The organism is Chitinophaga sp. 180180018-3 (genome assembly GCF_037893185.1).
GTDB lineage: Bacteria > Bacteroidota > Bacteroidia > Chitinophagales > Chitinophagaceae > Chitinophaga.
Window position 1 is genome coordinate 403700 of sequence record NZ_CP140772.1, and the last position, 57671, is coordinate 461370.

Sequence of the window (57671 nt, forward strand, 5' to 3'; positions counted from 1 at the left end):
ATATCTGCTATTTTTGCCGAAATTAATTTTTGACCAAATGGCTCATAACTTATTAAAAGGGAAGAAAGGTATCATCTTTGGCGCACTGGATGAAAAGTCTATCGCCTGGAGAACAGCACTGCGTTGCGTGGAAGAAGGCGCTGAAATTGTGCTTACCAATGCTCCTATTGCCCTTCGTATGGGTGAGATCAAAAAGCTGGCAGAAACCTGCAATGCACCTGTTATTCCCGCAGATGTTACCAACATGGATGATCTGGCCAACCTGTTCACTAAATCTATGGAGCACTTTGGAGGTAAGATCGACTTCGTCCTGCATTCTGTAGCAATGGGTATGAATATTCGTAAAGGCAGAACATATACTGACCTGGATTACGATTTCAACCACAAAACCTTTGATATCTCTGCGATGTCCCTGCACCGTGTACTGCAAACAGCCTATAAGCTGGATGCCCTGAACGAATGGGCCTCAGTTATCGCATTGACCTATATCGCTTCACAGCGGGTATTCCCTGATTATGGTGAAATGGCCGATGCTAAAGCATTGCTGGAATCTATCGCCCGCAGCTTTGGTTACCACTATGGTATCCACAAGAAAGTACGCGTGAACACCATCTCTCAGTCCCCGGTTAAAACCACCGCTGGTAGCGGCGTAAAAGGATTTGATGGCTTCGTACTGTATGCCGACAAAATGAGCCCCCTGGGTAATGCTACCGCTGATGAATGTGCTAACTATGCAGTAGCGATGTTCTCTGATCTGACCAGGATGGTAACTATGCAGAACCTGTTTCACGACGGTGGTTTCTCTTACACTGGCGTATCCCAGGCTGTTGCCGACCAGATGGAAGGCCTCGCTGAGTCCGGCGAATCCAAATAATTACCGGAACTTCGGAACACATCATGGATTGAACCATTCCGGTGCTGTAAACAAATATCAGTACAGGAATAGTTCAATCCCGTTGCTGAGGACCATCAAAATAAAAAGCCGCTTCCTCATCAGAAGCGGCTTAAAAATTATTTGTCATAGTTCGAATGGGAGTACTGTCTGCTAAACTGATTAATACTCATCCTCATTAAAGAAGAAGTCGTCTTGCGACGGATAATCAGACCAGATATCCTCAATCCCCTCATAAATTTCCCCCTCATCCTCCAGCTCTTGAAGGTTTTCGATTACCTCGATCGGTGCACCGGAACGAATGGCGTAGTCGATAAGTTCGTCTTTTGTAGCTGGCCATGGAGCATCCTCCAGGTATGAAGCTAATTCTAATGTCCAGTACATCGTATTAAAATTTTTACTTTTTAATTTTCCGCAAAAGTATTATTTAATTTGAAATAAACAACTTTTACTATTTTATCGGTTAATTACTTTTCTTTGGGTTATGCTAACCGCTCGCAATGTTACCAAAAATTATTCCAATTTACCCATTCTGAAAGGGGTAGATATCACTGTCAGCAAAGGGGAAATTGTTACTATTGTTGGCTCCTCCGGGGCAGGGAAAAGTACACTGCTACATATACTGGGTACACTGGATGCACCTACTACAGGTGAGATCTGGTTGAACAATGTCAATCTGACCGAACTAAAAGGCGATATCCTGGCCGACTTCCGGAACCGCCAGATTGGCTTTATCTTTCAATTTCATCACCTGTTGCCGGAATTCACTGCTTTTGAGAATGTATGTATTCCAGGGTATATTGCTCACCGAAAGAAAAGCCAGGTAAAGGAAAAAGCCCGCTTCCTGCTGGAAACACTGGGGCTGAAAGACCGGCTCGATCACAAACCTAATGCACTGTCGGGCGGTGAGCAACAAAGAGTAGCGGTAGCCCGGGCGCTTATCAATGATCCCGCTGTGGTAATGGCCGATGAACCCACCGGTAACCTGGATTCCCGCAATGCCAGAGAACTTCATCAGCTTTTCATGGAGCTTAGAGATAAGCTGCAGCAGACTTTCATCATCGTTACGCATAATGAGGAACTGGCGCCGCTGAGCGACAGGCAGCTGGTGATGAAAGACGGGCGTATTATACAGGGCCTGGCGGGCCAGTAAGATGCGTTGCTGACTGCCGGATCAAAACTGTAAACATCAGTAGCCGTAAATACGGAGTCCTGCCTTAAAAGTATTGCAATGTGCATTTACAATATCCCTCACATGGGTGGAATATCCGCCACCCATCGCTACTGCACAGGGAATATTATGTTTTTTGAGACAGGTGAATACCATTTCATCCCTTTCAGCACAGCCCTCCGGCGTTACTTTTAACTTCCCAAACTTATCAGTGGCCAGAATGTCGACACCGGACAGATAAAAAACAATATCCGGCTTTGCCCTGTTGATCAGCGCGGGCAGGGCATCTTCCAGCAATTCAAGGTAGGTACCGGTATCCGTGCCGTCAGGTAACGGGATGTCCCAATCGGAGGTTTCTTTATGAAAGGGGTAGTTATGTGCGCCGTGCATGCTGAACGTATATACCTCCGGTTTACCGGTAAATAATGCTGCTGTACCATTGCCCTGATGTACATCCAGATCAATCACCAGTGCCTGTTTGATACGCCGGTGGTACAACAGGTAGTTGGCTGCCACGCCAAAGTCGTTCAGCAAACAAAAGCCCTCCCCGCGATCGGCAAAGGCATGATGGGTGCCCCCTGCCACATTAAATCCCAGGCCGTGTTCCAGCGCATGCAGGGCGATATCGATGGTGCCCTGGGCGATCACTACTTCCCGCATGGTAAGTGCAGGAGATTGGGGAAAGCCTATTTTACGCTGTTCTCCGGGTGAAAGGGTCTGGTTTTTCAGCTTTTCCCAGTATGCTGCGGTATGTGTCAGCAATATGTCCGGCTCCGTTGCCGGCTCCGGACTGAATAACTGCGCGGGTACTATCACGCCTTCCCTCAGCAGCTGTGCAGGAATCAGGTCGTATTTGACCATCGGAAACCGGTGATCTGCCGGAAGTGGATGGGTATATATCTCGTGAAAAGCGATCTTCATGATGTCTGATCTCTCATTGTGCCCTTATAATCGATTTTCCGGCTATTACAAACACCGGATCCGACTCGCCGGGGTCCAGGCTGGCGGAGCCGGTAAAGTCGCCAAAAGCGGGTAAAATGCCACAATGCGGCCCAAAATAAAAACAGGGTAAACGCAGCCGCTGTTTACCGGCCCCCTGCATGACAAATGCCGGGTGCAGATGGCCTGAAAAAGTATAACGGAAACCGTTGCGACTGCCATCCGGTTCATGTACGAAGTGGATATCCCGGAGTGAAAAGGTATTGTGAACATTGATCTGCAGCTGCTCATATACCTCATCTGCCATGATATCGTGGTTCCCTCTTACCAGGTCAAAAGAGACATTGGAAAACTGTTGCCGCCATACTCGGAAGAACTGTACTTCATTGTTTTCAACGCTGTGAAACATGTCTCCGACAATAATGAGCCTTTCCGGCATATAATGAGTGATCAGCCGCTGCAACCTGAACAGGTCTTCCTGCATAATACCTGCCGGTACCGCTATGCCCGATTTGCGGAAATGAGCTGTCTTGCCCAGATGCAGATCCGAGAGGATCAGGGCCTTTTCTTCCGCCCAGAAAACAGCCCGCTGCGGTAACAAATGCCAATGTTGTTCCTGAAAATGAAATATTTCCCCTACCACTTATCTGGTTACTTTAAGGGTGCAAATTAGAAATTTATTATTCGTTCACGGCGATCAATTTTTTGATGCGGTCTTCCAGTTTTTCACTGGTCATGGTATCACGTAAACTATCTACTTTGATCGGGAAGCAGAAGGGAGTGAGCTTTTGCGGCTCGGTGATCACAATCCGGCTAACGGCAATCCTGTCCAGTGTTTCCCGCAAGCGGGCTTCTTCCATCTGGTAGAAGAATGCTTCGTTAAAGGCCTGTTTTAGCAGCAGGTTTTGTGCATCATAATCTCTGAATACATTAAATAACAAGGAGGCAGATGACTGTAAATGCCTGTTGGCTTTGTGTTTGCCGGGATATCCCTGGAAGATGAGACCCGCAATAACTGCAATGTCGCGGAACTTTCTCCTTGCCATTTCTGTGGCATTCACACTTGTTTGCAGCTCAGTCAGCAGGTTCTCGGTTGAGAAAAGCTGGTGGGCATTTTCCGTTGTAAGCGGAATAGGCTGGTCCGATAGTAATTCAAACCCATAGTCGTTCATTGCCATAGAGAAGGTAATAGGTTGTATACGGCTGATGCGATAGGCCAGCAGCGCGGCCATTACTTCATGTACCAGTCTTCCTTCAAAGGGATAGACGAACAGATGGTACCCGTCCTTTGTTTGTATCTTTTCAATCAGCAGTTCATTGTCTTTCGGGATATGCGACAATTCTGCCTGCAGGTTAAACAGCGGTTGCAGTGCTATCAGCTCCGGATCCTGTGCTTTCCCCGAAAGTGCTTCGTTGAATTTGGCCCGCAGCATCCGGCCGAGGTTCGATGAAAGCGGAATCCGCCCGCCCTGGTAACTGGGCACAATGGATCTCTTGGAGCTTGATTTCCGCACCAGCACTGTCATGTCCCTGATCATCACAAATTCGAGGTTACGCCCGGCGAGGGTGAATGAATCGCCGGCCTGTAACCGGGAAATGAAGCCTTCTTCAATCACGCCTATGTAGCCACCACTGAGAAATTTAACTTTCAGCATGGCATCACTAACGATAGTGCCTATATGAAGCCGGTGACGCATGGCCATCATACGGCTGCGGCAGATGTAGAAGTCGCCCTCCCGCTCCACTTTTTTGAATTCATCGTAACTACCCAGGGCATCTCCGCCGGTGGTGAGGAAAGATAACAGCCATAGCCAGTCATCTTCCGTAATATGTTGATAACAAAAGGTCTGCTTCACTTCTTCCAATGTCTCCTGTGCATGGAAACCATCAGATACGGCCAGCGTCATCAGGTACTGCAATAAAACATCGTACGCCAGCAACACCGGCATCCTGCTTTCAATCAGGTCTTCTTCCATGGCGGCCTTCAAGGCTGCGGCTTCTACAAGCTCCAGTGCATGGGTAGGCAGGAAAAATATCTTGCTGACAGCACCGGGCTGATGCCCGCTACGCCCCGCCCTTTGCAGGAAACGGGCCACTCCCTTGGGGCTGCCTACCTGTATCACACTGTCGACCGGGCGGAAATCCACGCCCAGGTCAAGACTGGCGGTGCACACCACTGCCTTGAGAATACCATTATGCAGCGCCTCTTCCACCCAGATGCGCAATTCCATGTCGATAGAACCGTGGTGCAGTGCAAGGGCTCCTGCCAGCATAGGATCGTATTTGAGCAGGGCCTGGTACCATATTTCTGATTGAGAACGGGTATTGGTGAAGACAAGGGTGGTTTGGCTATCGTGGATCACCGGTAAGGCCTGGGGCAGCATCCTGATGCCCAGATGCCCCGCCCAGGGATAATTTTCTATCTCCTCCGGGATCACACTTTTGAGCGCAATATTTTTCTTTAGTTTGGCACGGATGATCAGGCCATTGTTATGATCAGGGCCCAGTAATACTTCCAGCGCTTCATCGAGGTTGCCGATGGTGGCGGAGATCCCCCATATCCTGAGTTCCTTTCGCAGGCCCCGCAGGCGGCTTAGTCCCAGTTCCACCATCACTCCCCGTTTGCTGCCAATCAGTTCATGCCATTCATCTACCACGATGGTATGCAGGTGTTTGAATACAGTGGCGTATTCTTTCTGTGCCAGCAGCAGGTGCAGGCTTTCCGGCGTAATGATCAGCACTTCGGGCATCTGCTTCTTTTGGGCAGCCCGGGTAGTGACAGAAGTGTCGCCACTGCGGATGCCCACCTGCCAGGGAATATCCAGTTCCTGCAGGGCGCTTTCCATAGCCCTGCCCAGATCCTTTGCCAGTGCCCGCAATGGGGTGACCCATAGCAGCAACAGGCCGTTTTTTGTTTTGGTACGATAATCTTTCGGATGCGTATCTATCCAGTGTATAACAGTGCCCAGAAAAAGAGAAAAGGTTTTTCCGAACCCGGTAGGTGCGTTAACAATGCCTGATTTTCCCTGCAGGTAAGCTTTCCAGGCATCTTCCTGAAATTTGAACGGCTTCAGCTCTTTTGCTGCCAGCCATGAAGTGACCACTTTCCATCCACCCGAACGTTGTTGCATGGAAATGAAATTAGGATAAAATGATAAATCATGAAACGCTTATTTTTGCGGCATGCTCGCAAAATTTTTCCGGCTTTCCGAACATCATACCACTGTTAAGAAAGAAGTATTGGCGGGTCTCACCACCTTTTCCACTATGGCTTACATATTGGCGGTGAACCCCAGTATATTATCCCGCACCGGGATGGATTTTCATGCGCTGATCACGGCCACCGCCCTGGCTGCAGCTATCGGTACGCTTGTAATGGCACTGTATGCGCGGTTGCCTATAGGCGTGGCGCCGGGGATGGGACTCAATGCCTTCTTTGCATACACCATCGTATCGTCTATGGGATATAGCTGGCAGTTTGCGCTGACGGCCGTTTTCCTGGAAGGGATTATTTTTATCTTCCTGTCGATGTTCAGGATACGGGAAGCCATTATCAACAGCATCCCTGAAAACCTGAAGCATGCTATATCTGTGGGTATAGGACTGCTGATCGCATTGATCGGGATGGCCAATGCCGGTATCATTGAAACCGGTATGCGGCATGTAGGCGAAGGGAAGCTGGATGGTGTGATCCTGAAAATGGGGAACATTACCAGCATAGGACCTTTGATTGCATTGATCGGGCTCATTGTGAGCGCGGTACTGATGTACAGAAATGTGAACGCAGCGCTGCTGATAGGTATACTGGCGGCTACTGTAGTGGGAATTCCCCTCGGCATTACCCATCTCCCGGAAAACGGGCAACTGGTAAGCCTGCCTCCTTCGCTGGCTCCGGTGGCATTTAAACTGGAGTTCGACAAGATATTCTCCGTCGATATGGTGATGATTCTGTTCACGTTGCTGATGGTCAATCTCTTTGATACGGTGGGCACACTGATAGGTTTATGTAATAAAGCTGGCTTACTGGATGAGCAGGGCCGGTTACCGAGGGCCAAACAGGCGTTAATGGCAGATGCGGTAGGTACTACGGCCGCCGGACTGTTGGGAACCAGCGTGGTAACCGCTTATGTGGAAAGTGCCAGTGGCATCGCCGCAGGAGGTAAAACAGGACTCACTTCACTAACAGTGGCAGTGATGTTCCTGCTGTCGCTTTTCTTTGCGCCGGTATTTGCAATGATCCCTCAGGCAGCAACAGCGCCTGCGTTGATTATTGTGGGAATGCTGATGATGGGCGCAGTGACCAAAATAAATTTCAATGATGTTACTGAAGCGATACCTGCTTTCCTCGCTATCGTAATGATGCCATACAGCTACAGCATTGCCGAGGGAATTGTATTTGGGATGTTATCGTACGTACTGCTGAAAGTACTGACAGGTCAATATAAATCTATCAGTCCGGTGATGTATGTACTTGCTGTATTGTTCATCATTACCTTCCTCGTCAGGTAATTATTCTTTCAGGGTCACGGCATCATCGCCTACCTGCAGGGTGTGCATCATGCCGCACTTGAGTGCATAGTTATTTTTCTGATGGCCTACCGGAAAATTGAAACAGACCGGATAGCTGAAATCTTTTACTTTTTCCATTACAATATCATACACCGTCCGGCCAAATTCTTCGCCCGGATCGTCTGGTTTGATGCGGTTAAAGCCGCCAATGATCAGGCCCGCGAGGTTGTCGAGTTTGTGAGATCGCTGCAGCGTACCGAGCATCCGGTCGAGGCTGTAGAGGTATTCACCTACTTCTTCGAGGAAAAGAATTTTGCCATTGGTATCTATTTCTGAATCTGTGGCCGACATGCTTTGTATGATCGACAGGTTGCCGCCGGTGAGTACACCACGTGCTTTGCCTTTGCGGTTGCGGGCATCGGGAGTTGTACTGTATTGCATTTTTTTACCCGTGAGCGCCTGGTAGATAGACATGATGGTATCCTGCACCACTGATTCGGCCTTGCGAAAATCATCGGGGAAGCTGTTGCACATTTTGGAATGAAGGGAAGCGATTCCGAAGTGCCGGCTGATATGGCAATGCAACACGGTGACATCGCTAAAACCGATGACCCATTTAGGTTTCCGCTGAAACTTGCTGAAGTCCACCTTGTCAATGATGCGCGCACTTCCATATCCGCCTCGTCCGCACATAATTGCTTTCACATCGTCGTCGTTCAGCATGGCTTGTAAGTCGGCAAGCCGCTCTGCGTCTGTGCCGCCAAAGCTGTAATCGCGCGCACCAACGGTTTTGCCTATACGAATATTAAACCCCCAGCTTTCCATAATGCGTATGGCTGGCTGGATCTCTTCGCGCGTGATATATCCTGCGGGGCAGGTGATGCCGATAATATCGCCTGGTTTAAGATAGGGCGGCACCAGCGGCTCTTTCTTATCTGAAGGAGTGATTAGTCCTATGCTACCCAATGTTTGCATAGCCGGCAGTCCGGCGCCGGCGGTAATCAGGGTGGATAAAAAATGCTTGCGGTTCATACAGTTAAAATAAACATAATTTGGCAAAAGGCCGGAGAATACAGGGCATCAGAACACAACCTGGTGAGTGGTTTTAATAACTGAGATGACAAAGATGCTTTGTGTATGACTCAGGTTGTCGAGTTCTCCCAATTTATTTACATAGAATTCGCGGTATTCATCCATATCTTTTACCTGTACCTTGATCATGAAATCGAATTCGCCGGAGATGTTCAGGCATTCTGTGATTTCTGTGAAGCTGAGTATTTCCTGGATAAACTTCTTCCCATACTTCTTGTTATGTTCTTTCAGCGTAATGTAGCACAATACAGTAAGGCTTTTATTAATCTTCCTGGGATCTACGATGGCCGCGTATTGTTTGATCACGCCAGCCTGTTCCATCTTCCTGATCCGCTCATAAACGGGTGTGGTGCTAAGATTCAGCTGCCGGGCAATATCCCTGATCGTCATTTTGGCATCTTTCTGCAACAGCCGGAGTATGCCCATATCTTTTTCATCGAGCGAAAGAGGAGGGAGGGTATCATTTTCTTTTTTATGAATCATATGGAGATGAGTTTGGAACAAATATCCTATTTATGATAATTATTTAGTAGTTTATTCTAAATTTTTAGAAAATACATTATCATTGATATGTTTCTTTAGGTTTGTGCCGTGAAACAGAAAAGAATCATATTAACAGTGGCCTGCATGGCCATTTTCTTTGAAGCGCTCGATGTATCGGTGTTGAACATGGCAATCCCTAAGATGGAGCAGTTCTTTCACTTCGGTGCCGACGCCATTCAATGGGTGCAAACAGTATACGTGTTATTTTATGCAGGGCTGGTACTGCTTGGCGGGCGGCTTGCAGACACGGCAGGACGGAAGAAAGTATTCATTACCGGGGCGATATGCTTTGTGCTGGCATCATTGGCGGCGGGTTTTTCTCAGACCTTTGTCTGGCTGCTAATCTGCAGAGCATTACAGGGAGCGGGTGTAGCGATGGCTATTCCGGCGGCGATGGCCATCATCACCAATACATTCACGGAGCCTGAAGAAAGGCATCGTGCCTTCGGAATTTTCGGCGCTACTGCAGGTATTGGTTTCGCAACGGGATTAGCTATCGGCGGGTTGATCAGTAATTACCTCGGCTGGCAATGGGTGTTTTTCATCAACGTACCGGTGATTGGTATGGCGGTGATGCTGGCAGGGATTTATATTCCTGCTGATACAGCACGTACAGGGAAACCGGTGAACAATGCCTTCAGTGCCCTGCTGATTACAGGTTTGATGATGCTGGCAGCCTGGCTGATCCATGACCTGGGGAATATCGGTGATCACTATACGAATTATTTGTTGTTGTTGCTGTTGTTCATCGGAACCGGCTGGTTCTTTGTGCGCCGCGAACGTTCACATGATTCACCGTTGGTAGATTTCCGTTTGTTCAGGCTGCATGGCGTGATCACGGGAAATGCCGGGGCTGCGCTGTTAGGCAGTGTTTTCCTTAGTTATATATTCCTGCTCACGCTTTATCTGCAGCAGGATTTGCAGTTCACTCCTGCTTCCGCAGGGCTGTTGTTATTTCCATTCAGCATTCTGTCAGGTATCATTTCCAGGTATATGTTGCCGCATTTGTTCAGCCGGCTGGGCGTTGTAAAAACCGGTATCGTTGGCAATGCTTTCATGTTGGCAGGAATCCTGTTTTTCCTGGGCAGTTACTTTTCGGGGCATTCATTGTGGCTGATCCTGTGCGCAGTTGGTTGTATCAATTCATTTGGTATGGCCATCACATTTCCCTGTGTAACCATCCTTGCGGTGCAATCGGTGCCGGAACCCCAGCAGGGGCTTGCCTCCGGAATCAATGGTACTGCTAATTCGCTGGGAGGCGGATTGGGATTGTCGCTATCCGGCCTGGTAATGCAGGTGGCGCAAAGCGAGGGATGGGATGTTTATGGGGCTGGTCTGATGGTGTTGGCGATATTAGCCCTGGCGGCTATCGGGCAATTAGTGTTGTTCAGTCGTCGCAGTTATTCACATGCAGCCTTAGCCCGTTCATAACAGTACCGGCTATACGTAAAAAGAGGACCACAGCAACAGGCCGTAGTCCTCTTTAATATCCTCTTTAATATGTTGAAGCAGGATTTACCTGTTCATTTTAGTATCTGAGTTATCACCTTTCTGGATAATATAGATATTCTTATTTTCAAAATAGGAAGGTGTATTTTCTCCTTCTTTCAGATACACTGGCTGGAAATTATAGCTGGTGATCGCTCTGGGCGCCTCACTTACCATACTATTGAAGTACACGCCGTTGTTATGGAGCAGCCTGACAAAATAATAGGTGAGATCAAATCCCTTGAATGCCATATCAGAAGGTCTGGATTTATACACTCTTCTGAAATAATCGTTGATGTATTTGCTGTACGCGTCTGATTTATCATTAAAGTAAGGAGAGGAATAATATACCTGCAGGCCTTTCAACTCGGGTTCTTTTAATTTGAGCACATCCCAGGTAGGCATACCGAATATCTGCAGCGGGTAAGTAGGTGCTGAAACGCTCAGCTTGCGCAGCAGGGATTTGGCGCCGGCTTCATCCAGTGCAGTAACGATGATCACATTCGGGCGGTCTGTCAGCAAATACTTGGAGATCTCTTCCGGAGTAGTACCTTCCTGCCAGATTACTTCCCGGATCCGTGATTTTTTAGAGTTCTCCATCTTATCATACGAAGATTTGAAATCCGCTGCCAGCCGGCCTTCGAAGGCGGTGTTTCTGCGGAAGAGTACGATATTTTTATTGCTGAAAGCATTCTGTACATAATTCTGTATGGCTTCGCAATGCGCTTTCAGGGTGCTGTTGGAGATATAAAGGAACGGGTTGTCGTTGATACCGGCATCATTAGGGAAGGTACCGGACACAAAGTTGATCTCTTTGTTTTTTGCGAAATCACTGAGTTCTTTCAGTTCCGGGTTGCCTACTGAACCGATGATGAGGTCGGTTTCGTCCAGCGCCTTGCTACGGATCAATGAAGCTACGCTTTGTCTTGCTTTGCTGTCGTATACAGTTACCCTTAGGTTATAGCCTTGTTGCTGGAGTGTATCCAGGGCCAGTTGTGCGCCTTCATAGAATTCGAGGCCCGGTAATACGTACCTCGGCATAGTGCGGCCGGGTATATCCGATCCGCCTGCGAAAGCAGAATCCAGATACAGCGGGGCAAAGAAAGCAATGTTATAGGAAGCTTTCTTCACTTCTTTTCCGAATGCCGCTACGTTAAACGGTGCTTTAGCTTCAGGTTTTTTCTCATCCGGTTTTTTGGCCGGGGCAGGTTTGCTTAAAGATGGCGGGGGACCGTCTACCTTGCCGGCGGCTTTTCTGGACGAAGAGCAGGAGCTGATCGCTACCATCAGTGCCAGCGCGGATAACAGGTGCTTCATTGAAACTGGTGTGTTCATAATTGGCGCTAATTTACAAAAATCGTTCCGCGAACGTTGAAAGGCGGAACGGAATGCGAAAAGCTATTAAGGAGGAGGATGAAATGTTTGTCTGGTTCGCTTTCATCGTCCGCTTCAATAGCTTTTCGCGGTATGCTTTAGCCTTTTGCTTCCGGGAGGATTATTCCCATTCTATGGTAGCAGGCGGCTTGGAGCTGATATCGTATACTACGCGGTTAATGCCTTTCACTTTATTGATAATATCGTTCGACATTTTCGCGAGGAATTCATACGGAAGATGCGCCCAATCGGCGGTCATACCGTCTACTGAGGTCACAGCGCGCAGCGCCACGGTAAACTCATAGGTACGTTCGTCGCCCATTACGCCTACGCTTTGCACCGGCAGCAGGATGGTACCCGCCTGCCATACCTTATCGTACAGGCCGGCTTCTCTCAGTCCTTCGATATACACGTGATCTGCTTCCTGCAGCATATTCACTTTTTCCGGGGTGATGGCGCCGAGGATACGGATAGCCAGACCTGGTCCGGGGAATGGATGACGGCCTAGGAAAATATCGCTGATGCCTATTTCGCGGCCTACGCGGCGTACTTCATCTTTAAACAGGAAACGCAGTGGCTCTACCAGCTGCATGTTCATTTTTTCGGGCAGCCCGCCAACGTTGTGATGGGATTTGATGGTAACAGAAGGGCCATTTACAGAAACGGATTCGATTACATCGGGGTAGATGGTACCCTGGCCGAGGAAGGAGATATCGGTGAGCTGGTGGGCTTCCTGCTGGAAAACCTCGATGAACAGGCGACCGATGATCTTACGTTTCTGCTCGGGGTCAGATACGTCTTTCAGCTGACCATAGAAGAGATCTTTTGCATTTACTCCTTTCACGTTCAGACCCATATGTTTATAGGATTCCAGCACGGTTTCGAATTCATCTTTTCTCAACAGTCCGTTATCCACAAATATGCAAAACAGGTTTTTACCGATGGCTTTGTGGATAAGTTCTGCCGCAACAGTGGAATCTACCCCGCCGCTCAGTGCCATTACCACCCGTTTGTCGCCCACCTGTGCCTTGATCCGTTCAACGGTTTCATGAACAAATGCGGCCGGAGTCCAGTCTTGTTTACACTGACAGATATGAACCAGGAAGTTACGCAGGATCTGTTTGCCTTCCAGGGAGTGGGTTACTTCCGGATGGAACTGCAGGCCAAACACCGGATTAGCGGCTACAGTATTGCTTTTGAAGGCAGCTACGGGAATATTTTCAGTAGTGGCAATAATTTCAAAGCTTTCGGGGATACGTTTAATAGTATCAGAGTGGCTCATCCACACCTGGCTGCTGCCAGAGATATCATATAATAATTTCTCCTCTCTGTTGGCATGCTCCATAAAAGCGCGGCCATATTCACGGATGTTGCTTTTAGCTACTTCGCCGCCGAAGTTTTTGGCCATCAGTTGTGCGCCATAGCAGATACCCAGTACCGGTACTTTCGCCGCAATGGCAGCAATGTCGATATTGGGCGCCTTTTCATCATTTACGGAAAAAGGACTGCCGGATAAGATTACACCTTTGATGGTTTCGTCCCAGCTGATCGGCTGGAGACAAGGCTTAATTTCGCAATAAACATTCAGTTCACGGATGCTGCGTGCGATCAGCTGTGTATACTGGGAACCGAAATCGAGGATAAGTATCTTTTCTGTCATGGTGGTGCAAAGATATAGCCCTTCTGTCAAATTCAGATTTTGAAATTCAGAATTAAGAAATCTGGCGTACCTTTCTGCATATAATCTGAACCCATGATATCAACAAAATCTCCCCTATGTCAGACCCTGGTGGTCTTCACAGTAGCCCTGCTTTTCAATGCCTGTCATGTTATAGGCCAGAACCGCGTAAAAGGAAACGGCCATGTTGTAAAAGAAGACAGGCAGGTAGGCGGTTTTCATAAAATAAAGTCTGAAGGCTCCATGGATATATATGTTACCCAGGGCCAGGCTAAATCGGCGGTAATAGAGGCGGATGATAATATTGTGCCGCTGGTAGAACTAGTGCAGGATGGAGACCGCCTGGTGGTGCGCCTGAAAAGAGGCTATGACGTAAGTTCCCACAACCCGATTAATGTTTACCTGACAACGCCCGAAATTGACGAGGCCAGTTTGGCTGGTTCGGGCAACCTCAATTTTTCCGGTAAGTTCAACGCTAAGTCCGACATGAAATTCAGCGTATCCGGTTCGGGCAACCTGAAGGGAGATGTCAACGCGCCTGCCGTTAAAGCCGCCATTGCCGGTTCAGGAGATATCGACCTGCAGGGTGAAACCAAAGATGTGAACCTGTCGATAGCAGGCAGTGGGAATTTTGGAGGAGATCAGCTCATGTCTGAGAATGTAAACGTCAGTATCGCCGGCAGCGGTAACGCAAATGTTTATGCCAGTGTGAAACTGACCGCAAAAATTGCCGGTTCCGGAGATGTTAACTATAAAGGTAGTCCGTCGGTATCTTCTTCTGTAGCCGGTTCCGGTTCTGTTAATAAAAGATAGCCCCCAATATTTACAAATTTTTAACATTTTCTGTATCATATTTGCACCTGGTTCTGTGTTTATAGAAAAGTTTTAAACTGCACAACCAAAAGTCCTTGAGCCCAGGTACAGCATTCGCTATTATAGGGGTTGATGCTGTACCTTGGCTGGGGCACAAGACAATAACCCCGCATCAATACCCCATCTTTCCACAATCACGTCAAATTATCATTAAATCACATGAATGATGTCTCTTTTTTTGTATGTTTACAGCTTGAATTGTAGATGTTACCGTTTGAGTTGTTGATTTACCGTTTTGAATTGTTGAACTCCTATTCCTTTTATGAACGAAAGACCGAGGATCCTGGTAGTATATTTTACACAAACAGGGCAATTGAAGAGGATTATTGATCATGTGCTGGCCCCTTTGGAAGGCAAGGCCGATATAACGTTCGAGCAACTCGTACCAGTAACGCCCTTCCCTTTTCCGTGGGGAAAACAACAGTTTTATGATACTATGCCGGAAACCGTTCAGGGAACTCCACGGGCTATTCAGCCGTTGAAAGTGGATGTGAATGCATCTTTCGACCTTGTGATACTGGCCTACCAGCCCTGGTTCCTGTCGCCCTCCCAGCCAACCGCTGCTTTCCTGCAGAGTGAGCAGGGCCGTCAGTTACTGAAAGGCAAAAAAGTAATGACACTGTTGGGCAGCCGCAATATGTGGCTGAATGCCCAGGAAAAAGTGAAAAACTACCTGCAACAGGCAGGGGCTACTTTAGTAGGGAACATTGTACTGGTAGATAAATCTCCTAATCTGGTATCGCTGATCACCATTCTCCGCTGGGCCTTCAAGGGAAAGAAAGAGGCTACCCGTTTTTTACCACAGGCAGGAGTACAGGAAAAGGAAATCCTTGCTTCCAACCGTTTCGCCGGACCTATCGGCAGTGTGCTGAACAACAGGCAGTGGGATGACCTGCATCCGCAGCTGCTGGCACTGGATTCGGTAGAGCTGTTACCCAACCTGGTAGTGCTGGAAGCCAAAGGAATCAAAGCCTTCCGTTTCTGGGCGAAGTTTATCAGCGCCAAAGGTGGCCCCGGTGCCCCCTCCCGTCAGGGCAGGGTGAGCATGTACAGGGGATTGCTGCTGGTCGGCATTTTTGTACTCAGCCCCATATCCCTGATCACATCTCTTATACAGCTAAACCTGAAGAAGAATGAGCTGCTCCGTGAGGTTGAATATTACAAGGGTATCTCCCTGCGTTAGAAATCCTGCGAACGAGGATTGTATTTTAAGCAGGTGGCGTGATAGTTGTATTTCCATTTAGAATTCTATATTTACGGCTGTATAAAACATATTTTAAATAAATATATTTAACGCGGAGAGCTGACCGAAAGGCAGGTAAGCTCTGACCAGATTTTACTTGTAGCCTTACTAAGATGAATAAAAGCAAATGAAGGAAGTTTATATTACCAGGCTGTCTAAATTTTTACCGAACAAGCCTGTTGAAAATGATGAAATGGAGAGCATTCTCGGCATGGTTGATGGCAAAGCTTCCCGTGCGCGTTTGAAGATTCTGGGTAACAATAAAATAAAAACTCGTTACTACTCTTTAGACAAGGAAGGAAATTCCACTCATTCCAACGCGGAAATGACGGCAAATGCAGTTGAACAATTATTTGATGAAAAGTTTCCTATCAGCAAATTAGAGTTACTGGCCTGCGGAACTACCTCTCCCGATCAGTTGTTGCCCAATCACGCAGCAATGGTGCATGGCTTGCTGAAATGTCAGCCGGTAGAGCTGATTGCAGCCACTGGCGCCTGTGCAGCGGGGATGCAGGCATTTAAATATGCCTGGATGTCGATCCGTTGCGGTAATTCTTCCAACGCGGTAAGCACCGGTTCTGAGAAATTCTCCGCCTGGATGCTGGCAGAGAAATTCCAGCCTGAAGCAGAAAATCTGAAGAGCCTGGATGAGAATCCTATCATTGCTTTTGAAAAAGACTTCCTCCGCTGGATGCTTTCTGATGGCGCCAGTGCAGCATTATTCCAGGATAAACCTAATGAAGAAGGGCTTTCCCTCCGGGTCGACTGGGTAGAAATCCTCTCTTATGCGAACGAGCTGGAAACCTGTATGTATGCCGGTTCCATCAAGAACCCGGATGGTACCACCAAAGGCTGGATTGATATGACACCGGATGAGTGGGCACAGCACAGCGTATTTTCCTTCAAACAGGATACCCGCCTGCTGGGTAAAAATATAGTTCCCTCCGGCGCTCAGATGTGGAAAGAGCTTGTAGAAAGACATCAGATCAACCTCGATGAAATTGATTTCTTCCTGCCTCACCTGTCGTCAGAATTCTTCCGACTGAAAATAGATGAAGAGATTACCCGTCTGGGTGTGCCTATCCCATTGGAAAGATGGTTTACCAACCTGGCTAATGTGGGTAACGTAGGAACAGCCTCTCCTTATCTGATGCTGGAAGAACTGATGAATACCGGCCGCTTTAAAAAAGGACAGAAAGTAGTGATGATGGTGCCGGAAAGCGCACGTTTCTCATATGCTTACGCTCACATCACGGTGGTGTAAAGCAGGCGATAACTTCTAAAAACTGCAGTCATGAAAAAAGAAGAAGTACCTCAGGATGGCGATAATCTGCATCAGGGTACATTCAAGCAGATTATGTATGCGGTGGATAATTCCGGTAATTATGTACAGGTGCAGAGTGCAGGCTGGGAGCCTGAGAACATTGCACTTGGTCAGGCCTGGGAAGAAGTGAATGAAAGGGTAAAACAGGCCCGGGCACGGGTAGAAGCCGGAGAAATAAGCCCCGTTGTTTATTACATGGAAAAAAACCTGATGGATCTGCCATTGCTGGCCAGCTATGTAGGGAAATTCCAATGGCAGGTTAAACGGCATATGAAGCCGGATGTTTTTAAAACACTCAGCCCTAAAATGTTACAACGCTACGCCGAAGCATTTAAGATCAGCATTGAAGATTTACAACAGATTAAATAATTACGAATTAGGAATTACGAATTACGAATGATGAGCGGAGATTTTAACGAATGATTTTAATTACTGACATCATCCGCTAAAATCTCCGCTCATCATTCGTAATTCGTAATTCGTAATTCTTTATTCTCTCGTATGAACAATACTTTTTTCCAGCACACACAAACTGCACATTGTGAGAGTGGAGTGATATCAAACCTGCTAGGGCATTATGGGTTAAAGATCAGTGAGCCTATGGCATTTGGCATTGGCGCAGGCATTTTTTTCGGACATCTTCCGTTTGTTAAAGTGAACGGAGTGCCGGGTACTACCTACCGGATCTGGCCTGGAGCCATTTTCCAGCGGGTGTGCAAGCAGTTGGGAGTGAGAATGGAAGTGGAAAAGTTTTCTTCTCCGGAAAAAGGAATGAAAGAACTGGACAAGGTAATCGAAGCGGGTATCCCGGTGGGATTGCTTTCCAGCGTTTATTACCTGCCGTATTTCCCGCCATCTTACCGGTTCCATTTTAATGCACATAACCTGGTAGTATATGGCAAACAGGGCGATGGGCATTACCTGGTAAGTGATCCGGTGATGGATACCGTTACCACTATCGACCCGGAAAGCCTGATACAGGCGCGCTTTGCCAAAGGATTTCCTGCTCCCAGGGGAAAGATGTACTATCCGGTACATGTACCACCGGCCGGCTCTTTAGAGAAGCCGATCAAAGCAGGAATCGAACAGGCATGCCACTATATGCTGAAAATACCTATACCGCTGTTTGGGGTGAAAGGTATTCGTTACCTGGCGAAGAAAGTAAGCAACTATGCTGAAAATCCGGGAGACCGCAAGGCCGCGCTTTACCTGGGTAATGTGATCCGTATGCAGGAAGAAATTGGTACAGGCGGAGCAGGTTTCCGTTTTCTGTATGCCGCTTTCCTGCAGGAAGCAGCAGTGTTGCTGAATAAGAGCGAGCTGAGCAAACTGGCAGGTGAACTGACGCAAACGGGAGACCTATGGCGTAATTTCGCATTCGCAGCAGGCAGGGTTTGTAAGAGCCGTTCCGCGAATGATGTGTCTTATAAAGAACTCGGTGAAATGTTGCTGCAGTGCGCCGCTGCTGAAGAAGCTTTCTTCAGAAAGCTGGCCAGGGTGAATTTGTAAACCAATATAGCATTGATGATGTCTGGTATATCCGTAAAAGATCTGCACAAAACCTATAAAGGAAGCCTGGAGCCTACACTGAAAGGATTGACATTTCAGTTCAGCAAAGGGAAGATAGCCGGGTTGCTGGGCCCCAATGGCGCCGGGAAAACCACTACTATCGCTATCCTGTGTGGCATTGTGAAGGGAGATAGCGGAGATGTGGCTATACACGGAATCCGCCAGCAGGCAGCCCAGCGGGAAGCCATTAAGAAGATGATTGGAGTGGTGCCCCAGCAGATTGCCTTGTATCCACAGTTATCTGCTGTGGAAAACCTTACTTATTTCGGCAATCTGTACGGCTTTAAAGGGAAACCGCTGGAACAGAAAATCATGCAGTATCTCGAATGGTTCGGGCTGGAGAAAAGCGCACATAAAGAGATCCATAAGTATTCGGGTGGCATGAAACGCCGTGCAAATATCATTGCTGCTATCCTGCACGATCCGAAACTACTGATCCTGGACGAACCTACTGCCGGTGTGGATGTACAGTCGCGCAGCATGATTCTCCAGTTTCTGCGCGATTACAATAAACAGGGAGCCACTGTGCTCTATACCTCCCACCTGTTGGAAGAAGCCCAGTCGATCTGTGAAGAAGTTGTGATTATGGACGGAGGCAGAATGATCGTTCAGGGGAATCCGCAGGCATTGATCGGACAACATGCAGCATGCCGTAATCTGGAAGACATCTTCCTACATTATACCGGCCATGCTGTAAGAGATTAGGTCTATTAAACAATTATTAAAAGCTAACGGCTAGCAGCTAACAGCTAGCACCATTTCGTTACATGCTCCGGCTACTGGCTACTATAAGAAAAGAATGGCAATTGCTGTTAAGGGATAAAACGGGGATTATTCTCCTGTTTGTGATGCCGGTGGTACTGATTACCGTGATGGCGCTCATCCAGGATGCTCCGTTTAAGGATTACCAGGATATCCGTTTTGATATCTTAACGGTAGATAATGATCATGGCCGCTTAGGCCGTTATGTGCGGGAAGGACTGGAGTCGGGCGGGCAATTCAATATCATCGACAGCCTTGATGGCCGGCCGGTTACAGCCGAACAGGCAAAGCAACTGGTAAATGAAGGAAAATATAAAATCAGCATCGTTGTACCGGAAGGAGCTACCGCCTCTATCGTCAGCAATGCCAACAGGATAGTGAACGATATCACCCGGCGTATGGGCATGTCGGTTTCACTTCCGGTGAAAAAGGGCGCTGATTCACTGAATGTGACCATTTACTTTGATCCGGCTGCCAAGAAAGCGTTCAAAGGAGCTATTCACCAGGCGTTGGACAATTTCCTGACACAGGTAGAAACCGACATGTTGCTGGACCGGATCAAACACCAGCTGAAAGGAAAGGATTCTACCGTCAGCGATGTGGATACATTGACGATTCGCCTGCAGGCAGTAGGCCTGAAAGAACAGGCCACCGGAAGCGGGAAACAGCTGGATGTAATTTCCAACTCTGTACAGCATAATGTGCCGGCCTGGAGTATTTTCGCCATGTTTTTCATCGTGATCCCTATTGCCGGAAATATGATCAGGGAAAGGGAAGACGGGAGCCTGCTACGGATGAAACTGATTCCCGGATCATACCTGGAAATCCTGGCAGGAAAGATGTTGTTTTTTGTTGGGATATGTGTATTGCAGTTTTACCTGATGATGCTGATGGGTATTTATGCGATGCCTTTGCTGAACCTGCCGAGGTTATCGATGGGCGTGCATCCTGGCACAACATTGCTGGTGGCGGCATCTATCGGGTTAACAGCTACTGCATATGGTATACTGGTGGGCACGGTATTTAAAACGCCCAATCAGGCGCTTAACTTCGGCGCTATTTCCATCGTAATCCTTTCGGCTATCGGAGGAATCTGGATACCGCTGGAGATCATGCCGGAGAAGATGCAGATGATCGGGCATTTATCGCCGCTGAGCTGGGGACTGGATGCTGTGAATGATATTTATCTTCGCAATGGAGATATCCGATTGGTGTGGAAGAATGTTTTGTATCTCATACTCACTGGATTGGCTATGCTGGCGATAGCCGGCCGTGTGGAAAAAAAACGAATGAACTGATAAATATTTTCAAAACAATACTAAAACTGTATTTTTACCCCCCACAAGGGCATTCGCCTGTATGAACAACGGGTGATAAACCTACAACATTATGGAAGAGTTAAAAAAGAAACTGAAAGAACAGATCATTGAAGCACTCAATCTTCAGGACACCAAGCCTGAGGATATTGACGACAATGCCCCATTATTCGGAGAGGGACTGGGCCTCGACAGTATCGATTCACTGGAACTGATGGTGTTGCTGGAAAGACAATATCACATTAAAGTAGAAGATCCCCGCGAAGGTCGTAAGATCCTGCAGTCTGTTGAATCAATGGCAGCATTCATCGAATCCAAACAACCGGCATAAGTATCTGATTCCATGGCGGAAAGAGTGTTTATAACAGGGATAGGGATGATCACCGCCATTGGTGATAATGTAGCCGGTAACTTACAGCATTTGCGGTCGCTCAGGAGCGGCCTCGGATACAGCAGGCACCTTGATACTATCTATAAAGACGTGCTGCCGGTTGGAGAGGTAAAGCATCCCACCGGTTCTTTATTCGAGCTGGCAGGCATCTCCGAAAAGAATGGGTTTACGCGAACCACCCTGCTGGGGCTGACTGCTATGCGGGAAGCATTGCAGCATGCCGGTATCAGCGACGTGCCGGCGGTTCCTACCGGCTTTATCAATGCCAGCACGGTAGGAGGGATGTGCGATACTGAAAAAGTTTATTTCGATATCATTGACCCGGAAAAGACCGGGGTTTTCCTGCAATATATAGATACCCTGGATTGTGCGGACTGTACACAACGTATAGCCGATACCGTTGGATTCTGTGAACACATCGCCACCATCAGCACCGCCTGCTCTTCTTCCGCAAACGCGCTGATGTTCGGCGCCCGTATGATCAGGCAGGGCATGATGCCGCGGGTGGTTTGCGGTGGTACAGAAGCGCTGACACGTTTCACGCTGAATGGTTTCAACTCCCTGAAGAATGTAGACAAGCGTTTCTGCCGGCCTTTCGACCAGCAACGTACTGGTCTTAATCTGGGGGAGGGGGCCGCTTACCTGGTGCTGGAAGGCGAATCCTTTGCCCGTGCCAATAACAGCCGTATTCTTGCAGAGCTCAGCGGTTATTGCAATACCAACGAAGCGTTTCATCCTACCTCACCTTCGCCTGATGGCGATGGCGCCTATGAGGCGATGAAAACGGCCCTCGCCATGAGTGGCCGGTCGCTCAGTGACGTATCCTATATCAATGTACATGGCACTGCCACACTCAACAACGATATTTCAGAAGGTAAAGCACTGGAGCGGCTGTTCGGGGATAAAGTTCCCTTATTCAGCTCTACCAAACCATTTACCGGGCATACACTGGCGGCAGCCGGCGCAATAGAAGCCATTTATTCTATACTGGCTATACAAAACGGGTTGATATTCCCTAATCTCAATTTTTCCGAGAGAATGGAAGAACTCAACATCAGTCCTGTAACAGAGCTGATGGAAGGATATCCCGTTAATCATGTTATTTCAAACTCATTCGGTTTTGGAGGCAACAATGCTTCCCTGGTGATCAGCAAATATGAAGGGTAAGTGTTACATACAAGGAATGGCGGCTATTTCCCCACAGCCAACTTTTGAGGGAGATATTTTTTCTGCCCCGCTACTGCATAACAGCAATAATCTGCTTCCCTGTGTGGAACCGGATTACAAACCGTTTATTCCCGCCAACAGCCTGCGCCGCATGAGCCGTGTGCTGAAAATGGGCCTGACTGCGGCTTTGAAATGTATGCAGGATAGTGGTATCACTACTCCCGGCCCTATTGTAACCGGAACCGGTAAAGGTAGTTTGCAGGATACAGAGAAGTTTATCAAAGAGATCGTAGAATACAAAGAAACAGCACTAAACCCTACACCGTTCATCCAATCTACCTATAACTCCGTGAACGGGCTGATAGCGCTGCAACAGAAATGTACTGACTATAGCAATACATTCGTACACCGCGGATTCTCCTTCGAAAACGCTTTGCTCGACAGCATCATGTTATTGCAGGAGGGCGCTCAGCATACGCTTACAGGCGCCTTTGAGGAAATCACCGCTGAACATTTCTATATCAAAAGCCGCATCGGGTTCTGGAAAACACAGCCTACTGACAACCGGGAATTATATGCACATTTATCGCCCGGCACTATTGCGGGTGAAGGCGCCGCTTTTTTCTCGCTTACCTCCGCGCCATCAGCGCAGAGCTATGCAGCAATTACCGGTTTCAAGACACTGTACAAACCCACTCCTGAAAAACTGCGGGCAAGCCTGGAAAACTTTCAGTTCACCCCTGATCTGATCGTTACCGGTCGCAATGCAGACAGTAACTTCGATTATTACTACGACGAGCCAGGCCGCGTTTTCCCGGGCGTTCCACAACTTCCGTTCAAGCATCTCTGCGGTGAATACGATACTGCCACTGCTTTCGGCATGTGGTTGTCGGCAAAGCTGCTGAAATCACAACACATCCCTCATCAGTGGTTTCCCGGAGTAATCGCTTTGCCTGCTCATCTCAATAAAATATTATTATACAACCAATTTTACGGAGAACAACATGTAGTGTTGACGCTCGAAAGAATTCCTAATTCGTAATTCTATACACCGGGTACCTCATATATTCTGGTTCAGCATACGGGGAATGCTTGTAGATGAAGTTCAGCTGTGCATCCGCGTTGTTGGCAAATGAGCTGTCGGCAGCTTTCTTTTGGCTGAGCATGTCCCGGAGTTCGGGGTGTTGGGCAAGATATTCCGCGCCGGTATCTTCAAAAACATAATCCGAATAGCCTTCCTTCTGACCCAGTATAGCATCAAAGAAATTCCAGGCAAAGTAAGAGTCATCTCCGGCAGGCTCCAGTGTTTCCGTGAGAAAGCGGTTGGCAGCCTGGTTCATGGGAATGTACATATCGCCTTTACGGAACCGGATGGTGTCTTTGCTGGCAGTTACCCGGGTAGCATAGTGGAGATAATGTTTTTCGAACGGTTTGGAGTAGGTTTTAAAATCTGCGATGTGATATACTTCCACCGGCATGGCTGTATCGCGGGGGAGTGGCTGCATTTCCACCTGGTTGTTTTTCAGGAGATTGATAACCGTCCACCAGCCTTGGGGAATGATATAAGCTTTGGGCTTTTCCACAAAGTTTTCTGCAACGGCGGTGTTATAAAATTTCACCTGGCGTACAAAAGGTTTTGTACGATCATAGAAGAGGCGGGGTAGCCCGGAGATGGTGCTGGGCTTATATCCTGAGGTAAAGCCCCGGAAAGTGATCAGGGAGTATTTGTTCATATCGAACCGCCATGCAAGCGGGAATCGCTCCTGGGTCATGCAGGCGCTTTTGGTTTGTGCCCTTAGCTGCCGGATCTCTTCACTGTGATCAGCCGTGAACTGCATGAAGCACTGCATCAGGGCATAAGTGGCTTTAACACGCTGTGGATAGGGCTTCAGCATATGTGTTTCGGGAACAAATCCGAAGGTATGAAACAAGGTAGTGTAACCGGAAGAGTAGCGTGGTCCGTCCTGGAATTCCACCCAGCCGCTGTCGGGAGTATTGCCGAAATGGTTCACATAAGGAACCAGGTCATATCCTTTCTCTTTCATCAGCGTATAGAGGCCGGGTTCAAAGGTTTTATTGAGGAATTCGCCCATAGGTCCGCCCAGTTTGTTGTGCTGGGTGGAGAGCAGCGTCATGATATGCTGGTAGTCCGCTCCGTTGCTGACATGGTTATCCACAAATACATCCGGATCTGTCAGGTGATAGATCTGCTGAAAAGCCAGCGCATTCCTGGAATCGGTTTTAATGAAATCACGGTTCAGGTCGAGGTTTTGAGCATTGCCTCTGGAGCCGAACTCATCAGGACCGTTTTGATCCACGCGATACCAGGCGGAACGGTTCAGCATGCCACCGATATTGTAGACCGGGATGATGGCCAGCACGATGTTATCGGGAGCTTTGATTTTTCCGGTGGCGAGGTCGCGCAGCAGTAGCATGCTGGCATCTATGCCATCGGGTTCGCCGGGGTGGATCCCGTTATTGATAAGGATGATGCGTTTATTTTTCTTATGGAGACTTTTAAAATCGAAATCCTTCCCGGGCGACCAGGTGACGAGGTGAAGCGGGAACCCGGCATCCGTGAGGCCGATAGCCTGCATATGAATCTGCGGGAAGCGTTTGGTGAGCAGCTGATAATACCGGATTACTTCGTCGTAAGTAGCAGTTTCCCTGCCGTTGGTGCGCTCGTATCGGGTGCTGAGATCCTGGGCCTCAAGAAACAGGGGCAGGATAGCGGCAAACAGTATAAATAGTTTTTTCATTAATACAAAAGTAACCAGAAAAACAAAAAGCCCTTCCTTTGTGAGGAAGAGCTATAAATATTTGTTACTGAAGCAATTAGGCCAGAGTCAGAATTCTCTTAGCCAGCTTGCTTTTCAGGTTTGCTGCTTTGTTTTTGTGAATAACGTTACGTTTAGCCAGCTTGTCGATCATGGAAGCTACCTCAGCTAAATCTTTCTGCGCTGTAGCCTTGTCAGTTACCGCTTTCAGATCACGGATAGCATTACGGGTAGTTTTACCGTAGTAACGGTTACGCTCATTACGCTTTCTGCTTTGACGTACGTCTTTTTTCGTTGCTTTATGGTTTGCCATTTTTCAAATTTCAAGTTTCGGACGGCAAAGGTAACTATATTCGAATTACAAAACAAACTAAATGTAGTTTTTCCGTCAGAAGGCAAATATAAGCAGCTTTTATCACAGATAACGAGCTGATTTTTTCTGATTTTTTCCAAGCGGCGTATCGAAAAACGAGCGATATTTGCAATCCCATATATTAATATATTGGGACCGATAGAAAAGAATTTGAACAGAAGATCAGCAAAACTCGTTGTAAATGAAGGACTTCTCATTCGTCACCAACTCACATCCTGCTTACATTGAATCATTATACCAGGATTTCCGCAAAGATCCCAACTCTGTAGACCCGGATTGGGTTAAATTTTTCGAAGGATTTGATTTTGCAGTATCCAATGTAAACGGCAAGGCAGCCACCGCAGCCGCGCCAGTAGCAGGAGGCAGCACTTCGCTGCCTGTGAGCGACGACCAGTTGGCAAAAGAGCTGGGCGTATACCGCCTGATACAGGCGTATCGCAAAAAAGGCCACCTTATTGCTAAAACCAACCCCATCCGTGAAAGAAAAGACAGAAAAGCCAACCTGGACCTTGTGAGCTTCGGATTAGGGGATGCTGATCTCAAAACAGAATTTTTTGCAGGAAGCACTATCGGCGTGGGTAAAGCCACACTGGAAAAAATAGTGGCCTATCTGAACCAGATCTACGCCAGTTCAGTAGGGTTGCAATACACTTATATCAATGCCAGGGATAAAGCTAAATGGCTGGAGAAAGAGTTTGAGAAGATCATGGTGGAGCCGCTGTCGCTCGAACAGCGCAAACGCATCCTGCAGAAACTGAACCAGGGCGTTATTTTCGAAAAATTCCTGCATACCAAATATATCGGTCAGAAACGCTTTGGCCTGGAAGGCGGCGAATCTACCATCCCTGCACTGGATGCCATTCTTAACGTTGCTGCGGAGTACGGTGTACAGGAATCTGTGATCGGTATGGCGCACCGTGGCCGCCTGAATGTACTCGCCAATATACTCGGCAAAACCTACGAGCAGATCTTCAATGAGTTTGAAGGCCTGGCCGTACCTGATATGACCATGGGTAGCGGCGACGTGAAATATCACCTCGGCTTCCGTTCCCAGGTATCCACTCCTTCCGGCAAAGCCGTGAACCTGCAGCTGATGCCTAACCCTTCCCACCTGGAAGTGGTAGACCCGATTGTAGTTGGTTTTGCACGTAGTAAGGCTGATGTGATCTACAACAGCGACTATGATAAAATACTGCCTATCCTCATCCATGGGGATGCGGCTGTGGCAGGGCAGGGCATCGTTTACGAAGTAGAACAGATGAGCAAACTGAAAGGATACTACGTAGGTGGTTCCATTCATTTTGTGATCAATAACCAGATTGGTTTTACCACCGACTTTGATGATGCAAGATCTTCAGATTACTGCACCAGCGTTGCTTCTATCGTACAGGCGCCGGTATTTCACGTGAATGGTGATGATGCAGAAGCCGTGGTGAAAGTATCACAGCTGGCTGCCCGTTACCGTCAGGAGTTTAATGAAGATGTGTTCATCGACATGGTTTGCTACCGCAAACATGGTCATAACGAAGGGGATGAACCTAAATTTACTCAACCGAGCTTATATGCGCTGATCGAGAAACATCCGAATCCGCGTGAAGTATATACTCAGTTCCTCCTGAAAAACGGAGAGCAGGATGCACAGGCACTAGCCAAAGAAATGGAAAAGGTATTCTGGGATGAGCTGCAGGCACGCCTCGATGAAGTAAAACAACATCCGCTGCCCTATGCTAACCAGATCCCCGAACAGTGGTGGCAGGCTTTGCGTAAGGCTACCCCGCAGGATTTTGAAGCTTCCCCGGTTACAGCCATCAAAGAAGAGGATTTCAAACGTCTGTTCGATGGACTGATGAAATGGCCGGAAAACTTTGTGCCGCTGCGTAAAGTGAGTAAGCTGCTGCAGGATAAAATCAAATTATACCAGGAAGAAGGTAAAGTAGACTGGGCTACCGGTGAACTGCTGGCATATGCCAGTTTGCTGATAGAAGGCAAAGACGTGAGAATGAGCGGAGAAGACGTGAAACGCGGAACCTTCTCTCATCGTCATGCAGTGCTGTTCGACGAAAATACCAACGATACCTATAACCGCCTGAATTTCTTCCAGGAGAACCAGGGTAAATTCAGGATCTATAACTCCCTGTTGAGCGAATATGGTGTATTGGGCTTTGAATATGGTTATGCCATGGCCAACCCTAATAACCTGGTGCTTTGGGAAGCACAATACGGCGACTTTGTAAACGGTGCGCAAACTGTAATTGACCAGTATATCAGCAGCGCTGAACAGAAATGGACAACGCAGAATGGCCTGGTAATGTTGCTGCCGCATGGTTATGAAGGTGGTGGACCGGATCACTCCAACGCCCGTCCGGAGCGTTTCCTGCAGCAATGTGCAGAAGAAAATATGGTGATCACCAATATCACTACTGCCGCTAACTTCTTCCATGCACTGCGCCGCCAGCTGGCCTGGCCGTTCCGCAAGCCGCTGATTAACTTTTCACCTAAAGCAAACCTCCGTCATACCGGTGCTTATTCTTCCACAGAAGAATTCACTCAGGGCGGATTCAAGGAAGTGCTCGACGATCCGTTTATTACCGATACAGCAGTAGTGAAGAAAGTATTGCTCTGTACCGGTAAAATGTACTTCGATCTGAGCGATAAACAGATGAAAGATGATCGCAGAGATGTGGCGATTGTGCGTCTGGAGCAATTATACCCGCTGCCGGTAAAACAGCTGGAAACCATTGCACAGAAGTATAAAGGGGCTACTTTCTTCTGGGTGCAGGAAGAGCCGCTGAATATGGGCGCTGCATCTTATCTGCAAATGAACCTGAAGCAAATCAATTATGGTGTTATCAGCCGCAACCCAAGTGCATCAACCGCTACCGGTTATGCGAAAGTACATGCGCGTGAACAACAGCAAATTATTGACACTGCCTTTAACATCTAAAAAACTAACGAATAAACAGAATAACCAGCTTTCGGCTTTACAGCAACGGCTAAAAGCTGGTATCACCATCAACTGATATAAATATGGTTATCGAAATCAAAGTCCCTACGGTAGGAGAATCTATTAGCGAGGTAACAATTGCAAAGTGGTTGAAGAAAGACGGAGATTATGTGCAGCAGGACGAGGTGTTGTGCGAAATGGAATCAGAGAAGGCAACTTTTGAACTGAATGCGGAAAAAGCAGGCGTTTTGAAGATTGCAGCGGCGGCTCAGGAAGGCGCTACTTTGAAGATTGGTGATGTAACCTGCACAATCGATACAGATGCAGCCGCTCCTGCACAAGGTGCAGCCGCACCGGTGGCAGCAGCTCCTGCGGCTCCGGCAGCTGAACCCGCTCCTGCTCCGGCAGCAGCGCCAGCGCCAGCTGTAAACAAAGGGACCATTGAGATGAAAGTACCTACTGTGGGCGAATCTATCAGTGAGGTTACGCTGGTGAAATGGATCAGGAAAGATGGTGACTATGTTGAACGCGATGAAGTGGTTTGTGAACTGGAGTCAGAGAAAGCAACCTTTGAGCTGAATGCCGAAGAAGCTGGTGCACTCATCACAGTAGCTAAAGAAGGCGAAACATTAAAAATAGGCGATGTAGCCTGCAAAATAGATACCAGCGTACCGCGTCCGGCAGGTAAAGCTGCTCCGGCTGCCGCCGCTCCGCAACCGGCTGCTGCCACCCCTGCAGCACAGCAGGCGCCTGTAACCAGCATCCCGAACGATGTGAAGGCTACACCGGTAGCTGCTGCCGTAATCGCAGACAAACATGTGGATCCGTCCAGCATCAAAGGCTCCGGCGCTCATGGTAAGATCATGAAAGATGATGTGTATGCTGCCCTGAAAAATCCGGGTGTGGCCATCGGTCAGGAAATGTTCAGCCGTCAGGAACGTCGTGAAAAAATGAGCAACCTGCGTAAAACAGTTTCCCGCCGCCTGGTAGAAGCTAAAAATACCACCGCTATGCTCACCACCTTCAACGAGGTGGATATGACAGAAATCATGGCGCTGCGCGCGAAGTATAAAGACCTGTTCAAAAAACAACACGAAGTGAACCTGGGCTTCATGAGCTTCTTCACCAAAGCCTGTTGTTTTGCACTGCAGGAATTCCCTTCTGTAAATGCTTACATCGACGGAGAAGAACTGGTGTACCACGATTACTGCGATATCTCCATCGCGGTGTCGGCTCCGAAAGGACTGGTGGTACCGGTGATCCGCAACGCTGAAAGCCTGGATATGGCGGGTATTGAAAAGGCAGTATTGGAACTCGCTACCAAAGCGCGTGAGAACAAACTGACCATGCCGGAAATGACAGGTGGTACTTTCACCATTACTAATGGTGGCGTATTCGGTTCACTGATGAGCACTCCTATCATTAACATTCCGCAATCAGCGATCCTGGGTATGCACAAAATCCAGGAACGCCCGATGGCCATAAATGGCCAGGTTGTAATTCGCCCGATGATGTACATTGCACTGAGCTATGATCACCGCATCATCGACGGCCGCGAATCTGTAAGCTTCCTGGTAAGAGTAAAAGAAATGCTGGAAAGCCCCGAACAACTGCTGTTCGGTAAAGATCCGCTGAAGGCATTACTGAAACTTTAATCTTATTGTAGTGAAATAAAATTTGAAGCCGGTCTGTAGCAGGCCGGCTTTTTAATTAGCTACCAGCTAAAAACAATTTATGTCTCGTTGGGAAAATTATCTGGCATCTGCAGAGAAAATAATAAACGCCTATAAAGGCGGTCTTCCATTACATCATTTCCTGAAATCATTTTTCAAGGAACATCCGTACATGGGAGGGCGCGACCGTCGCTGGATTTCGCAGCTGGTGTATCATTATTTCCGTTTAGGGCAGTGGGGACAAGCATTGCCGGTGAGAGAAAGAGTGATAGCCGGAACATTCCTGTGTGAAGCCGTTTCCAGCGATTTCCTGGCTGCTGTTAAACCCGAATGGAATCAGCAGATCGGGCAACCACTTTCAGAAAAGAAAGCATTACTGCCTGTATCGTTGCAGGCTGCCGACCTTTTCCCCTGGCAGGATGAGCTCTCTGAAAATATTGATGGGGAGGCATTTGCAGGTGCTGTGCTGAAACAGCCACACCTGTTTATTCGCGTACGGAATAATAAGCTCGACAAAGTACGGTTGTTACTCGATCAGGCCGGAATATCCTATGAGGTGGACGACAATCGGGCTACGGTGGCGCTTCCCAACGGCACTAAAATAGAAACGATTATTACAGAGAGAAGCTGGTATGAAATACAGGATGCTTCCAGTCAGCAAACAGGTATGCTGTTTCACCCGGCCAGCCATCAGCGCTGGTGGGACTGCTGTGCTGCCAGTGGAGGGAAATCCATTCTGTTGAAAGACCAACAACCCGATATACAGCTGTTGGTATCTGATGTAAGAAGATCGATTATTGAAAACCTGCAGCAACGTTTTGCAACAGCAGGTATAAAAAATTACGACGCCCGTGTAGCAGATCTTACCTCTGTTAATCTCTCTGAAACCATGCGTGGCCGGCAATTCGACGGTATTATCCTCGATGCGCCCTGCAGTGGTTCAGGTACCTGGGGCCGCACTCCCGAAAGCATCTCTTTCTTTCATAAAAATGAAATAACAAAATATCAGCAGTTACAAAAGCGTATATCCGATAGCGTTATACCTTTCGTGAAGAAAGGAGGAAGTCTTATTTATATTACCTGTTCGGTATTCCGGCAGGAGAATGAAGAAGTGGTTAGCTTTATTGAAGAAAATAGTGATTTAAGAAGACAGGAAGGTGGTGTAATTCGCGGCTACGATCACGGTGCGGATACGATGTATGCGGTGAGGCTTTCATAAGTCAGAGGTCTTTATTAGTTTTAGGCGGAGCAATGGATATCCGGAAGATGTAAATACCGTGTATCAACCATATCGCCAACGAGGGCGCTGTGCAATTCGTTAAACATAAACTTAATTTATGAAAGTGAACAGATCAATACCTATGTTATTGGGTATGCTTGCGTTATTCGGATCCAACGTACATGCACAGTCAGCAAAGCAAAAACCCAATGTAATTCTGATTTACTCCGATGACCAGGGATGGGCCGACATGGGCGCATATGGCTCCAAAGACCTGTATACACCTGTGCTCGACAGTCTTGCTCACAGCGGGGTAAGGTTCACGCAATTCTACGCAGCATCTCCCATATGTTCTCCATCGAGGGCATCACTGCTCACGGGCAGGTATCCGCAGCGGGCCGGATTGCCGGAGATGGCCTCCTCTCAAAAGGGAGTAGAAGGGATGCCCGGCGCGCAGTATACAATGGGGGAGCTGTTCCGTGATGCCGGCTATCAGACAGCACATATCGGCAAATGGCATGTGGGATATACTCCCGAAACGATGCCGAATGCACAGGGATTCAACTACTCCTTTGGCTTTATGGGAGGTTGTATTGATAACTACTCGCATTATTTTTACTGGAACGGTCCTAACCGCCATGACCTCTGGCGCAACGGCCAGGAAGTATATGAATCGGGTTCCTTCTTTCCTGATCTGATGGTCAGAGAGGCCGGCCAGTTCATGGAAAATAACCGGAACAAACCCTTCTTTTTGTACTTCGCGATTAACATCCCGCATTATCCGTTACAGGGAGAGAAAAAATGGCTGGATTATTACCGGAACAAGGGCGTAGCTTCGCCCAGGGATCAATATGCCGCCTTTGTATCCACCATGGATGAGAAGATCGGGGCGCTGATGGCTAAGCTGAAAGCATTGGGGCTGGCAGATAATACGATCGTTATTTTTCAGCCGGATCAGGGCTTTTCTACTGAAGACCGTACGTTTGGAGGAGGTGGTTCCGCCGGTATATACAGAGGGTCCAAATACAGCCTTTTTGAAGGCGGTACCCGGGTGCCCGCATTGATCAGCTGGACCGGCAACATCCCCCGCAACGAAGTACGCGACCAGCTGGCAGCGAATATCGACTGGTTCCCTACACTGGCTGAACTTTGCGGCATTACATTGCCCAACAGAAAAATAGACGGCAGGAGCTTAGCAGACGTTATTAAACACGGCAATCGTCCGTCTCCCCATAATAATACCTTTTACTGGAAAAGCGGCGGAACCGCCGACAATCCTCAATGGGCAGTACGCGACGGCGAATGGAAGTTGCTGCATAACCCTGCACAGGCGGCCAAACAGGAACTGGATGAAAACGGCTTTTTCCTGGTAAATCTTAGTGAAGATCCATCAGAAAAGAAAAATATTGCAAAGCAACATCCTGATATCGTGAAAAAACTGACGAAGCTTTATGAGGTCTGGAACGAAGAAGTAAAACAACAGTAAGAATTACGAATAATAGCGAAGACCTAAGCGGATAATATCTACCTACAATAGTATCCGCTTAGGTCTTCGCTATTATTCGTAATTCGTAATTCTCAATTTCCTCTCTGTATAATCCCTCCTCCAATCACATCATCGCCTTCATAGAAAACTGCTGACTGACCGGGAGCTATTCCTTTTACGTTTTCGTAGAAATCTACTTTTACCAGGCCGTTTTCATTATACAGGTTGCTCAATGCGCCTTTGTCTTTGTAACGGATTTTGGTGACGGCTTCCATTCCTTCAGGAATGAAATCGTATTTGCCCATATTGATGCCGCCTACAAACATACGGTTCCTTTGCAGGTCATTTTCGCTGCCTAATACTACGGTATTGGTTTCAGGGATGATCTCGGTCACAAACACCGGCCGGCCCAGGGCAATATCCAGCCCTTTACGCTGACCAACCGTGTAGAAGGGATATCCTTTATGCTGGCCTACGATTGTACCGTCTGTCAGTACGAAATTGCCGCCGTTTACCCTTTCTTCCAGTCCATCTACTTTTCTCTTCAGAAAACCACGGTAGTCGTTGTCGGGCACAAAGCATATTTCATAGCTTTCTGCCTTTTTAGCCAGTTCCGGGTAGCCGAAATCGAACGCCATCTGGCGGATTTCAGTTTTACGGTATTGGCCCAAAGGGAGTATAGTGCGGGCGAGTACATCCTGTTGTATGCCCCAGAGTACGTAGCTCTGGTCTTTGGTGTCATCGAGTCCTTTACTGATCACGTAACGGCCGTTCTCATGCTGGCGGATATTAGCGTAGTGGCCGGTAGCAATAAACTGGCAGTCCATTGCATCAGCCCGCTTCATCAGGGCACGCCATTTTATATGGGTATTGCAGAGTACGCAAGGGTTGGGAGTGCGACCAGCAATATATTCCTCGACAAAGTTATTCACTACAAAATCACCGAATTCATCGCGGATATCCAGCACAAAGTGCGGAAATCCGTGGTGCACCGCTGCAGCGCGGGCGTCGTTAAAAGAATCCAGATTACAGCAGCCGGTTTCCTTTTTACTGGAGCCGGCAGACGCATAATCCCAGGTTTTCATGGTGATACCCACCACTTCATACCCCTGTTCATTCAGCATCAGCGCCGTAACAGTACTGTCTATACCACCACTCATGGCTACCAGTACCTTTCCATGCTTGCTCATTTTTGAAAAATTTAAGAAGGCAAAATTACTGAAATTTAAGCCAACAGGCATCCGGCACCTATTGATACTGACAATATAATGATTGAGGCAGCCTATATCAGTAATATCATTTTGCCATCTTTCAGGAATATTTGACCAGACGCTATAATTTCTTAAATGTGAATAATATATTTATTAGTTTTAGCCACGTTATTGGTATAAATTCATCATGATGCTACCTATATTGAATAAAGATTTTGTATTAAAGCATAGAGATTCCGGCGTTAATGAGAAAATTTTCACTTTTCCGGAAAAAATACTCCAATTCGGTACCGGCGTATTGTTACGCGGACTGGTGGATTACCTGGTAGATAAGGCTAATAAACAGGGCATCTACGAAGGAAGGATCGTGGTGATCAAGTCTACAGATGGCGAAACTACCGAGTTTTCCAGCCAGGATAACCTGTATACCACGCATATCAAAGGCATTGCCCAGGGAGAGCTGGTGGATAATGTACTGGTAAATGCTGCTATTAGCCGGGTTTTGCAATCGAATGCAAGTTGGCGGGAAATTCTTGAAACGGTGCACCAGCCTGAAATACAGACGATCGTTTCCAACACCACAGAAGTAGGGATTCAATATGTTCCTGAAAAAATTGCCGCCGGGGTGCCGGCATCCTTTCCCGGGAAGCTGCTGGCCTTGCTATGGGAGCGTTTTTCGTTCTTCAAAGGCGCGCCAGATACCGGTTTTGTAATTGTACCTACCGAGCTGGTGGTGGATAACGGAAGGTTATTGAAAGACATCGTACTACAGCTGGCTGATTTCAACGGGCTGCCGGCAGATTTTATCAGCTGGTTGCATAGTGAAAATCATTTTTGTAACTCGCTGGTGGATAGAATCGTACCAGGAAAACCCCGAAATCTTCCGGAAATTGAGCAAAAAGCGGGTTATTCGGATAGGTTATGGATAGAAGTAGAACCTTACCTGTTATGGGCAATAGAGGGAGATGAGCGGGTGAAACGGGTATTATCTTTTCATCAGGCAGATGAGCGCATGCTCATAGCGCCGAGTATCACCCCTTACCGCGAGCAGAAGCTCCGGTTGCTGAATGGCAGCCATACTGCAGCTGTACCGCTGGGATTTCTTGGCGGGCTCAATACAGTATATGAATGCATGCAGGACGATTATATGAGCCATTTCTTCCGCGAAGCAGTGCTGAGGGAGATACTGCCAACCATTGAAGAAACGTGTCCGACCGCCCCGGCTTTTGCGCGGGATGTGCTGGACCGCTTCGCTAATCCGTTCATCGCCCACAAGCTGATCAGCATTACATTCCAGGAGAGCTCTAAAATGAACGCCCGTAATGTACGTACGCTGGTACGCTACCACGATAAATTCAACACATTACCACCGCATCTGTGCCTGGGATTTGCCGCTATGCTGTTGTTCCTGCGACCGGAAAGAGTAGCGGACGGGAAATATTATGGCAGCCGGAACGGGGAAGAATACCAGATCACCGACGATAATGCCCCACTGTTTGCCAATTGGTGGAACGAGCGGGGTGCTGATCTGGCCGGAATGGTAACCGGCATCTGTTCCGATAGCCGGCTTTGGGAAACAGACCTGACTACTATTCCCGGATTCGCGGCGCAGGTGACGCACCTGCTTGCAGCCCTGAAAGAGAAAGGTGTACCAGCATTTATTCAATCGCAGCTTCAGAAAAATTAATCATGTTATGAAGGAGTTCTTATCAGAAGATTTTTTGCTACAAACTGCAACGGCTAAACGATTATATTTCGACTATGCGGCATCTATGCCCGTGATAGATTATCATAATCATCTGCCACCGGACGACATTGCCGCGAATAAAACGTTCGCCAGTCTTTACGAAATCTGGCTGAAGGGAGATCATTACAAGTGGGGGGCCATGCGGGCTAACGGAGTGCCGGAAGAATTCATCACGGGGGCAACTGACGATTTCGCCAAGTTCCGTCATTGGGCAGCTACAACGCCCTATACTATGCGTAATCCGCTTTATCACTGGACGCATATGGAGCTGAAGAACCCATTCGGCATTACTGATTTGCTCAATGAACAAACAGCAGAAAAAATTTACCAGGAATGTAACGCGCAACTGCCCGGGCTTAGCACACAGGCCCTGTTGAAGCATTATAAAGTGGATTGCCTGTGTACAACAGATGATCCTGTGGATTCCCTGGAACATCATAAAGCGATCGCACAACATCCTTTTGGCACGCGGGTGTTACCAACATTCCGGCCCGACAGGGCCATGGCCGTGGATAACCCGGATGCTTTCAACAGCTTTGTGGATAAACTGGCAGAGGTAACCAATACAGAGATCAGGCAATACGATGATCTGTTAGCTGCGCTGAAAAGCAGGCATACCTATTTCCATGAAACAGGAGGCCGGTTAAGCGATCATGGATTGAATACTTTTTATTTTACGCCGGCGAGCCAGCGGGAACTGGAAACCATTTTCCGTAATGCCCGCAGCCGTGAGGCGGTTACATCGCATGAGAATGCGCAGTTCAAGACAGCCGTATTGCTGGAAATTTGCAAGTGGAATCATGAGCGGGGCTGGGCGCAGCAGTTTCATGTGGGCGCGATCCGTAACAATAACTCCCGTTTGTTGCGCCGACTCGGAGCAGATGCCGGCGTAGATTCCATTGGCGACTGGCAGGTGGCTGAAGCCATGAGCCGTTTCTTCGATGCGCTGGATAAGAACGATCAGCTGGCCAAAACGATTGTGTATAATCTGAATCCCGCTTATAACGAAGTCTTTGCCACGATGGCGGGTAATTTCCAGGATGGATCTGTTGCAGGTAAAATGCAGTTTGGATCCGGCTGGTGGTTCCTTGATCAGAAAGACGGCATGGAAAAGCAGATGAACGCACTTAGCAACATGGGCTTGCTGAGCCGTTTTGTAGGTATGTTAACTGATTCCAGAAGTTTCCTTTCTTATTCCCGGCATGAATATTTTCGCCGTATTTTGTGTAATCTCATCGGTAATGATGTAGAACAGGGAGAATTGCCGAATGATATTGCCTGGTTGGGAAAGATGGTACAGGACATATGTTACAATAACGCAAAAGCATACTTTGGATTTTAATGAAGCCGGTAAAAGTTATCACATTTGGGGAAATATTATTGCGCGTGTCGCCGCAACTGGCACAGCAAACCGCCGCTGTTTATGTAGGTGGCGCAGAAGCCAATGTAGCAGCCGCATTAGCCCGCTGGGGCACGCCAGTAGCCTATATTAGCAAAGTACCTGAAAATGGGTTGTCGACCGATGTATTGCAGCAGTTGAGCAATATTGGCGTACATACGGACCGGGTGCTCCGTGGAGGAAACCGGATCGGGTTGTATTACCTGGCGCAGGGCAGTGACCTGAAACATGCAGAAGTGATATACGACAGGGCCGGTTCTTCTTTTAGCGGCATAGTACCCGGAACAGTTAACTGGGATGAGTTGCTGGAGGGTGCGAACTGGTTTCACTGGAGTGCCATTACACCGGCGTTAAACCAGGATGCAGCCGATGTTTGCCAGGAAGTGTTGCAGGCAGCTTCCCGCAGAGGCATGACCATTTCCACCGATCTGAATTTCCGCAGTAAACTGTGGCAGTACGGTAAAAAGCCGGCACAGGTAATGCCTGAGCTGGTGCAATACTGCGACGTGGTAATGGGAAATATCTGGGCGGTGAATAACATGCTGGATATAGCGCTGGACACCGATGCGCTGGCAGAGGATACAAAGGCCTCTTATATCAGGGCAGCAGAGAAAATTGCAGCAGATATAACGGCAACGTATAAACGCTGTAAACGAATAGCATTTACTTTTCGCTTCAGCCACGTCTACTACACGTTTTATTATCATAACGGACAGGTATCCATATCAAAGGAATATGAGGTAGGAAACGTAGTAGATCGTGTGGGTAGTGGCGATTGTTTCATGGCCGGGCTTATCCACGGGCAGTTGCAGGAAAAGAATGATCAGCAGATCATTGATTTTGCAGCGGCCGCCGCTTATTCCAAGTTCTTTGTAAAAGGAGATTTCAATACCACATCAGCAGAAGACATTATTAAACTTATATAGATATGGCACCAGCAGCCGAGACAATTATAGCAGCATTTGAGCAAAGCGGGATCATTCCTGTTTTCTATCACGATGATCCGGAAGTATGCCTGGAAGTGTTGCAGGCATGCTATCAGGGAGGGTTACGGGTATTTGAGTTTACCAGCCGGGGTGAAAATGCGCGTAAGAATTTTGCCCTGTTGAAGGAAAAGAAGATGGCAACCATGCCTGATCTTTTTCTGGGAATAGGTACGATTAAAAATGCAGCGGATGCAGCGGCTTATACTGAATTGGGAGCCGACTTTATCGTTTGCCCGATCACTGATCCGGAAACGGCTGCTTATTGTCATTCCGCCAATATCATGTGGATACCGGGCTGCATGTCGCCCACAGAGATTTCCGTGGCAGAAAAGAACGGGGCGAAACTCGTGAAACTCTTCCCTGGCAATGTATTGGGACCAGCATATGTAAGAGCCATCAAACCGCTTTTCCCTCACCTGAAATTCATGCCTACCGGTGGGGTAGAACCTACGCAGATTAGTATGGACGCCTGGTTTGATGCAGGCGTGGTTTGCGTGGGAATGGGCTCTAATCTGCTGGCAAAATCAGTCATCGATAGCAGGCAATGGGGACCGCTGAAAGAGAAAATAATGCAAACGTTTGCAGTTTTCAAAGCGTTGAAGTAACTTATACACTTTATCAATTCCAAATAAACCATAATGAATTCCACAACTTTAGGTAAGTATCGCTGGCGGGTATGTGCGCTGTTGTTCGTTGCTACTACCATCAACTATATTGACAGGCAGGTGCTTGGTTTGCTGAAAACAGACCTTTCGGCCGATTTTAACTGGACGGAGAAAGACTTCAGTAATCTTGTCATGGCCTTTTCTGCAGCCTATTCCATAGGTCTGCTGTTTTTTGGCGCGCTGGTCGACAAGATCGGATCGAAGGTAGGGTACAGTGTGTCTATCGTCGTATGGAGTTTGTCGGCCATGGCGCACGGACTGGTGCGTACGACGCTGGGATTTGGCGTGGTACGGTCTATATTGGGGATCAGTGAAGCAGGCAACTTTCCTGCAGCCATCAAAGCTACCGCGGAATGGTTTCCGAAAAAGGAGCGGGCACTGGCAACCGGGATTTTCAATTCCGGCTCCAATATCGCAGCAGTGGTGGGCCCGCTGATGGTATACTGGCTCGCGAAGAATCACGGCTGGAGAAGTGCATTTGTATGGACGGGAGCAATAGGATTTATCTGGCTGATATTATGGTGGTTTTATTATGAAGTGCCAAGCCGGCATAAGAAATTATCAAAAGAAGAATTTGATTATATCCATTCCGATCAGGAAATAGAAACCGAGAAACCCAGGCCTGTTAAATGGGCAAAATTGCTGGGTATTCGTCAAACCTGGGCTTTTGTGTTTGGTAAATTACTGACAGATCCGGTGTGGTGGTTTTTCCTTTTCTGGCTGCCGGGCTACCTGGAGTCGATCTTCCATGTGAACATGAAATCGAACCTCGGCTTGCCGATCATCATCATCTATTCGATTACAAGCTTCGGCAGTATCGGTGGCGGATGGCTGTCTTCCCACCTTATTAAAATTGGCTGGCCGGTATTCAGGGCGCGTAAAGTATCTATGCTGATTTTTGCACTTTGTGTAGTGCCTATCATGCTGATCCAGTATTCCAATAACCTGTGGCTGGCTATCGGTTTGATCAGTCTGGCTACGGCAGCACATCAGGCATGGTCTGCCACCATTTTTACCACCGCTTCCGATATGTTCCCGAAACGGGCTGTCAGCTCAGTAGTAGGTATCGGCGGAATGGCAGGATCTATTGGTGGTACGTTGTTCCCGATGGTGATAGGCACGATGCTGGATCACTACAAACTGATCGGCAATATTGGTATCGGGTATAACATCCTGTTTACCATATGCGGCGTCGCTTATCTGCTTGCGTGGGGAGTGATGCACTTGTTTGCACCGAAAATGGAACAGGTGAAGCTGGATTAAACAGGGATTTTTTGATACTCATAAAGCACAAATACAACGTCCGGACTTCTGCCCGGACGTTTGTTGTTTATGCCATGAATTGGTTTTTGACTTACCAGTGATTATAGGGAAACACCTCGTTTCCACGGAATGAAATCATCCTGATTCAATTCCTCAGCTTTGGTATGTACCTCACCGCTGGCGGTTTTGATAACATACTCGAGAATTTCTTCCCCCATTTCAGCGATGCTGTGTTCGCCGCTGATAATGGTACCTGTATTGATGTCGATAATATCTTTCATGCGGGTAGCCAGTCTGGTATTGGTAGCCAGCTTTACCACCGGGGCAATGGGGTTGCCGGTAGGGGTACCGAGGCCGGTAGTAAACAATACCACGTTAGCACCTGATCCTACTTCAGCAGAGGTGGATTCCACGTCGTTGCCGGGAGTACATAACAGGTTCAGGCCTGGTTTGGTAACGTATTCGGTGTAGTCCAGTACATCAGTAACCGGTGAAGTACCTCCTTTCTTCGCCGCGCCGGCCGATTTGATGGCATCGGTAACGAGGCCGTCTTTGATATTGCCTGGCGACGGGTTCATATAAAATCCTGATCCTACAGATTGCGCCTGGCTTTCATAAGCACGCATAATTCGGATGAATTTTCCTGAAATTTCATCATTCTGGCAACGGTTGATCAGCTCCTGTTCCACGCCGCATAATTCAGGGAATTCGGAGAGGATAGAAGTGCCTCCCAGAGCCACCAGCAGATCGGACGTATGACCAACTGCAGGGTTGGCGGAGATACCGGAAAATCCGTCGGAGCCACCACATTCCAGGCCGATGACGAGCTTCGACAGCGGCGCCGGCTGGCGGTCCTGTTTATTGGCCTCAACCAGGGCAAGGAAGGTATCTTTGATAGCGGCAGAAAGCATCGCATATTCAGAAGCGCTTTTCTGCTGCTCATATACCAGTACCGGTTTGTTGAAAGCCGGATTCAGTTTTTTCAGCGATTCCTGCAGAATAGATACCTGTGCATGCTGGCAACCCAGGCTCAGCACTGTAGCTCCTGCCACGTTGGAATGATGGATATATCCTGCCAGCAGGGCGCACAGGGCGTCTGAATCCTGGCGGGTACCGCCGCAACCACCTTCATGGGTGAGGAACTTGATACCATCGATATTAGGGAATACAACATTACGTTTGCCCGTTTCCGTTATACTGCCTGCTTCGTAATTTTTAACAGCTTCGAGGTTTCCGCTTTTGTAAAGAGAAACCAGGTCGGTCACCTGTTCGTTATATACTTCCGCCGGTGCAAAGCCCAGTCCTTTTTCAAATGCCGTTTTGATGACGCCTACGTTCCTGTTTTCACAAAAAACCAGCGGAATGACCAGCCAGTAGTTGCGGGTACCCACCTGGCCGTCGGCGCGGTGATAGCCCATAAAAGAGCGGCCCTGCCACTTGCTGATGTCTGGCGCCTGCCAGTCGAGTGAGCTGTCTTTTTCATGGAAGGCACTGGCGTCATGCACCACATTATCGGTCGTAATAGCCTCTCCCTGCCGTATCGCCTTGCTGGCTTTACCTACCAGTACGCCATACATGGTAATCGGGTGGCCGGCTGTTATATCGCTGATCAGGAATTTATGTTTGGCAGATATGTTTTGCTGAAGTTTAATCTGATGTCCGTTAAATGATATATCGGTTCCCGCTGGCAGATCCTGCAAAGCTACCAGCACATTATCATCGGGATGGATTTGTAAATACGCGTTCATAACAGCTAAAGTAGTAAATAACTACTCGGGCTGGTGATATTATAATGTTAATCCATGATGAGATTTTGACAATTTGAATGCCTGCCTGGAATCCATGTCAGGAAAGAATTATAAAATGTTAAATGGCTATCAGCCACGGTGGTGGCTGCAAACTTAGCAATCCGGTTATTTTTTTGTAATTTTTATGCAAACGTTTGTATTTTTAAGAATACGATCATTAGAACGCTACTTTTAGTTACCGCCCGGATTCTCTATCTTTCATAAATAAATAAATGTCAAATGTACATTAAACATGCCCTTGCCGCTTTTCTGTTGATGTTTATGATAACATGTACCTGTTTAGCCCAGGAGCAGGGACAGAAAAGAAATTACCTGTACAATGAGTACCAGCGGAATGGGGGGAGCGCGGCATTCGCGGATATACTCAGCTGGCGCCGGCAGCGTCTGCAGGGCATAGCGGAGAAGATGAAAGCGCTGCCCGGGGAGAGCCGGAATATGTTGCTGAAGGATGCCGACAAGGCGATGCAGTTCAGCTGGCCTTCTTTGCCGGCTACGCTTTACCTGCAATTCCGTGATAACGGGAACCGGGTGAATTTTGAGAATGCCCAGTTCGAACGGCGGCGGGTATTGGCCTCGCTGGTAGCGGGAGAGCTGGCTGGCGGCAACGGAAAATATATGCCGCAGATAGTGAATGGGTTATGGTTGATACTGGAAGAGAGTACCTGGGTGTTACCGGCTCATGTGGGGGTTCAGAAAGCCGGCACAGACCTGCCAGATCCTGAAGAACCGGTGGTGGATCTTTTCGCAGGGGAAACGGCTGCTACGCTCAGCTGGGCGCAGTTTCTGCTACACGACAAGCTGGATAAACTTTCCCCGATGGTCAACAAACGGATCAGTTACGAACTGCAACACCGCATTGTAACTCCCTTCCTGCAGCGCCGGGATTTCTGGTGGATGGGCTGGGGAGGCCGCAGTGTGAATAACTGGAATATCTGGATCAATACGAATGTGCTTATTACTGCATTGCTGAGCGTAAATGATGCGGATATACGAAATAAAGTAATCGAGAAAACAATACAGAGCGCCGACAATTTTGTGAATGGTTATCCCAACGATGGCGGCTGCGATGAAGGCCCCAGCTACTGGGGGCATGCCGGAGGAAAACTGATAGAGTTTGTTGACCTGCTGAACAGCGCTTCCGGCCGGCGGCTCAGCTGGGGGAACAATGAGCTGATACATAGCATCGGCGCTTATATTTACAAAATGCATGTCGACAGCAGCCGGTTCGTGAACTTTGCCGATGCGTCCGCGATTACCATCCCGCCACCACATACGGTGTACCTTTATGGTAAAGCATTTAAAGATCCGCTGCTGACAAACTTCTCCGCTTATCTATGGCGATTGGAGAATCCTGATCCTACTCATATAAAAGCACCGTCGCTGGCATTTTTTATTTACAACCTCGAATGCCGTGATGATATGCTGAATGCAAAGGCAGCAGCTCCTTATGCAGCCGAGAACTGGCTGCCGGATCTGCAGGTATTATCGCTTCGTTCCAAAGCAGGTCAGCCACAGGGGCTGTTTTTTGCCGCGCAGGGTGGTCATAATGCAGAAAGTCACAATCACAACGATGTAGGAAATTTTGTGCTGTATATGGATGGTAAGCCGGCATTGATTGATGTGGGTGTAGGCACGTATACCAAACAAACATTCAGTGCCGACCGGTACAAGCTCTGGTATATGCAATCGCAGTGGCACAACTGTCCTACTATCAATGGAGTGCAGCAACAGGATGGCCGCCGCTTTCAGGCAAATAATGTACAGTACGGCAGGAATAAACTAAGCATGGATATAGCTGCCGCTTATCCGGAAGCAGCCATGGTACAGCAATGGAAACGAACCTTTACATTTAGTCCTGCTGCTACTACACTTACCTTACAGGAAGAATACCAGCTGAAGGAATGGAAAACCCCGTTCCTGCTGCATTTTGTGACCTGCCTGCCGGCGGACAATAGTACGCCCGGTAAAGTAGTGCTGCAGGGACCCGCTGCTAATATGGAGCTGAGTTATGATCCGGCTTTGTTTGAAGTGGTGGTGGAACGACAGGAAGTAAACGATGGCCGGCTGAGCCCTGTATGGGGCGATCATGTGACGCGGGTTAGTCTGAAAGCCCGTACCCAGGCCTTGTCGGGCAATCATAAGCTGATTTTTACGATGAAGCGCCGGTAGGGATAAGCAGCGTGTTTTTAAGAGAAAATAAATGATTTTTGCAAACGTTTGCATTAAATTAGTATTTTCACCTTCCGTTGTTCCGGTATAAGAGCAACAACGATTATCACGTTACCTGTTTAATTGTTACAATCATAAAAACGCAACAGATATTTATATGGCCACATTCGAATCAAGATATGCCAGCAGTCCTGCTGAAGTGAAACAAATGGATACTGCCGGGTTAAGGCGGGCTTTTTTAATCGACCGGATATTTGAAGCAGATCATATTCACTGGACGCATACTCACTACGACCGTTATCTTACCGGTGGCGCTATGCCAGTGAAAGGTCCGGTGGAGCTGGAAACAATAGACCTGCTGAAAGCCGGCTACTTCCTGGAGCGCAGGGAACTGGGAATGATCAATGTAGGAGGAGATGGGATAGTGGAAGTAGATGGAGAGCAATTTGAACTTGCATATAAAGAAGCACTGTACATCGGTAAGGGGAAACAGAAGGTGGTATTTCATAGCAGGAATGCGCAAACACCGGCCAAATTTTATCTGAATTCCACGCCTGCACATCATACCTATCCCACGCGCAGGGTGTCTGAAAAAGACGCAGAAGTGGTAACGCTGGGGACGCTGGAAACATCCAATCACCGTACGATTAACAAGTTGCTGGTAAACAGCGTGCTGGAAACCTGCCAACTGCAGATGGGAATGACAGAACTACAGGCAGGCAGTGTATGGAACACGATGCCCGCGCATACGCACGACAGAAGAATGGAGGTGTATTTTTATTTCGAAGTACCGGAAGCACAATCAGTTTGCCACTTTATGGGACAGCCGCAGGAAACACGCCATATCTGGATGCAGAATGAACAGGCAGTGATTTCTCCGCCCTGGTCGGTACATTCCGGAGCAGGTACCAGTAACTATACTTTTATCTGGGGAATGGCGGGAGAAAACCTGGACTATGGTGATATGGATCATTGCAAGATCACCGATTTACGTTAAAACTGATAATTGCTGCTATCATGATAAAACATTTTCTCGCAGGAAGCTTGCTGGGCTTGTTTCTCCTGCATGCCGGTCTTCCGGCGAAAGCCAACGGACCGTTTACAGGGAAGCATACAGCAGTAGCTGCGAACGACTTCAGCGCAGGAACCGTGCTGGGGCAGATGGAAAAAGTGGCGTCCTGGCAATGGCGTTATATCAGGGAAAGAGGCTGGAATCATGCACCTACCGACTGGACAAATGGTGCGATGTATGCCGGGATGATGTCGCTCGCTAAAGTAACCAGTAATCCGTTTTTCATCAATCGTCTGGTACAGGTAGGAAAAGAGAACGACTGGAATACGGGGCCCGACCGGTTTTTCGCCGATGAATATTGTGTTGGTCAATTGTATGCGCAGCTCAACACGGTGTTCAAAGATCCGGTGATGACGGACAGGTTCCGCAAACTGGCAGATAGTATTGCAGCACAGCCGCATAGCGAATCTCTGGAATGGAAGAACGGTATTCATCACCGGGAGTGGGCGTGGTGCGATGCCTTATTCATGGGCCCTCCTGCATTGGCCTACCTGAGCACATCCACAGGTGATGCCCGCTATCTGGAAACAGCGGATAAACTCTGGTGGAAAACCACCGATTACCTGTACAATAAGCAGGATAGTCTGTATTACCGTGATGGCAGTTATATAGGGAAGAAAGAAAAGAATGGCGCCAACGTATACTGGAGCAGGGGAAATGGCTGGGTAATGGGCGGTCTGGTGCGTGTAATGGAGAACATGCCGCAGGGATATGCCGGAAAGGCCCGTTTCGTGGAATTGTATAAACAGATGGCATACAAGATAGCAGCGTTGCAAACGCCAGATGGCACCTGGCATGCAAGTTTATTGGATCCTGCCAGCTATCCGGCGAAAGAAACAAGCGGCACCGGTTTCTACGTATATGCGTTGATGTGGGGAGTGAATAATGGCCTGCTGCCGGAGAAAGAGTTTCTGCCGGTAATACAGAAAGGATGGGAAGCGCTCACCGGTTGTGTGCACCCTAACGGGAAACTGGGCTTTGTACAGGAAATAGGCGCAGCCCCGGGAAAAACTACAACCGATGATACAGAGGTATATGGCGTAGGTGCGTTCCTGTTAGCCGGATCGGAGATGATCAAATACGACTTGCACAAACATACTGTACCAGCTGTAATCATTTCCAACAATACAGGTATCAGCAGAGAGGAAGAAGTGATAGAAATCCCCTATGCACAGTTTGCCGGCAGATTTGGTAAACAACTGAAGAAAGCATTTAAGGTGATAGATGTGGTAAAAGGCACAGAAATTCCCTACCAGGTTACCTATGAAGGAACTAAGGAGCCGAAGAAGATATTATTGCAGGTGACGTTACCGGCAGCATCTGCCATCAGAGCGGGAGTGGAAGAAGGTACTCCTGCACCGGTAAAAACGCAGGCATACGGCCGTTATGTGCCCGAACGTAAAGATGATTATGCCTGGGAAAATAACAGGATGGCTTACCGGATGTACGGAAAGGCATTGGAGCAGGTGCCGAAGGAAATGGCCTATGGCATTGATGTATGGGCGAAGCGCACCACAGAGATGGTGATAGATACCTGGTATAAACTGGATAATTACCATCACGATAATGGCCAGGGCCTTGATTTCTATAGCGTAGGACTGACGCTGGGAGCAGGGGATACGGCTCCTTATGGGAAGGATACTATTTATTATCCAAAGAACTACCGCCAGTGGAAAACGCTCGACAATGGCCCGCTGCGTACATCTTTCGCGTTGACATACGATAGCTGGCAGGTGGGTAATATAGCCGTTGCCGTTACCAAAACCATTACACTGGATGCAGGCTCTCAGCTGAACCGGATGGATATGGAGTATAAATTCAAAGGCAGTACGCTGCCGGTAGTAACGGGAATCGTTAAACGAAAAGAACCCGGTGCGGTATTACTGGATGAAAAAAATGGTGTAATGGGATATTGGGAGCCGATGCATGGAGAAGACGGAACCATTGGAACAGCCTGTGTTTTCCCGGATGAAGCCTCAGGTCTTCAGACAAACCGGGTACATTTACTGAGGGAAAGTATTGCTGATAACGGGAAGCCATATACGTATTATTTCGGTGCAGCCTGGAGTAAAGGCGGGCATATCCCATCGGCGGAGGCCTGGTTCAGCTATCTGGAAAATTTCTCGCAAAAAATCAGACAACCGTTAACAATCACTATTCAATAACTGCCTCCTGACAACTGGAGCGTTTCAAAATATTTGTAATGGAATTATTTCAATTAAGTGGTAAAACAGCCCTGGTAACGGGTTGTAAAAGGGGAATAGGAAAAGCAATGGCCGTAGCGCTGGCATCGGCCGGTGCGGACATCATTGGGGTATCGGCATCGCTGGAACTGAATGGGAGTGAGGTAGAGAAAGAAGTAAAGGCGCTGGGCCGCAATTTTAAAGCGTACCAGTGCGACTTCTCCAACAGGGAGGCGCTATATAGCTTTATCCGGCAACTGGAGCAGGAGGTACCGGTAGTGGATATACTCGTGAATAATGCAGGAACCATACTCAGGAAGCCGGCAGCAGAGCATCCGGATGAATATTGGGACAACGTGATCAATACCAACCTCAATGCTCAATTTATCATGACCCGGGAGATCGGCAAAGGAATGATTGCGCGTGGATCCGGAAAGATTATCTTTACAGCATCCCTGCTCACTTTCCAGGGAGGAATCAATGTTCCCGGATATGCTGCCAGCAAAGGAGCCGTAGGCTCGCTGGTGAAAGCATTTGCGAATGAATGGGCATCAAAAGGAGTGAATGTCAACGCGATTGCGCCGGGATATATCGCCACGGATAATACAGCGGCGTTGAGAGCCGATCAACAGCGCAGCACTTCTATTCTGGATCGCATTCCGGCGGCGCGCTGGGGCGAGCCTGCCGACTTTGCAGGGCCTGTGATCTTCCTCGCTTCCAAAGCAGCGGATTATGTACATGGAACCATACTGACCGTGGATGGTGGCTGGATGGGAAGATAACAGAATATTTACTGCTTAATTGCCATACAGATGAGCAAACGTACCGAAAAAACGATTGTTGATATTGCAGAAGAACTGAAACTTTCAGTGTCTACCGTATCACGTGCGCTGAATGATAATCCTAACATCAGCGCACGTACGAAGGATAAGGTAAAGAAAATGGCCCGCAAGTTAGGCTACCGGCCTAATGCGCTGGCTGCCGGATTGCGCAATAACAAAAGTAAAATCATAGGACTGATAGTGCCCCGCATTTCCATGTTCTTTCCTGCCACTATCAGTACTATCATCCAGAACAAACTACAGGAGCACGGCTATAATCTTATCATTTGCCAGTCGAACGACTCATACGAACAGGAAGTAACCCTGGCAAATACCCTGTATTCCGCCAGAGTGGATGGGCTGGTGGTTTCAACTACTTTGTACACTACTGATTTTTCGCATTTCGATGTATTCAGGGATAATCAGATTCCGCTTATTTTTTTTGACAGGGTGCCTAAAGATTACAATGTAAAAGTGATTAAGGGAGATGATTACCTTGGAGGGTATACCGCTACTACGCACCTGGTAGAAAAAGGCTGTAAGGATATTGTTCATATCTCAGGACCGCTGAGCTGCAACCTTTATGTAGAAAGGGTAGCCGGCTATAAGAATGCATTACAGGATAATAAGCTAGCCTTCCGCAAGAACCGGGTATTTTACCAGGAATTGACCCGCGATAATGCCTGGCAGACCTGTGAGAAAATATTTTCGCAGCAACCTTATCCGGATGCCGTGTTTGCAGCGAACGACACAACAGCCATCACCGTAATGGAGTATTGCCGTAAAATCAATTTGCGTGTACCGGAAGATCTGAAAGTGGTTGGATATTCCAATGATCCGCGTACGGAGATCGTTACTCCGCCCGTCACCAGCATAGATCAATATCCTGCAATGATGGGAGAAAGAGTAGTAGCCGTATTGATGGAGCTGATCAACACCGCGCCTTCGACAGCACCACGTTATTCACAGGAAATAATACCTATCCAGCTGGTTGCCCGCGAATCCACCGCCGGCACGGTTAAAGCTCCTGCGAAGAAAAAGTAATAAACCTATAATCTGCGTTATATGAAAAAGAAATTGACACTTGTTTTTTTGTTTCTGCCGGTGTTGTTTATGCAATCGTATGCACAATCCGGTAAGGCAAATAAGACCCTGCTGGAGAAAGCGGATGCTACTTTGAAATTTGCAGCACGGCAGTATAAGCTGATGATGAAACATGTACCTGATACCGTATTGCCACGTTCCACCAATAGTAAAGACGGTAGCCTGTTAACATCCGGCAGCAGCTGGTGGACATCCGGTTTTTATCCCGGTACCAACTGGTACCTGTACGAATACACGAAAGATCCTGCCTTTAAAGAAGAGGCACTGAAACGTATGGCGCTGGTGAAAAAGGAGCAATACAATACTCATACCCACGATCTGGGTTTTATGATGTATTGCCCGTTTGGAAATGCCTGGAGGATCACGAAAGACACCGCTTATAAAGTGGTATTGCTCACCAGTGCAAAGTCGCTGATTACCCGCTTTAACCCAACAGTAGGTTGTATCAAATCATGGGATCATGGCGATTGGAAATTTCCGGTGATTATAGATAATATGATGAACCTGGAATTGCTGAACTGGGCTACCCGTGAGAGTGGCGATAAACAATTTGCCGCGATTGCCCGTACACATGCCAACACTACCATGCAGCATCATTTCCGCCCGGATTACAGCTCCTATCATGTGGTGGCGTATGACCCGGCCAACGGGGCGGTGGTTAAACGGCAAACGCACCAGGGAGCGGCCGATAGCTCTGCCTGGTCGCGTGGGCAGGCCTGGGCGTTGTATGGCTATACCATGATGTACCGCGATACAAAAGATAAAGCCTATATGAATCAGGCGCGTCATATTGCTGATTTTATACTTAGGAATCCTAATATGCCATCCGATCTGGTGCCGTATTGGGATTATGACGCTCCTGGAATCCCGGATGCTCCGCGCGATGCATCGGCGGCAGCTGTTGCCGCCTCGGCCTTACTGGAGTTAAGCCGGTATACCGATAAGGCAGATGGTAAGCGCTACTGGAATGCGGCAGAGAAAATGCTGAATAGTTTGTGCAGTCCTGCTTACCTGGCTAAAGAAGGAGAGAATAATGATTTTATCCTGATGCACAGCGTTGGGTCATTACCCGGGAAATCGGAAGTAGATGTACCATTAACCTATGCAGATTATTATTTTGTAGAGGCATTGCTTCGTTATAAGCAATGGGCTAAATAACCAGTAAATGGACAGACGTTTTTTTCTCAAAGCAGTTCCTATGGCAGGTGTTGCCGGAACTATAGGCAGTGACAAAGGCATGCTGAAAGCCATGGCTACAGGATCGGATCCGGTAAACGACCGGTCGGAGCAGGTGGCGTTGTTATTAAAGATCAGTAAGCCGGTGCTTTCCGCATTGAGTCAGGGCCGCCTGAAAGCAGTCATGCCAAAGGAAACAGCTCCGGCATATGCCAAGCCGGTTGAAAAAGTGACCTATCTCGAAGCATTTGGGCGTACGCTGGCTGGTATTGCACCCTGGCTGGAGCTGGGGCCCGACAATACCCTGGAAGGCAGCGGGCGCTTCGAAATGCTGGAGATCACCCGCGAAGCTATTGCAATGGCGGTAGATCCTGCATCGCCTGACTATATGAATTTCACCGGGAAATTTGATGGGCAACCGCTGGTAGATGGGGCTTTCATGGCGCATGGCCTGTTACGCGCGCCGGAGCGGCTTTGGGAACAACTGAAGCCCAAAACACAGCAACAGGTGATAACCGCACTGACGAGTTTGCGCAGCATCAAACCAGGTAATAATAACTGGTTGTTGTTTGCTGCCATCATTGAAGCAATGTTGCTGAAATTTGGCGCAGCCTGGGACCGGAAGCCGGTGGATACAGCCGTGCAGAAGATCATGGAATGGTACAAAGGCGACAGTATGTACGGTGACGGTGCGAATTTTCACTACGATTATTACAATTCATTCGTGATACAGCCGATGTTGGTAGACGTGCTGAAGGTACTGGCAGAGAAGGGGGAAGGAAGCAGGGAGCAGTATGAGCTGGCGTTGAAGCGCATGCAACGGTACGCAGCAATCCTTGAGCGGCAGATCTCGCCGGAGGGTACGTTTCCGGTTGTGGGCCGCTCGATGCCTTATCGTAATGCGGCGTTTCAGGCGCTCGCACAGGTAGCGCTGATGGATAAGCTGCCTCCGGAAATAGCGCCGGCACAGGTACGTTGTGCGCTGGCTGCCGTAAATAAGCGCATCTTCGAAGCACCTGGTACCTTCGACAGTAAAGGCTGGTTACAAGTGGGTTTCTGCGGGCATCAGCCTGAAATTGCTGATGTGTATACCTCTACCGGAAGTTTATATTTATGCACTACGGGATTCCTGGCACTGGGATTACCAGCGGTACATCCTTTCTGGAAAGACCCTGCAAAACCATGGACAGCAAAGAAAGCGTGGGATGGAGCTATGGTCATGAAAGACCATGCAATAGATTATTAAGGGCGTGTAGGGGAACTAGGAAAGCTTTCCGGTTTCAGGAAAGAGCTGCTGAGGTTGTTTGCCATCTTCCGTAAGCCATTTTTCATATACCCATCTCACTGCTTCATAGCCTTCAGAAGCAAGAAATTCCTGCATACGATAGTTATTGGAAAGGGTATAGCGCACAATTCTGCGTATACCCTTTTCAATATATATTTTTTCCAGTGCATCATTCATCTGCCGGTAGATCCCCTGGCGGCGGAATTCCTTCAGCACATAACCGTCGGATACATACAGGGTGTCTCCGGTATAATCTTCAATACGGCTTTCGTCAGGTTCTTCCACATAGGCGAAAATGAAGCCAATGGGAGTGTCATCGACGCGGGCCAGCAGGCAGGTACCATTGCAGGTTTCCTGCATTTCTATCACATGTTGCATATAGTTACCGGCAATACTGCTCCAGCTGGCCGTTTTCAGAAAGAAAGATTTTTCTGACAAGTGCAGCTCTTCCAGCATTTGGCTGATTACCTCAACATGATCCGAAATTCGTATGGCCGTTATCGTTAGCATCTCTGTTAATTATTTTCAGGCCGCACCGGACTACCATTCCAGCTGGTACCTGGTTGTAATTTTTCTCCTTTCATCACGAGCGACAGTGGTGCAATGTTTACATCGTCGCCCACTTCGCTGTCGTACAGGATGATGGATCTGGCGCCAATGCTGCTTCTGCGGCCTATTTTGATGGGCCCGATCTTCATAACCCTGTCTTCGAACAGGTGTGTCTGCGGGCCACTGTCTTCATTCAACACACTATCAGTACCAATTTCCACCATATCAAACTCTGTAATATCCGCTGTATTCAGTACCACGCGGTATCCTGTTTTAACACCCAGCAATCGTAACAGTACGGGCAGCCAGGGAGTACCTTTAAGGTATTCCAGCAGGAATGGTACGGAGAGGGCCTCGTAGGTAGACGTAATGGCTTCGCTCCGCCATACTTTAGATGTCCACATCGGGCTTTGAATGGGTTTATACACGCCGGTAAACACCCACTTCATCACCACGGTAAACAGGAAAGCGGGAATACCAAGGAAGAACAGGTAATAGAATGGCATCTGCAGCAGGATCTTCCACCAGGGCTTATCGGTAACCAGATCGTGTGCATAGGCGATGAACAGAATGCTGCAGCAGATCACCACTGTTTCCGGGATGAGGATACGTACAAATTCCACCAGTGCGCGGGCGAGCCTGCGTTGTGGGGAAGGAGTAGTGGTCAGCTCGGGTGGAAAGAAGTGACTTTCCTGGCGTCTTGGAAGCGCGATGGCCGGAGAACCAAACCAGTCGCGGGCATTATTGGAGGCCATCTGATCTTTCGAGGGTGGTGTAGACAGTACCCCAATCAGCATATTTCCAGGCAGCACATAACCCTGTGGGATCAACGCACTGTTACCCACAAAGCTGGTATCGTGGATGATGGTTTTTTCCAGTATCAGCTGCTGGCCGCGAACATCCGATTCGCCCAATGTTACAGCATCTGCAATGAAAGCGCCATCGCCGATTTCCAGCAATGGATGGGTAACGCTGCTGGCAGTAGATACTTCCGTATTACGGCCAATTTTAGCGCCCAGCGCCCGGAATAAGGAAGAGATATAAACGGTGGCGAAAATGGGATGTATAACGATCAGCGACAACGACATCAGCTGATCAGCAAACCATTTGCGGGCATAGAAAAGGCTATAGATGGGATAAGTACCCGGTTTGATATCCCATTGCAGGAGCCGGGTCAGCAATACCGTCTGCCCGGTGAACAGGATGATATAACTCAATGCCAGTGCGGGGGTAATAACCATGTAATTGAAGTTATAATCCGGTGCGGCATTATCCATCTGGTTCAGGGTAATGACGGTAGGCAGTAACGGCAGCAATACGGTGAACGGAAATATCAGCAGGAACAGTGAAAATATAAGACTGTATTTCCTGCGGGTAGCTGCGGAAACAGGGAGTGGTTGCGGCAGCTCGCTGATGTTCCTGGTTACTTTCAATTCAGCAGGACTTCCCTGCCATACTTCGCCTGATTTGATGGTTTTACCGGCCGACAGGAAGCTGAGGTCCTGCAATTCGCTCCAGGGCTCCATCACAGTGTCGCCGCCAATGATGGCACTGCTGCCAACATAGGCATGATCGCCGAGGTGTACTTTACGGAGCTTCAGGAGGCCGTCTTCAATGAAGGCGTTATTGATCACTACCTGGGAGCTGATACTTACATCACTGCCGATGGTGAGGAGGTCTTCCGCACCTATGGTAACAGCTGCCATCTGGGCATCCGGTGCAATTTTTACGCCGAGCAGCCGCAGGTAAGCGGGGTATAGCGGTGTACCGTTCAGGAACTGTGAAGGCATGAGACGTTGTACTGTTTTCACCAGCCACCAGCGGAAGTAGTAGGTCCCCCAAACCGGATAATCGCCTGCTTTCATTTTACCGATTACCAGCCATTTGGTGCTGATAATGAGTATGGAGAAGGCAGGAGGCAGGAGGCAGAACATGGCCAGGGCCGTCAGGATAGCGTAACCGAGACTGCTGGTAGCCTGTTCTACGTAGTAGTAGCCGAGGTAAGGCAGGTAGATCTGCATGGCGAAGAGGCCGAAGATCACCAACACGGCAGCAGTTTGTGCTATCCAGCAGGAAAGGTGGCGCCACCAGGGTACTTTATGAAAGACCCTTTCTTTTTGGGTGGTGGCCTGTGGTTGTTTGGACCATACATTTACCAGTTCCTTCAGCGGGCGGTGTATATAGATATCCTTGAGAGATGCCTGTTGCACATTTGCTTCCCGGCGCAGGCGGGAAACGAATGCCGCGGCCAGCAGGGAGTGACCTCCGAGGTCGGTGAAGAAATCCTGTTCGGGATCTATATTACGATCCGGGAATACTTTCGACAATACCGCCATGATCCTGTCCTGTACAGGCGCGTTCACATCAATTGCTTCGCCGGAGCTTACCTGTGCAAAAGCAGCAGGAACAGGCAGGGCTTTGCGGTTTATTTTACCACTGGGCAGGCGTGGCATATCGTCCAGTTCCACGATGATGCCCGGCACCATGTATGTAGGCAGTACTTTAGAGAGTTTATTCCGGAGGGAATGCTCATCGAAAGTCTGATGATCTTCCATGACCACATAACCAACCAGCTGGTCCTGTTCGTTGCCATCTTTTTTAACGGCTACGGCGGCGGCGGCTATTCCTTCAGCAGCATTCAGCTGGTTTTCAATTTCACCCAGCTCAATGCGGTATCCTCTGAGTTTTATCTGATCGTCGAGGCGGCCCTGGAAATCGATGCCGCCATCCGGTAAAATGATGGCGGCATCTCCGGTACGGTATAACCGGTCGCCAGGCAGGTCGGTCATGTCAACTGGTTTGTCCACGAATTTTTCGTGGGTGAGCTCCGGCCGGTCGATGTATCCTGCGCCTACGCCGGGGCCGCTGATCACCAGTTCCCCGCGTTCGCCTACAGGAAGTATTTCCAGTTTTTCGTTCACCACCGCCATGTTGTAGTTGGGGAGTGGTTGACCTATGGTGATATAATCGCCTGGTTTCAATGCAGCAAAGGTGGCACTCACGGTAGTTTCCGTAGGTCCGTAGCTGTTATAGAAGTGACGTGGGGGAGCAGCCCAGCGGGCCAGTACCTGCGGGGTACAGGCTTCGCCGCCGGCGTTGATCAGCCGGAGGGAAGGAATGTTATCATCCATCACCGCCAGCAGGCTGGGAACAGCATGAAGGACGGTGATTTTTTCGCGGCGTAACACGTCGCCCAGTTCGTCGATGGCCTTGGCAGTAGTGGCATCGGCTATCCAGAGCGTGGCGCCGGCGAAATAGCTTAGCCATGTTTCTTCGCACCACATATCGAACGATACGGAGAAGCCCTGGTATACTTTATCAGATGATTTGATATTGAGCACTGTTTGTTCTGCCCGTACCAGGTGGCAGATCTGCCGGTGGCTGATAGGAATGCCTTTGGGCTTACCGGTACTGCCGGAAGTATACAGCACGTAAGCAAAATTTTCCGGCTGCGGACCAGGCTTTAGCTGGAAGATTTCAGTACTGTCTGGCTGCGTAGGTACTTTCAATACCGCAGCATCGAGCTGCAGGGGCAATTCGCTGAAACAGGCCGCAGCCTTACATTCGGTGAGTACCCCTTCCACCCGCTCAGCAGGCATTTCCCGGTCGAGTGGTACATAGGCGGCTCCTGCCTTCACAATACCCAGGATGGCAACATGCAGTTCCACACCCCTGGGCCACCATACCCCTACTACGCTACCCGCGCCAATTCCGTTGGATTGAAGGAAAGCTGCTACAGCATCACTCCAGTGGTCCAGTTGTTTGTAGGTCAATGTCTGATGCTGGAAGATGATCGCGGTGTGGTGACTGTGTTCTTTCACCACCTGAGAAAAAATATCCGCCAGCGTTTCATGATGGAGCAAGTCCGGTAGATGGGGCCCCTTAACTATACTATAAACATTCATAAATTCGCTTTCCCGTAGGACATTGGTGTTTGCTACCGCAAATGTACTGGTAAGAATCGTACAAATCGCTTATAATAGGCTTAAAAATAATAGGTTATTTCATAAAAATTCCTTATAATCTGTTTACCAACAGTTTAGTTGTTACTGTTGGAGGGGGGCATCAACAGCCCGCTGAAAGGCTGTTTCAGACTGACAATGAGAATGTTTTCAATATATATCGTGTATACGTTCCCGTTATATAAAGAGAAGGGCAATACTAACAATTATACATCTTGAATATTGTCGTTTACCCGCCTTAGTACCTCTTTCCATAAGGTTTTCATTTGTTCACGCCCCGCAGCATCCTTCAGCTACCTGTTGTGAAATGCAATGGTGGGAAAACTGAGGCGGATTCCCATCTCCCAACCCTGGGATTGTCTTAGTTCTGCTGATGTATTTCCGATGCTCATTTTTTATAGGAAGACAGGAAAAAGACAGTTATTAGCATATATAAGAGACTGATACTAAGGGGTGGGCTTGTTATTCCAAGAAAACAGGAGAATTATATACGAAATGTGAAATAATTTTTTACTTTTAAGGTAATCTGGCATTAGTCTGAGTTACTAATGCGTATATAGCAACCAAATCTGAACAGCAAATTTGCCGGCACTAACTAAACTAACTAAATCGACGAATGATATTTGTTTCCGCAAATCGGCGCTGAATCTACCTGATGAACAACATCCGTGCTGAGCGTGATGCTATATATGTCATTGTATCCAGTCAAACCAGGTAAAAATCATTTTTCCTACGTTTAACCGGCAGGCACTCTCCAGTGCTAGTCCTTTTTTCATAAGCAAAAAACGGGGCTGTCCTTCACAAGCGGGCAGCCCTTTCTTATTCCATTAAGGGGTGGCAGCAGAAAAAAAACGGGCCACAGGCCAACAACTTAGTGCTCTTTTTTGTAGATTTCAATCTATAAGGAAGCATTTACATACTTATACTTATTTAAACCCATGGTCATGAAAATCAGGAAAAGCTTTATGGTAGTGGCAGCACTGGTTGCTACCGGTACCCTGTGCTCACTCGCGTTGCCCCAGCAGCCGGAGAAGGCTAAGAATCTGAAAGTATTGCCGAAAGATATCAGTCATGATGAGCTGATCGGCGTTATGCGCAGTTTTAATGCCGCGCTGGGAGTGAAATGTAACTTCTGTCATGAGCCCGGCAAGGACGATCCCAAGAAGCTGGACTTCCCTAGTGACGCCAATCCGCACAAAGGAACTGCGAGGGAAATGATGAGAATGACCAAGCGGATTAACAGGAAATTCTTCAAGGAAAGCCAGACTATGGCTGTGACCTGCTACACCTGCCACCATGGAAATGAGGAGCCGAAGACGAAGCCGGATGTTGCGCCGGAAGCAGCAAAGTAATTAAGAATATGGAATGAAGAATGAGGAAAATGCAGCGGAGATAGTAAATGCCGATGTCTAAATTCGCTACTATCTCCGCTGCATTTTCTTCATTTTTCATTCCCCATTCTTTGTTT

The 57671-nt window shown here is 48.2% G+C and carries 46 protein-coding genes (1 of these 46 cut by a window edge); 31 read left to right on the top strand and 15 right to left on the bottom strand.

The genetic code is table 11. The features are described from left to right. Nucleotides 1–37: 37 nt before the first annotated feature. Nucleotides 38–874, top strand: coding sequence for an SDR family oxidoreductase (locus UNH61_RS01645; RefSeq protein WP_326990365.1), 837 nt, complete (start codon nt 38–40; stop codon nt 872–874). A gap of 180 nt (nt 875–1054) precedes the next feature. Here UNH61_RS01645 and UNH61_RS01650 read toward each other — a convergent pair whose 3' ends face one another. Continuing rightward, a complete protein-coding gene (locus UNH61_RS01650; protein ID WP_012794455.1) occupies nt 1055–1276 on the bottom strand; it encodes a DUF2795 domain-containing protein in 222 nt (73 codons plus the stop codon). Between the two features lie 100 nt (nt 1277–1376). Between UNH61_RS01650 and UNH61_RS01655 the strand changes: the two genes are divergently transcribed. Beyond that, nucleotides 1377–2045, top strand: a complete 669-nt coding sequence (locus tag UNH61_RS01655; protein WP_326990366.1) for an ABC transporter ATP-binding protein — start codon at nt 1377–1379, stop codon at nt 2043–2045. Between the two features lie 36 nt (nt 2046–2081). Here the strand turns inward: UNH61_RS01655 and UNH61_RS01660 are convergent, their stop codons facing one another. From UNH61_RS01660 to UNH61_RS01670, 3 genes are read right to left on the bottom strand one after another with little or no spacing between them, the layout of a single operon-like run. Beyond that, nucleotides 2082–2984, bottom strand: a complete 903-nt coding sequence (locus tag UNH61_RS01660) for a histone deacetylase (RefSeq protein ID WP_326990367.1) — start codon at nt 2982–2984, stop codon at nt 2082–2084. A gap of 13 nt (nt 2985–2997) precedes the next feature. Further along, entirely contained in the window at nt 2998–3645 is a 648-nt protein-coding gene (pdeM, locus tag UNH61_RS01665; protein ID WP_326990368.1) for a ligase-associated DNA damage response endonuclease PdeM, read from the bottom strand. Nucleotides 3646–3682: 37 nt separating this feature from the next. Then, complete coding sequence (locus UNH61_RS01670; protein WP_326990369.1) at nt 3683–6133, bottom strand: ligase-associated DNA damage response DEXH box helicase; 2451 nt, start codon at nt 6131–6133, stop codon at nt 3683–3685. 52 nt (nt 6134–6185) lie between these two features. On the opposite strand from UNH61_RS01670, the gene UNH61_RS01675 reads away from it, so the two are divergent. After that, a complete protein-coding gene (locus tag UNH61_RS01675; protein WP_326990370.1) occupies nt 6186–7511 on the top strand; it encodes an NCS2 family permease in 1326 nt (441 codons plus the stop codon). Here UNH61_RS01675 and UNH61_RS01680 read toward each other — a convergent pair whose 3' ends face one another. Further along, nucleotides 7512–8543, bottom strand: coding sequence for an LD-carboxypeptidase (locus UNH61_RS01680; RefSeq protein ID WP_326990371.1), 1032 nt, complete (start codon nt 8541–8543; stop codon nt 7512–7514). It lies immediately after the preceding gene. A 48-nt stretch (nt 8544–8591) separates the two neighbouring features. Continuing rightward, complete coding sequence (locus tag UNH61_RS01685; RefSeq protein WP_326990372.1) at nt 8592–9086, bottom strand: Lrp/AsnC family transcriptional regulator; 495 nt, start codon at nt 9084–9086, stop codon at nt 8592–8594. A gap of 108 nt (nt 9087–9194) precedes the next feature. Here UNH61_RS01685 and UNH61_RS01690 point away from each other — a divergent pair, with 108 nt between their 5' ends. After that, entirely contained in the window at nt 9195–10577 is a 1383-nt protein-coding gene (locus tag UNH61_RS01690; RefSeq protein ID WP_339070638.1) for an MFS transporter, read from the top strand. An 84-nt stretch (nt 10578–10661) separates the two neighbouring features. Here UNH61_RS01690 and UNH61_RS01695 read toward each other — a convergent pair whose 3' ends face one another. Further along, nucleotides 10662–11969, bottom strand: coding sequence for an ABC transporter substrate-binding protein (locus UNH61_RS01695; RefSeq protein WP_326990374.1), 1308 nt, complete (start codon nt 11967–11969; stop codon nt 10662–10664). 160 nt (nt 11970–12129) lie between these two features. Beyond that, nucleotides 12130–13668: a glutamine-hydrolyzing GMP synthase gene (gene guaA, locus UNH61_RS01700; RefSeq protein WP_326990375.1), complete on the bottom strand. Its 1539-nt coding sequence runs from the start codon at nt 13666–13668 to the stop codon at nt 12130–12132. Nucleotides 13669–13761: 93 nt separating this feature from the next. On the opposite strand from guaA, the gene UNH61_RS01705 reads away from it, so the two are divergent. The 10 genes from UNH61_RS01705 (at nt 13762) to UNH61_RS01750 (ending at nt 23373) form a co-directional block, all read left to right on the top strand. Then, nucleotides 13762–14499: a head GIN domain-containing protein gene (locus UNH61_RS01705; protein ID WP_326990376.1), complete on the top strand. Its 738-nt coding sequence runs from the start codon at nt 13762–13764 to the stop codon at nt 14497–14499. Nucleotides 14500–14821: 322 nt separating this feature from the next. After that, the gene (locus UNH61_RS01710) at nt 14822–15742 is read left to right on the top strand and encodes a hypothetical protein (protein ID WP_326990377.1); all 921 of its coding nucleotides are present in this window, start codon (nt 14822–14824) and stop codon (nt 15740–15742) included. A 187-nt stretch (nt 15743–15929) separates the two neighbouring features. Further along, nucleotides 15930–17066: a beta-ketoacyl-ACP synthase III gene (locus UNH61_RS01715; protein ID WP_326990378.1), complete on the top strand. Its 1137-nt coding sequence runs from the start codon at nt 15930–15932 to the stop codon at nt 17064–17066. Between the two features lie 30 nt (nt 17067–17096). Beyond that, entirely contained in the window at nt 17097–17495 is a 399-nt protein-coding gene (locus tag UNH61_RS01720; RefSeq protein WP_326990379.1) for a hypothetical protein, read from the top strand. Between the two features lie 132 nt (nt 17496–17627). Further along, on the top strand, nt 17628–18635 hold the full coding sequence (locus tag UNH61_RS01725; RefSeq protein WP_326990380.1) for a BtrH N-terminal domain-containing protein: 1008 nt from the start codon (nt 17628–17630) through the stop codon (nt 18633–18635). Between the two features lie 15 nt (nt 18636–18650). Next, nucleotides 18651–19400, top strand: coding sequence for an ABC transporter ATP-binding protein (locus tag UNH61_RS01730; RefSeq protein ID WP_326990381.1), 750 nt, complete (start codon nt 18651–18653; stop codon nt 19398–19400). A 62-nt stretch (nt 19401–19462) separates the two neighbouring features. After that, complete coding sequence (locus UNH61_RS01735; RefSeq protein ID WP_326990382.1) at nt 19463–20755, top strand: ABC transporter permease; 1293 nt, start codon at nt 19463–19465, stop codon at nt 20753–20755. Nucleotides 20756–20846: 91 nt separating this feature from the next. Next, nucleotides 20847–21104 (top strand): phosphopantetheine-binding protein, encoded by a 258-nt coding sequence (locus tag UNH61_RS01740; protein WP_326990383.1) that lies wholly within the window; start codon nt 20847–20849, stop codon nt 21102–21104. A gap of 12 nt (nt 21105–21116) precedes the next feature. Next, nucleotides 21117–22331, top strand: coding sequence for a beta-ketoacyl-[acyl-carrier-protein] synthase family protein (locus tag UNH61_RS01745; protein WP_326990384.1), 1215 nt, complete (start codon nt 21117–21119; stop codon nt 22329–22331). Between the two features lie 16 nt (nt 22332–22347). Then, nucleotides 22348–23373: a beta-ketoacyl synthase chain length factor gene (locus UNH61_RS01750; RefSeq protein ID WP_326990385.1), complete on the top strand. Its 1026-nt coding sequence runs from the start codon at nt 22348–22350 to the stop codon at nt 23371–23373. Here UNH61_RS01750 and UNH61_RS01755 read toward each other — a convergent pair. Together UNH61_RS01755 and rpsT are read right to left on the bottom strand one after the other, a co-directional pair. Beyond that, nucleotides 23363–25090, bottom strand: a complete 1728-nt coding sequence (locus UNH61_RS01755; protein ID WP_326990386.1) for a M14 family metallopeptidase — start codon at nt 25088–25090, stop codon at nt 23363–23365. The genes UNH61_RS01750 and UNH61_RS01755 overlap by 11 nt on opposite strands. 76 nt (nt 25091–25166) lie before the next feature. Beyond that, entirely contained in the window at nt 25167–25421 is a 255-nt protein-coding gene (gene rpsT / locus UNH61_RS01760; RefSeq protein WP_326990387.1) for a 30S ribosomal protein S20, read from the bottom strand. 241 nt (nt 25422–25662) lie between these two features. Here rpsT and UNH61_RS01765 point away from each other — a divergent pair, with 241 nt between their 5' ends. The 4 genes from UNH61_RS01765 to UNH61_RS01780 all read left to right on the top strand — a co-directional run bounded on the left by UNH61_RS01765 (nt 25663) and on the right by UNH61_RS01780 (nt 32803). Continuing rightward, on the top strand, nt 25663–28425 hold the full coding sequence (locus tag UNH61_RS01765; RefSeq protein WP_326990388.1) for a 2-oxoglutarate dehydrogenase E1 component: 2763 nt from the start codon (nt 25663–25665) through the stop codon (nt 28423–28425). Between the two features lie 83 nt (nt 28426–28508). After that, nucleotides 28509–30080, top strand: a complete 1572-nt coding sequence (odhB, locus tag UNH61_RS01770) for a 2-oxoglutarate dehydrogenase complex dihydrolipoyllysine-residue succinyltransferase (protein ID WP_326990389.1) — start codon at nt 28509–28511, stop codon at nt 30078–30080. Between the two features lie 79 nt (nt 30081–30159). Further along, nucleotides 30160–31317: an RsmB/NOP family class I SAM-dependent RNA methyltransferase gene (locus UNH61_RS01775; protein WP_326990390.1), complete on the top strand. Its 1158-nt coding sequence runs from the start codon at nt 30160–30162 to the stop codon at nt 31315–31317. Between the two features lie 118 nt (nt 31318–31435). After that, nucleotides 31436–32803 carry a sulfatase-like hydrolase/transferase gene (locus UNH61_RS01780; RefSeq protein WP_326990391.1) on the top strand — a complete coding sequence of 456 codons (1368 nt, stop codon included), beginning with the start codon at nt 31436–31438 and terminating at the stop codon, nt 32801–32803. 92 nt (nt 32804–32895) lie between these two features. Here the strand turns inward: UNH61_RS01780 and mnmA are convergent, their stop codons facing one another. Beyond that, nucleotides 32896–33993 (bottom strand): tRNA 2-thiouridine(34) synthase MnmA, encoded by a 1098-nt coding sequence (gene mnmA / locus UNH61_RS01785; protein WP_326990392.1) that lies wholly within the window; start codon nt 33991–33993, stop codon nt 32896–32898. Nucleotides 33994–34201: 208 nt separating this feature from the next. Here mnmA and UNH61_RS01790 point away from each other — a divergent pair, with 208 nt between their 5' ends. Genes UNH61_RS01790 through UNH61_RS01810 form a run of 5 tightly spaced genes read left to right on the top strand, consistent with a single transcriptional unit; the run spans nt 34202 to nt 40074 of the window. Beyond that, a complete protein-coding gene (locus UNH61_RS01790) occupies nt 34202–35701 on the top strand; it encodes a tagaturonate reductase (protein WP_326990393.1) in 1500 nt (499 codons plus the stop codon). A gap of 7 nt (nt 35702–35708) precedes the next feature. Beyond that, complete coding sequence (uxaC, locus tag UNH61_RS01795; RefSeq protein ID WP_339071610.1) at nt 35709–37103, top strand: glucuronate isomerase; 1395 nt, start codon at nt 35709–35711, stop codon at nt 37101–37103. Continuing rightward, entirely contained in the window at nt 37103–38086 is a 984-nt protein-coding gene (locus UNH61_RS01800; protein ID WP_326990395.1) for a sugar kinase, read from the top strand. Before uxaC ends, UNH61_RS01800 begins: the two co-directional genes overlap by 1 nt. 2 nt (nt 38087–38088) lie before the next feature. Then, complete coding sequence (locus UNH61_RS01805; RefSeq protein ID WP_326990396.1) at nt 38089–38751, top strand: bifunctional 4-hydroxy-2-oxoglutarate aldolase/2-dehydro-3-deoxy-phosphogluconate aldolase; 663 nt, start codon at nt 38089–38091, stop codon at nt 38749–38751. A 33-nt stretch (nt 38752–38784) separates the two neighbouring features. Further along, nucleotides 38785–40074 carry an MFS transporter gene (locus UNH61_RS01810; RefSeq protein ID WP_326990397.1) on the top strand — a complete coding sequence of 430 codons (1290 nt, stop codon included), beginning with the start codon at nt 38785–38787 and terminating at the stop codon, nt 40072–40074. A 101-nt stretch (nt 40075–40175) separates the two neighbouring features. Here the strand turns inward: UNH61_RS01810 and UNH61_RS01815 are convergent, their stop codons facing one another. Beyond that, nucleotides 40176–41822: an altronate dehydratase family protein gene (locus UNH61_RS01815; RefSeq protein WP_326990398.1), complete on the bottom strand. Its 1647-nt coding sequence runs from the start codon at nt 41820–41822 to the stop codon at nt 40176–40178. 279 nt (nt 41823–42101) lie between these two features. Between UNH61_RS01815 and UNH61_RS01820 the strand changes: the two genes are divergently transcribed. From UNH61_RS01820 to UNH61_RS01850, 7 genes are all read left to right on the top strand, one after another. Next, on the top strand, nt 42102–44051 hold the full coding sequence (locus UNH61_RS01820; protein ID WP_326990399.1) for a heparinase II/III family protein: 1950 nt from the start codon (nt 42102–42104) through the stop codon (nt 44049–44051). A gap of 157 nt (nt 44052–44208) precedes the next feature. Continuing rightward, a complete protein-coding gene (gene kduI, locus UNH61_RS01825; RefSeq protein WP_326990400.1) occupies nt 44209–45048 on the top strand; it encodes a 5-dehydro-4-deoxy-D-glucuronate isomerase in 840 nt (279 codons plus the stop codon). Between the two features lie 20 nt (nt 45049–45068). Further along, on the top strand, nt 45069–47288 hold the full coding sequence (locus UNH61_RS01830; protein WP_326990401.1) for a DUF4861 family protein: 2220 nt from the start codon (nt 45069–45071) through the stop codon (nt 47286–47288). Between the two features lie 38 nt (nt 47289–47326). Continuing rightward, entirely contained in the window at nt 47327–48088 is a 762-nt protein-coding gene (locus UNH61_RS01835) for an SDR family NAD(P)-dependent oxidoreductase (RefSeq protein ID WP_326990402.1), read from the top strand. Nucleotides 48089–48118: 30 nt separating this feature from the next. Next, nucleotides 48119–49171, top strand: coding sequence for a LacI family DNA-binding transcriptional regulator (locus tag UNH61_RS01840; RefSeq protein WP_326990403.1), 1053 nt, complete (start codon nt 48119–48121; stop codon nt 49169–49171). 21 nt (nt 49172–49192) lie between these two features. Beyond that, a complete protein-coding gene (locus UNH61_RS01845) occupies nt 49193–50389 on the top strand; it encodes a glycoside hydrolase family 88 protein (RefSeq protein ID WP_326990404.1) in 1197 nt (398 codons plus the stop codon). Between the two features lie 7 nt (nt 50390–50396). After that, nucleotides 50397–51653 (top strand): DUF2264 domain-containing protein, encoded by a 1257-nt coding sequence (locus UNH61_RS01850; protein WP_326990405.1) that lies wholly within the window; start codon nt 50397–50399, stop codon nt 51651–51653. A 15-nt stretch (nt 51654–51668) separates the two neighbouring features. Here the strand turns inward: UNH61_RS01850 and UNH61_RS01855 are convergent, their stop codons facing one another. After that, nucleotides 51669–52202, bottom strand: coding sequence for a GNAT family N-acetyltransferase (locus UNH61_RS01855; protein ID WP_326990406.1), 534 nt, complete (start codon nt 52200–52202; stop codon nt 51669–51671). A gap of 5 nt (nt 52203–52207) precedes the next feature. Next, nucleotides 52208–56104: a Pls/PosA family non-ribosomal peptide synthetase gene (locus tag UNH61_RS01860; RefSeq protein WP_326990407.1), complete on the bottom strand. Its 3897-nt coding sequence runs from the start codon at nt 56102–56104 to the stop codon at nt 52208–52210. 1043 nt (nt 56105–57147) lie between these two features. Between UNH61_RS01860 and UNH61_RS01865 the strand changes: the two genes are divergently transcribed. Further along, entirely contained in the window at nt 57148–57555 is a 408-nt protein-coding gene (locus tag UNH61_RS01865) for a c-type cytochrome (RefSeq protein ID WP_326990408.1), read from the top strand. Between the two features lie 96 nt (nt 57556–57651). Here the strand turns inward: UNH61_RS01865 and UNH61_RS01870 are convergent, their stop codons facing one another. Beyond that, nucleotides 57652–57671, bottom strand: partial view of a DUF2252 domain-containing protein gene (locus UNH61_RS01870; protein WP_326990409.1) — the final stretch only. It continues 1333 nt past the right edge of the window; 20 of the gene's 1353 nt are visible here — the last part of the coding sequence; its start codon lies off the right edge, out of view — the gene reads right to left on this strand; the stop codon is at nt 57652–57654.

Bases quoted from the DNA above. Each gene is read 5' to 3' on its own strand.
- UNH61_RS01645 (WP_326990365.1), top strand. From the start codon at position 38: ATGGCTCATAACTTATTAAAAGGGAAGAAAGGTATCATCTTTGGCGCA.
- UNH61_RS01650 (WP_012794455.1), bottom strand. From the start codon at position 1,276: ATGTACTGGACATTAGAATTAGCTTCATACCTGGAGGATGCTCCATGG.
- UNH61_RS01655 (WP_326990366.1), top strand. From the start codon at position 1,377: ATGCTAACCGCTCGCAATGTTACCAAAAATTATTCCAATTTACCCATT.
- UNH61_RS01660 (WP_326990367.1), bottom strand. From the start codon at position 2,984: ATGAAGATCGCTTTTCACGAGATATATACCCATCCACTTCCGGCAGAT.
- UNH61_RS01670 (WP_326990369.1), bottom strand. From the start codon at position 6,133: ATGCAACAACGTTCGGGTGGATGGAAAGTGGTCACTTCATGGCTGGCA.
- UNH61_RS01675 (WP_326990370.1), top strand. From the start codon at position 6,186: ATGCTCGCAAAATTTTTCCGGCTTTCCGAACATCATACCACTGTTAAG.
- UNH61_RS01680 (WP_326990371.1), bottom strand. From the start codon at position 8,543: ATGAACCGCAAGCATTTTTTATCCACCCTGATTACCGCCGGCGCCGGA.
- UNH61_RS01685 (WP_326990372.1), bottom strand. From the start codon at position 9,086: ATGATTCATAAAAAAGAAAATGATACCCTCCCTCCTCTTTCGCTCGAT.
- UNH61_RS01695 (WP_326990374.1), bottom strand. From the start codon at position 11,969: ATGAACACACCAGTTTCAATGAAGCACCTGTTATCCGCGCTGGCACTG.
- guaA (WP_326990375.1), bottom strand. From the start codon at position 13,668: ATGACAGAAAAGATACTTATCCTCGATTTCGGTTCCCAGTATACACAG.
- UNH61_RS01705 (WP_326990376.1), top strand. From the start codon at position 13,762: ATGATATCAACAAAATCTCCCCTATGTCAGACCCTGGTGGTCTTCACA.
- UNH61_RS01710 (WP_326990377.1), top strand. From the start codon at position 14,822: ATGAACGAAAGACCGAGGATCCTGGTAGTATATTTTACACAAACAGGG.
- UNH61_RS01715 (WP_326990378.1), top strand. From the start codon at position 15,930: ATGAAGGAAGTTTATATTACCAGGCTGTCTAAATTTTTACCGAACAAG.
- UNH61_RS01720 (WP_326990379.1), top strand. From the start codon at position 17,097: ATGAAAAAAGAAGAAGTACCTCAGGATGGCGATAATCTGCATCAGGGT.
- UNH61_RS01725 (WP_326990380.1), top strand. From the start codon at position 17,628: ATGAACAATACTTTTTTCCAGCACACACAAACTGCACATTGTGAGAGT.
- UNH61_RS01730 (WP_326990381.1), top strand. From the start codon at position 18,651: ATGATGTCTGGTATATCCGTAAAAGATCTGCACAAAACCTATAAAGGA.
- UNH61_RS01735 (WP_326990382.1), top strand. From the start codon at position 19,463: ATGCTCCGGCTACTGGCTACTATAAGAAAAGAATGGCAATTGCTGTTA.
- UNH61_RS01740 (WP_326990383.1), top strand. From the start codon at position 20,847: ATGGAAGAGTTAAAAAAGAAACTGAAAGAACAGATCATTGAAGCACTC.
- UNH61_RS01745 (WP_326990384.1), top strand. From the start codon at position 21,117: ATGGCGGAAAGAGTGTTTATAACAGGGATAGGGATGATCACCGCCATT.
- UNH61_RS01750 (WP_326990385.1), top strand. From the start codon at position 22,348: ATGGCGGCTATTTCCCCACAGCCAACTTTTGAGGGAGATATTTTTTCT.
- UNH61_RS01755 (WP_326990386.1), bottom strand. From the start codon at position 25,090: ATGAAAAAACTATTTATACTGTTTGCCGCTATCCTGCCCCTGTTTCTT.
- rpsT (WP_326990387.1), bottom strand. From the start codon at position 25,421: ATGGCAAACCATAAAGCAACGAAAAAAGACGTACGTCAAAGCAGAAAG.
- UNH61_RS01765 (WP_326990388.1), top strand. From the start codon at position 25,663: ATGAAGGACTTCTCATTCGTCACCAACTCACATCCTGCTTACATTGAA.
- odhB (WP_326990389.1), top strand. From the start codon at position 28,509: ATGGTTATCGAAATCAAAGTCCCTACGGTAGGAGAATCTATTAGCGAG.
- UNH61_RS01775 (WP_326990390.1), top strand. From the start codon at position 30,160: ATGTCTCGTTGGGAAAATTATCTGGCATCTGCAGAGAAAATAATAAAC.
- UNH61_RS01780 (WP_326990391.1), top strand. From the start codon at position 31,436: ATGAAAGTGAACAGATCAATACCTATGTTATTGGGTATGCTTGCGTTA.
- mnmA (WP_326990392.1), bottom strand. From the start codon at position 33,993: ATGAGCAAGCATGGAAAGGTACTGGTAGCCATGAGTGGTGGTATAGAC.
- UNH61_RS01790 (WP_326990393.1), top strand. From the start codon at position 34,202: ATGATGCTACCTATATTGAATAAAGATTTTGTATTAAAGCATAGAGAT.
- uxaC (WP_339071610.1), top strand. From the start codon at position 35,709: ATGAAGGAGTTCTTATCAGAAGATTTTTTGCTACAAACTGCAACGGCT.
- UNH61_RS01800 (WP_326990395.1), top strand. From the start codon at position 37,103: ATGAAGCCGGTAAAAGTTATCACATTTGGGGAAATATTATTGCGCGTG.
- UNH61_RS01805 (WP_326990396.1), top strand. From the start codon at position 38,089: ATGGCACCAGCAGCCGAGACAATTATAGCAGCATTTGAGCAAAGCGGG.
- UNH61_RS01810 (WP_326990397.1), top strand. From the start codon at position 38,785: ATGAATTCCACAACTTTAGGTAAGTATCGCTGGCGGGTATGTGCGCTG.
- UNH61_RS01815 (WP_326990398.1), bottom strand. From the start codon at position 41,822: ATGAACGCGTATTTACAAATCCATCCCGATGATAATGTGCTGGTAGCT.
- UNH61_RS01820 (WP_326990399.1), top strand. From the start codon at position 42,102: ATGTACATTAAACATGCCCTTGCCGCTTTTCTGTTGATGTTTATGATA.
- kduI (WP_326990400.1), top strand. From the start codon at position 44,209: ATGGCCACATTCGAATCAAGATATGCCAGCAGTCCTGCTGAAGTGAAA.
- UNH61_RS01830 (WP_326990401.1), top strand. From the start codon at position 45,069: ATGATAAAACATTTTCTCGCAGGAAGCTTGCTGGGCTTGTTTCTCCTG.
- UNH61_RS01835 (WP_326990402.1), top strand. From the start codon at position 47,327: ATGGAATTATTTCAATTAAGTGGTAAAACAGCCCTGGTAACGGGTTGT.
- UNH61_RS01840 (WP_326990403.1), top strand. From the start codon at position 48,119: ATGAGCAAACGTACCGAAAAAACGATTGTTGATATTGCAGAAGAACTG.
- UNH61_RS01845 (WP_326990404.1), top strand. From the start codon at position 49,193: ATGAAAAAGAAATTGACACTTGTTTTTTTGTTTCTGCCGGTGTTGTTT.
- UNH61_RS01850 (WP_326990405.1), top strand. From the start codon at position 50,397: ATGGACAGACGTTTTTTTCTCAAAGCAGTTCCTATGGCAGGTGTTGCC.
- UNH61_RS01855 (WP_326990406.1), bottom strand. From the start codon at position 52,202: ATGCTAACGATAACGGCCATACGAATTTCGGATCATGTTGAGGTAATC.
- UNH61_RS01865 (WP_326990408.1), top strand. From the start codon at position 57,148: ATGAAAATCAGGAAAAGCTTTATGGTAGTGGCAGCACTGGTTGCTACC.